The sequence below is a fragment of the Klebsiella aerogenes genome (assembly GCA_029027985.1).
Taxonomy (GTDB): Bacteria; Pseudomonadota; Gammaproteobacteria; order Enterobacterales; family Enterobacteriaceae; genus Klebsiella; species Klebsiella aerogenes_A.
In genome coordinates this window covers 1,440,687-1,498,357 of sequence record CP119076.1, presented here as the reverse complement: position 1 = coordinate 1,498,357, position 57,671 = coordinate 1,440,687, and the positions used below count along the sequence as shown (strand labels likewise).

The following is a 57,671-nucleotide window of genomic DNA, read 5'->3' as shown; positions in this document are numbered from 1 at the left end:
TGGGTTCCCGCAGCCGCTTGCAGCGTTAATGTCGGTAAAGCAACCGGCAGCGCGTCACCGTTAAGCGCCAGCTGATATTGCATGGTTAACGCGGGCAACAGCTCCTGCAGCAACGCTGGGGGCAACTGCGGATTAAGCGGCAGCACCCGCGCGCCACACTGCAGCAGCGCCAGCCAGGCAAGCAACGTCTGCGGCTGGTTATAGGCCCGCAACGCCACGCCCTGACCTTCCGTGACGCCTTGTTCGGCAAATCCTGCCGCCAGTGCATCAACGCGCGCGCATAGCTGTCGCCAACTTAGCGCCTGGTTATTCAGACGCAACGCCTGCGACTCGCCACGCAGCTGACGCCACTGACGCCACGGCCAATCGTTAAATATCACAACAGCCGCTCCAGCTCATCAAGGGTTATCGTCGGCAGCGAGCTTTCCGGCCATGGCCGCACCAGCTGCGCGCCCATCAGCGCCAGCGTATCGAGCCCGGGAATGGTCTGTGGCGTCAGCCAGGCGGCAACCCGCGCCAACTGGGTTAAGCCGAGACTGGACTCAATGGACGAGCTGATTACCGCGTTAAGCCCCAGCGCATGGGCGGCAGCGACCTGCTGCTGCACCTTTTGCAAACTGCCGGTCAGCGTCGGTTTGATGACCACCGCGCGCACGCCGGGCTCAGCGACAAAGCGGAAATCCGCCTCGCGCAGACTTTCATCCCAGGCAATGGCGATCCCGGTTTGTTGGCTGAATTCACGTGAGTCATCGCGGTTTTTACACGGCTCCTCAAGAAATGCAATACGCTGGCGATACGCCGGATTGACGTATTTGGCGAACTGCTGGGCTTTAAGCGGCGTCCACGCGCGGTTAGCATCAAGCCGCAGCTGCAGGTCAGGAATCGCTTCCAGCAGCAGATTAACCACCATGCCGTCGCGCACTGCCTCCCAGAGCCCGACTTTCACCTTCGCGACTTTCTCGCCGGGCATTGCCGTCAATTTGGCGAACAGTTCATCCGGGTCGCCGGAGCAGAGTGGCGCAACGCGATAGTCCGCCGCCTGCGGCAACTCACCGTTGATCTCAGCCTGCGCACAGCTGATGCCAAAAGCAACCGAGGGCAGCGCAGGTAACGGCAAATCCTCGCCATCATGCCAGGCCCGCGCCCATACCAGCAACGCGGCCTGCGCCTCTTCCAGTGTCTCTTCACTGAATCCCGGCAAGGGAGAAATCTCCCCCCAGCCTTCTCGCCCATCCTCCTGCAGGTGGATGAACAGCCCGTCGCGGGTTTTTAACCGCCGTTCGCGCAGAACCACGCCCGCGTCCATCGGTATCTGCCAGCGGTAAACCTGCGAAACACGCATTATGGATTCCGTTTAAATTTGCTGAAGTCCGGCTGACGTTTTTGGTTGAAGGCGTTGCGGCCTTCCTGCCCTTCTTCCGTCATGTAGAACAGCATGGTAGCGTTACCCGCCAGCTCCTGCAGACCAGCCTGGCCGTCGCAGTCGGCGTTCAGCGCCGCTTTCAGGCAGCGCAGCGCCATCGGGCTGTTTTGCAGCATTTCACGACACCAGCGCACGGTCTCTTTTTCCAGATCCGCCAGCGGCACCACGGTGTTAACCAGCCCCATATCCAGCGCCTGCTGCGCGTCATACTGACGGCACAGGAACCAAATCTCGCGCGCTTTTTTCTGCCCGACGATACGCGCCATATAGGACGCACCCCAGCCGCCGTCAAAGGAGCCGACTTTAGGTCCGGTCTGGCCGAAGATGGCGTTTTCCGCCGCAATGGTCAGATCGCACATCATATGCAGCACGTGGCCGCCGCCGATAGAGTAGCCAGCCACCATCGCCACGACCGGTTTCGGGCAAGTGCGGATTTGGCGCTGGAAGTCGAGGACGTTGAGGTGGTGAACGCCGGAGTCGTCCTGATAGCCGCCGTAATCGCCGCGGACTTTCTGATCGCCGCCAGCGCAGAAAGCGTGCTCCCCCTCACCGGTCAGGACGATCACGCCGATATTGTCGTCATAGCGGGCATCCGCCAGCGCCTGAATCATCTCTTTAACCGTCAACGGACGGAAGGCGTTGCGCACCTGCGGGCGGTTGATGGTGATTTTGGCGATTCCGTCGGTCGATTTTTGATAACGAATATCGGTATAGCCTTCGGAACAATCGTGCCATTCAACGGGGGCGTAGAGCATTGCTTCATCAAGAGAGATCATAGAATGTCCTTCAGTTAACTAGCCAGAATCTGCGCCAGACAGGCAATCGCCGCCGCGGGATTTTCCCGGTGCGCGTTGTGTCCGGCATGGTGAATGATATGGGTCTCGGCGGCGAGCGCTTGCGCAATAGCGAGAAACTTCGCATCGCGTTCGCCGCACAGGTAATGAAAGGGAAAATCGCGCGCCTGTAGGGGGAGGCGTAAATCGCCCTGCCCGGCAAGAGAGGTTGCCTGCAGCATCATCGCCAGCGCCGTTCCGTTATTATGGCGGCGTAGGGCGACCAGCGCCGCGCGCTGCGCCGCGTCCAGCGAGGCGAAAACCGGTTGCTGATACCAGTCGGCAAAGACCTGCGCTAACGGTTCGCGGCGGAATCGTTCTGCCCAACCGCTATCATTACGACGGCGCGCCTGGCGGGCTTGATCGTCCTGCAAACCCGGATGAGCGCCCTCGACGATCAGCCCGCGCAGGCCGGCGCGCGGCTGGCAGGCGAAGTTCATCGCCACGCGGCCGCCCAACGAGTAGCCAATCAGCCAATAGTCAAGGATGTTGTAACTATTTAACGTAGCCTGCAGTAATTCGCTGACGTCAGCAAAGCCGTCCACCGTGATATCCGCCGATCCGCCGTGCCCCGGTAGATCGAGGTACAGCCGCGGCCAGCCGTGGAACGCCTCGCCTACGTCACGCCATTCGTCGCGGTCGCCGGAAAAACCGTGCAGGAATACCAGCCAGGGATAACCCGCTCGACCGCTTTCTGCCGCCGCGCTGAGCATCACAGACGGCTGACCTGCGCCAGTAGCTGCTGGAGGGTATGTGCACCGTCAGTCTCATTAACCACCAGTTCAATGACCGTCGCCCCGGCCCTACGCCATGCCCCCGTCAGCGCCTCGTCCAGCGCCTGCCAGTTTTCCGGGCGATGATAAGCCAGGCCGAACATCGCCGCCGCGTGGCTAAAATCAACATCCTGCGGCATTAAATAGAACTGGCGACGTTCGTCCTGCGGCGTCGGCAGCAAGGAGAAAATCTGCCCGCCGTTATTGTTCACCACGATCAGCACCAGCGGCGCTGATGCCTGACGCAGTAGGGCCAGCGAGTTAAGATCGTATAACGCCGAGAGATCGCCGACGATCGCGAGCGTAGGTCTGGCGCTACCGCGTTGTACGCCAGCAGCGGTTGCCAGTAGACCGTCAATGCCGCTGGCGCCGCGGTTACTGTAGACCGGATAACCTGCCGGTAGCTGCGCCAGCGCGTCAATCAGACGAACCACCAGACTGTTGCCTACAAACAGCTGCCCCTGATCCGGCAGATAGCGCCGAATACGCTGCGCCAGTTGCGCTTCGCCAAAGGGTTCATTGCTGGCGACGGCAGCTTGCCACGCTTGCTCGGCGAGCGCAGGAATAGCAGTGGCCCACGGCTGACGTTTCTCCGCCGGGTGAAGTTCGAGCCAACGGTCAATGGGCGAGAGCAGACGACGCCCGCGGTGCTGGGCAGGATCGAGACGACCGGGCAGATGATCCACCAGCCAGTACTCATCCGGCTCGCAGCTCGCCTGCCACTGCAGGACGCGTTTGCCGGTCAGGCTGCTGCCGAGCTGAACGACGATTTGCGCCTGCGTCAGCTCGCTCACCGCTTTACCATTACCCAACCAGAGATCGGCGCACGGCAGCGGCTGCCCGGTTTGCGACAGGACATCGCCAATCAACGGCCAGCCGAGGGTTTGCGCCCACTCGGCCACTTTTTTACCTTCGGCGGCGCTCATTCTGCCCGCCACCACCACGCCGCGTTTTTGCCGCCAGAAGAACCAGTCGCGCTGTTTCTCGCTCTCGCGCTGCAGCGCCTGACGCAGCCAGGGTTTATCGCTCTGCCACCAGTTGCCAAGCTGCTGCTGCCATTCGAGACCGCTGTCGTCCATATCGCCATACAGCGGTTCAGCGAACGGGCAATTGATGTGAACACCGCCGCCGTGGAGTTCGCCCAGCGCCTGGTCGATGGTCGACACCAGCCAGCGGGCGGAAATATCCTGCGACGGTCGCGGCAGTGAAATGGTCTGCGAAGGATGAGAGGCAAACATTCCCCGCTGGCGAATCGCCTGATTGGCGCCGCAGTCGATAAGTTCTGGCGGGCGGTCGGCGGTCAACAAAATAAGTTTTTCACCGGTCAGCCCCGCTTCAATCAGCGCCGGATAGAGGTTGGCGGTAGCGGTGCCGGACGTCACGATAACCGCCACCGGTTGCCGGCTGGCCTTCGCCAGCCCGAGTGCCAGATGGCCGAGACCGCGTTCGTCGAAATGCGTATGATGAATAAAAGCGCGGTTTTCCGCCGCCGCCAGGGTTAAGGGTGTCGAGCGCGAACCCGGCGCAATGCAGATATGCTGCACGCCGTGGCGCGTTAAAGCTTCCAGGATCACCGCCGCCCAGCGTCGGTTAAATGCGCTTACTGACATGGAATTGTCCGGTATCAAATATTGGTGCTAAGTATAGATAAGGTAAAGTGGCGCCGTTTTGATATACGTCGTCTCTCTACGCTTCTGAAAGTAATAACGATCGTAATCCTGCCGCTTTATTTTCTATTTCTTGCCATTCCTGCTGCGGATCGGATCCGCTGACAATACCGGCGCCGGCATACAACCTGAGAGTATCGTTCTCGACTTTTGCCGAGCGCAGCGCCACGCAAAACTCGCTTTGCGCCAGCGACAGATAGCCTGCGGAACCGGCATACCATTCTCGGGTAAACGGTTCATGCCGGGTGATAAACGCCAGCGCCGCCTGACGCGGCAACCCGGCCACCGCCGCAGTAGGTTGCAGTTGCAGCAAACAACAGCTGTCATCGGGTTTGGTTAGTTCGCTCCAGATGCAGCGGCGCAGATGCTGCACTTTACGCAAGCGAACCACCTGCGGGGGCAGCACGTCCAACGCGGACGTCTCGCTCTGCAGACGCTGGCAGATATCTTCCACCACCAGCATATTTTCGCGCTGGTTTTTATCGTCTTTCATCAGCCAGTTCGCCAACTGCTGCGCCTGAACGTCATCCTGATGATTGGCGACGGTGCCCGCCAGCGCTTCGGTACGCAGCTGCGGGCCGCGCCGACGCCACAGCCGCTCCGGCGTGGAGCCAAGAAACGCCTGCTGCGCGCTAAAGGCCATCAGGAAATGAAAACAGTTGAGGTTGCTGCGCCGACTGGCGGCCATAATCGCTACGGCCTGCAGCGGAGCGCTAAAGCGTAAATCCGTGGCCCGCGCCAGCACGACCTTATCCATTTCTCCGGCGCCAATCGCCTGTGTCGCCTGCGCAATCAGGTCGCGCCACAGCGGATATTCCGGCGCATGCTGTTCGCTCTGCAGCGTCGGCATCGGCGCCGGAATCACGTGCGCGGTATTCAGTGATTGGATAAATGTCCTCGCTGTCGCCGCATCGTCACGTAGCGAGGTAGCGCTATGCACCACCAGTCGCAGCGTCGCTTTACCGCCCACGCGGCGCCACTCCAGACGCGGCAGAAACAGGTTCCCCTGCAGCGGGTCGAACGCGTTCAGCCCACAGATGCGTAGATCGTTCCGCCCTTCGCCACACAAAAAATCGTGCGCCGCGGACAAAGAAGAAAAAGTTTTTACCGCCCCCAGCGCTGCCAGCTCTTCATCGCCGTTACGCTGCTGCCAATAAAATTGCGGCCAGCACGGCTGATGCGCACTCCACAGCAGTGGATCAAAGGCATCGTTAAGCGGGAAAGGGATATCGAAAATTCGCGTGCCGGGTGACAGTGGAAAATCTTCAGCCAGGTGGCCCAGCAGGCGCTCCAGCGCGGTGGAAACAGACAGCACGCAAACCTCCACGGAATTAAAAGCCCCACATTATAAAGGGTACTGCCAATAAATAGCAGTACCCATGATGAGGGAGCGGTCTTTATATCCGTCGGCGAACACACACCGCCGGATTCATTACAGGAGGAAAAGTATAGATAATAGAGAACGATACGCTAATATTATTTAGCTTCTTAATGGGTCACGACTTCACGCGCCATACCAATATGGGCAATGCCATCCTCATCATAGACATCCGTTACCGGGACGAAACCAAAGCTGGCGTAAAATTTCTGCAAATGCGCCTGCGCTCCCAGATAAATCGCCTTCTGCGGCCAGTGCTGCCGACAGCTCGCCAGCGCCTGTTCCATGAGCTGATAACCCAGCTTCTCGCCGCGCACGGCTGAACTCACAATGACCCGGCCAATCACCACCGGCTCGAACTCATCTTCGCTTTTGAGGATCCGCGCATAGGCCACCAGTTCGCCATCGCGCCAGCCGAGCAAATGACGGTTCTCGCCGACTAAGTCATCGCCATCGACATCCTGATAGGCGCAGGTTTGTTCAACAACAAACACCGCGCAGCGCAGCTTAAGCAGCGCATACAGTTGGGGAACGGTGAGTTCACTGTGGTGTAAATCTTGCCAGGTCATCATTTGTTACTCCTTATTGATATACTGATTCTTTACGACTCGCCTGAGGACACTGGACGATGGAATTAACATTTTTGGGGACATCCGCCGGTGTGCCGACCCGTACGCGTAATATGACGTCGATAATACTGAATTTGCAACAGCCAACCCGCGCTGAAATGTGGTTGTTTGACTGCGGTGAAGGCACCCAGCATCAGTTTCTCCATACCCCTTACCATCCCGGCAAACTGAATAAGATTTTTATCACCCACCTGCACGGCGACCATCTGTTCGGCCTGCCCGGCTTGCTGTGCAGCCGATCGATGCAGGGGAACTCGCTACCGCTGACCATTTACGGGCCGAAAGGGATAGCGGAGTTTATCGAAACCGCGTTGCGCCTGAGCGGCTCGTGGACCGATTATCCGCTTACTATCGTCGAAATAGGCCCCGGCCTGGTGTTCGATGACAGCGGCTATCGGGTGACCGCGTTCCCACTTAGTCATCCAGTAGAGTGCTACGGCTATCGTATTGAGCAGCATGACAAACCCGGCACGCTGGACGCCGCCCGGCTGATTGCCGATGGCATACGTCCGGGGCCGCTGTTCCATCAGCTGAAGCTTGGGCATCGCGTCGAACTGGAAGATGGGCGGGTTATTGACGGCAGTCGCTATCTCGGGCCGTCAACGCCGGGTAAAACGCTGGCCATTTTTGGCGATACCGCCCCTTGCCCGGAAGCGCTGGCGATGGCGCGCGGCGCGGATGTGATGATTCACGAGACCACCCTTGAACAAGCCATGGCCGAGAAAGCCAATAGCCGTGGCCACTCCTCCAGTCAGCAGACCGCTACGCTCGCCAGAGAAGCGGGCGTCGGCACGCTAATCGCCACCCACTTTAGCTCGCGCTATGATGCCGAAGGCTGCCTGCGCATGCTGGCGGAATGCCGGGAGATTTTCGCCAATACCGTGCTGGCGGAAGACTTTATGACGTATCGGGTAGAGTAAAACGGCAGGCATAAAAAAACCGCCGGGATTCGGCGGTTTTTTGTATACGGCGCTAATTACATCAGCGGCGTAGCCAGTTGCACAATGCTAATCAGCGGCTGCGGCCACACACCGAGCAGCAGTACCAGCAGCGCGGAGATCAGCACCACGATACCACCGGCGCTGTACTGCCAGTTCGATGGCGCATCACGGTTCAACTGCTCCGGCGCACTCAAGTACAGGCTGACGGCAACGCGCAGGTAGTAGTAAAGACCAATCGCCGAGCCGACAACCACGGCAGCGACCAACCACCACAGGTGCGCATGCACACCGACGGCCAGCACGTAAAACTTACCGATAAAGCCAAGGGTCATCGGAATACCGGCCAGCGACAGCATCATCACCGTCATCACCGCCGACAGAATCGGTCGGTGCCAAAACAGGCCGCGATAGGAGAACAGCGAGTCGGCGTCCGGGCCGCGGTACGGGCTGGACATCAGGCTGACGACGCCGAAAGCGCCGAGGCTGCTGAACAGGTAACCCGCCAGGTAGACACCGACGGCTTCCATCGACATTTCGCCGCTCTGCAGGGCGATTAACGCCACCAGCAGATAGCCGAGGTGCGAGATAGAAGAGTAACCGAGCAGACGCTTAATGTTGGTCTGGCTCAGCGCCATCAGGTTACCAAAGATGATGGAAGCGAAGGCGATCAGGCCCAGCACCACGCGTACCGCTTCACTGTTGCCCACCGGCATGTACAGGAACAGACGCATCACCACGCCAAAGATAGCAATCTTACTGGCGGTCGCCAGGAAGGTTGATACCGGCGCAGGCGCACCCTGATAAACGTCCGGCGTCCACAGATGGAACGGCACCAGCGACAGTTTAAAACCGAGGCCGACAATCATCAGGCCGAGACCCGCCAGCAGCAGCGGTTCGTGCAGCGTGTTGTCAGCAAGGCTTTTGCCCAGCGCGAGGAAGGACAGGTTACCGGAATTCGCATACACCAGCGCCATACCGAACAGCAGAAAAGACGACGCTGCCGCGGAGAGGATGGTGTATTTGATGCTGGCTTCCAGCGAACGTTTCTGACGGAAGGCATAGCCGACCAGGCCGAACAGCGGCAACGAAATCAATTCGATACCGAGGAACAGCGACGCCAGGTGATTAGCGCCAGCCAGCAGAATGCCACCCAGCGCGGCAATCAGCACCAGCAGGTAGAACTCTTCTTTGTTGTCCTTGTAACCCTCAAGCCATGGGTAGGCGAAAGTACAGGTCGCGAGGCTCGCCAACAGCACCAGCCCGGTGTAGAGCATCGAGTAGCCGTCAACGCGGATCATCGGCGTGACGTCCATCGCGCCGTTCTGACCAACAAACCAGAGCGAGACCAGCGCGGCGTTAAGCCCGAGAACCGACAGCGTGGCATTGAGAAAATGATTGCGTCGCCACGCAATGGAGAGCATCACAACCACCACCGTCAAGCCGACGATCAGCAGCGGTAGCAGTGCGATCAGTTGTTGTGGAGTTATTGTCATGGCGAATTACGGCCTTGTAGTAGAAACAGAATTAACAAACCACTGCTGAATGTTGCTCATCGCAGCATGCGAGGTGTCGAGAATCGGCTGCGGGAAGAAGCCCAACAGCACCAGCAGCACCACCAGCAGCAGGATGATAGACAGTTCACGCAGGGACATCCCCGGCAGTTCTTTCGCCGCGATTTCGCTTTTCGCTTTACCGAAGTAAGCGCGATGCAGCATCGACAGCGAGTAAACGGAAGCGAATACCAGACCAAAGGTCGAGATAACGGTAATCACCGGCACCACTTTGTAGCTGCCGAACAGAATCATAAATTCGCCGACAAAGTTACCGGTACCCGGCATACCCAGGGTGGCGACCGCGAAGAACATCGACATCGCCGGCAGCCATTTAATTTTGCTCCACAGACCGCCCATCTGACGCATGTCGCGCGTGTGCAGACGCTCATACAACTGGCCGCACAGGATGAACAGACCCGCCGCAGAAAGACCGTGGGCAATCATCTGAATCACCGCTCCCTGATAAGCCAGCTGGCTGCCGGTGTAGATAGCAATTAGCACGAAGCCCATGTGGGAAACGGAAGTGTAAGCAATCAGACGTTTGATATCGGTCTGGGCAAAGGCCATCCACGCGCCGTAGAAGATACCGATGACGCCCAGCCACATGGCGATTGGCGCAAACTCGGCGGACGCGTTCGGGAATAACGGCAGCGCAAAGCGCAGCAGGCCGTAAGCCGCGGTTTTCAGCAAGATGCCCGCCAGGTCAACGGAACCTGCGGTCGGCGCCTGCGAGTGAGCGTCCGGCAGCCAGCCATGCAGCGGCACCACCGGCATTTTCACCGCGAAGGCGATAAAGAAGCCCAGCATCAGCATGTATTCCACGCCGTGGGACATCGGAGTTTTCAGCAGTTCTTCATAGTTGAAGGTCCACACGCCGGTGGCGTTAAAGTGAACGAACGCCAGCGCCAGAATGGCAATCAGCATCACCAGACCGCTCGCCTGGGTATAGATGAAGAATTTGGTGGCCGCCGTGATACGCGTTTTACCGTCAGAGGCTTTGTGGCCCCACAGCGCGATCAGGAAGTACATCGGCACCAACATCATTTCCCAGAAGAAGAAGAACAGGAACATGTCGATGGCGAGGAACACGCCGATCACGCCGCCCAGGATCCACATCAGGTTGAGGTGGAAGAAGCCCTGGTATTTTTCGATTTCACGCCAGGAACAGAGCACCGCCAACACGCCGAGCAGGCCGGTGAGCACCACCATCAGCAGCGACAGACCGTCAATAGCCAGATGGATGCTAATGCCGAAGCGCGGGATCCACGGCATCACGAATTCCGACTGCCACTGCGGAATACCCGCGGATTGCGTCAGAGAATAGCCGCCCTGCATCCACAGCTGCAGGCCAAGCACCAGCGTCAGTCCCATGGTAATCAGCGCGATCCAACGCGGCATTTTTACGCCAAAGCGTTCAGTCTGCCAGCACAGGAAGCCGCCAATAAAGGGAATTAATATTAGCCAGGGTAGTAACATGGCGATCTTTATTCCTTGTTAAAGTCCCTAAGGGACCTGATTTTCAACGAATTCTCACAGAAAATTCACTTCAGTTTGAGACTTGTTTTGTCGGGTGGCGCTAACGCTTACCCGACCTACGGTCCCGTAGGCCCGGCAAGCACCGCGCCGCCGGGCAACACAATGGTTCTCAAACTCAACGCAATACCATCAGCAGAGCCAGCACCACCACCGCGCCGATGCTCATTGAAGCCACATACCAGCGCAGATAACCGTTCTCGCTCACCAGCAGGCCTTTGCCTGAGAAGCGGGAAAGGATCGCCGGAATGTTCATCAACGAGTTCAGCGGATCGCGCTTCAGCAGCCAGGCGATACCAAGGAAAGGTTTCACGAACACATTGTCGTATAACCAGTCGAAGCCCCAGGCATGGAACCACCAGGTACCGAAGAAGCGGCCAGGCGCGCTGTTGGCGATGGACGTCACCAGCGTGCGTTTGCCCAGCCACAGCCATGCGGCGATCAGGATGCCAGCGATAGCGATAACTCCGGAAGCAATCTCCAGCGTCATGACGCTACCGTGCGCAAGCTCAGTGGTCTGCGGCAGTACACCTTCCAGCGGCGGCACAATCAGCGCGCCAACGAAGGTGGACAGAACCAGCAGCACAATCAGCGGCAGATGATGGGTAATCCCCTTCCCTGCATGAGCGTGAATTTGCTCTTTACCGTGGAATACGATGAAAATCATACGGAAGGTGTACAGCGAGGTCATAAAGGCACCGACCAGGCCCGCCACCATCAGATTGATATGACCGTTGGCCATCGCACCCGCCAGAATCTCATCCTTACTGAAGAAGCCTGCGGTAATGATCGGCAGAGCGGACAGCGCCGCGCCCCCCACCAGGAAGCAGACATAGACCAGCGGAATAGATTTGCGCAGGCCGCCCATCTTGAAGATGTTCTGTTCGTGATGGCAGGCAAGGATCACCGAGCCGGACGACAGGAACAGCAGCGCTTTAAAGAACGCGTGGGTCATCAGGTGGAAGATCGCCGCATCCCATGCCTGCACGCCCAGCGCCAGGAACATATAGCCAATCTGGCTCATGGTGGAGTAAGCCAGGACGCGTTTGATGTCGGTTTGCACCAGCGCGGCGAAGCCCGCCAGCACCAGGGTCACCGCGCCAACGATACCGACCAGATGCAACACTTCCGGCGTCATCAGGAACAGGCCGTGGGTACGAGCGATCAGGTAGACGCCCGCGGTTACCATGGTTGCGGCGTGGATCAACGCGGAGACCGGCGTTGGGCCCGCCATCGCATCGGCCAGCCACGTTTGCAACGGCAGCTGTGCGGATTTACCTACCGCGCCGCCAAGCAGCATCAGCGTCGCCCACTGCAGCGTGGTGCTGCCGTTAGCGAAGTGTTGCGGCGCCAGCTCAACCATTTCGCGGAAGTTAAGGGTACCCAGTTCGTTATAGAGAATGAACAGCGCGAAGGCGAGGAACACGTCACCGACGCGAGTCACCACGAAAGCTTTCATCGCTGCGGCGTTGTTCTTCGGATCGGTGTAGTAGAAACCGATCAACAGGTAAGAACAGAGACCGACGCCTTCCCAGCCGAGGTACATCAACAGCAGGTTATCGGCCAGCACCAGAACGACCATGCTGGCGATAAACAGGTTGGTATAAGCGAAGAAGCGGGAGTACCCCTCTTCACCGCGCATGTACCAGGTGGCAAACATGTGGATCAGGAAGCCCACGCCGGTCACGACAGACAGCATCGTTAACGACAGGCCGTCCAACACCAGGTTGAAGCCGATGTTGAAATCACCGACCGACATCCAGTTCCACAGCGGCACGCTGACCGCCTGTTTGCCGTTAGCAAAAAAGTCGACGCCAACGTACGCCGTGACCAGCGCCGCCAGACCCACCGAGCCCATCCCAACCGCGGCGGATAGATTTTCCGACCAGCGCCCGCGGGAGAAGGCCAGCAGCACAAAGCCAATCAATGGCAAAAGAATGGTTAAGGCAAGCATGTTCATCCACGCAACTCACTTACTGAATCGATGTTCAGGTTCTGGCGGCGACGATGGAGCTGCAGCAGCAGCGCCAGGCCGATACTCGCTTCCGCAGCCGCAAGGCTGATGGCGAGGATATACATAATCTGACCATCAGTCTGGCCCCAGTAGCTTCCCGCTACCACGAATGCCAGCGCAGCGGCGTTAATCATGATTTCCAGGCTAATCAGCATAAACAGCAGATTGCGGCGGATCACAAGACCAGTCAGGCCGAGCACAAACAGGATCGCGGCGAGGATCAGTCCATGTGTTAAGGGGATCATGCGTGTTCCTCCGTTTTTCTTTTGTCGCTGTCGTTCACGCGGTTGCTCAGCACTTCACCGGCGCGTTCTTCGCGGCCAATGTGGAAGGCGACAACCAGGCCCGCCAGCAACAGCATGGAGGCCAGCTCCACCGCCAGTACATACGGTCCAAACAGCGCAATACCCACGTCTTTAGCGCTAATCGCCGCGCCGTCGATACCCTGGTCATTAATCCCCAGGATGGCGTAAACAATCACCACCAGCAGCACCGCGGAAAGGATGGCCGGGCCAATCCAGATCCCCGGTTGCAGCCATTTGCGCTCCTGTTCGATTTCGGTGCCGCCCAGATTGAGCATCATCACCACGAAGACGAACAGCACCATGATGGCCCCGGCGTAGACAATAATTTCCAGCGCACCGGCGAAGTAAGCACCCAGCGAGAAGAACACCCCGGCAATCGCTAACAGCGAAATAATCAAATACAGCAGCGCATGTATCGGATTGGTATGGGTAACGACCCGCAAGGTTGCGAGGATGGCTATCAGGCCACAGATATAAAAAGCGAATTCCATTGCCCTCTCCTTACGGTAACAGGCTCTTGACGTCGATTGGCTTAGCTTCGTTTTCCGCTTCGCCTTTATCTTTGCCGTCGATTGCCATACCCGCCATCCGGTAGAAGTTATATTCCGGGTATTTGCCCGGACCGGAAATCAGCAGATCCTCTTTTTCGTACACCAGATCCTGACGTTTGTATTCGCCCAGCTCAAAGTCCGGGGTCAACTGAATCGCCGTGGTCGGGCACGCTTCTTCGCACAGGCCGCAGAAAATGCAGCGTGAGAAGTTGATGCGGAAGAACTCCGGATACCAGCGGCCGTCTTTAGTCTCTGCTTTCTGCAGAGAAATACAGCCAACCGGGCAGGCTACCGCACACAGGTTACAGGCTACGCAGCGCTCTTCGCCGTCCGGATCGCGCGTCAGCACGATGCGGCCGCGATAGCGCGGCGGCAGATATACCGGCTCTTCCGGATACATCTGAGTTTCACGTTTGGCGAAGGCGTGCATCCCGATCATGCAAATACTGCGGACCTGGGTGCCGAACCCTACCAATAATTCTTTTAAGGTCATGTTCAATTCACCCCTTATTGCGCCTGCCAGAGAATGACAGCCGCCGTTACCAACAAGTTGACCAGCGTTAACGGCAGGCATACCTTCCAGCCAAAGGACATTACCTGGTCATAACGCGGACGCGGCAATGATGCGCGGATCAAAATGAACATCATCATGAAGAACGCGGTTTTCAGCGCGAACCAGATGAACGGAGGTAACCACGGGCCATTCCAGCCGCCGAAAAACAGCGTGACGATCAGCGCTGAGACGGTGACGATACCGATGTATTCACCAACGAAGAACAGACCGAACTTCATACCGGAATATTCAATGTGGTAACCATCGGCCAGTTCCTGCTCCGCTTCCGGCTGGTCGAACGGGTGACGGTGACACACCGCCACGCCGGCGATGGCGAAAGTCACGAAGCCGAAGAACTGCGGGATGACGTTCCACAGATGCGCCTGGTTGTTGACGATATCGGTCATGTTGAATGACCCCGCCTGCGCGACCACGCCCATCAGGGACAGACCAAGGAAGACTTCGTAGCTCAGGGTCTGCGCGGAAGCACGCATCGCCCCCAGCAGCGAGTATTTGTTGTTGCTCGACCAACCGGCGAACAGGACCGCGTAAACCGCCAGACCCGCCATCATCAGGAAGAACAGAATGCCGATGTTCAGGTCGGCGACCACCCACGACGGGCTGACCGGCACAATAGCAAAAGCCAGCAGCAGCGAAGTAAAGGCGATAACCGGCGCCAGAGTAAAGATCACGCGATCGGAGAAGCGCGGGATCCAGTCCTCTTTAAAGAACATTTTGATCATGTCGGCGACGAGCTGCAGTGAGCCGCCCCAGCCCACACGGTTAGGTCCGTAGCGGTTCTGGAACAAGCCGAGCAAACGACGCTCGCCGAAGCTCATGAACGCGCCGCAGGTGACAACCACCAGCAGAATGACCACGGCTTTCAGGATGCTTAACAGAATGTCGATAAGATCCGGCGTTAACCAGCTCATACTTTCGCCTCCTGCAGTGAATCAATACGCGCTCCGGTCAATACCGGCGCAATGCCCGGCATGCCCATCGGTAAGCCAACCTGTCCTGCGGTCAGACCTTCAGAGATAATCAGCGGCAGACGCAACGTCTGGCCTTCCACGCTGAAGGACACCATCACGCCAGCGTTGACACCAAGCTTTGCGGCATCCGCCGGGTTCAGCTTGATGTATGGCTCTGGCATCCGGCTCTGGAACACCGGAGAGCGTTGAGACAGTTCATCGCTGCCGAACAGATGGTAGTACGGCGCAATACGCCATTTACCCTCTTCCGCCTGGAAGCCGGCCGGAACCGTCGTGAAGTACTCCAGCCCGCTGGCGGATGCTTCAATCAGACGCACGCCCGGATCGCCGTGGCGCAGGTTACCGCCCACTTCATCCTGGAATTTGTTCCATGCCTGCGGGGAGTTCCAGCCCGGCGCCCATGCGAACGGGATTTGCGAACGCGGTGCGGACGGCTGGTTGTTCCCTTCCATCGAGAAGGCGAACATGGTGTCTTTATCCTGCGGCTGACGCGGTTCGTGCACGCTGATATTAGCGCGCATCGCCGTGCGGCCGCTGTAGCGGTGCGGTTCACGCGCCAGCTTCTGGCCGCGAATGCGGAACGTCGCATCCGGCGCTGCATCTTTAATGCCTGCCAGCTGCGGCAGTACGGCAACTGCGGCATCAATCACGTGGTCCAGCTGCGTCCAGTCAACCTGACGGTTATTGACGGTGCTGTGCAGTGAATGCAGCCAGCGCCAGCTTTCCAGCATGACGGTTTGCGCATCGTAGTAAACCGGGTCGTAGACCTGGAAGAAACGCTGGGCGCGGCCCTCGTTGTTAACCACGGTGCCGTCGCTTTCAGCAAAGCTTGCCGCAGAGAGCACCAGGTGCGCTTTTTCCATAATCGCCGTACGCTGATGGTCAACGACCATCACCAGCGGCGCTTTCGCCAGCGCAGCATCGACGCGCGCGGCGGAAGCATGGCGATGCAGGTCATTTTCCAGCACGATCACCGCATCTGCGGCGCCGCTTTCCAGCTCGTCCAGCGCCTCTTCAAGAGAGCCGCCGCCAATCATGCCAAGACCGACGCTGTTCACCGCGCGGGCGACCATCGTCACGCCAACATCGGCGCCGCGGTCTTTCAGTGCTTTCGCGACGTTCGCGGCAGCCTGGATAATTTCCATGCTGCCGGCGTTGGTGCCGGAGATAATCAGCGGTTTCTTCGCCCCGGCCAGCGCCTGGACGATCACTTCCACTTTCCCCTGCAAGTCGCGGCTCAGGCCATCAACCGCCGGCGCGCGCTCATCCAGCGCATGCGCGATGGCAAAGCCCAGACGCGCCTGATCTTCTACCGGCGCGCGATAAGTCCACGCGGCGATATCATCAAGGCGAGTATCATCAATGTTGGTCACAAATAACGGGTGCTTCGCGCGCTGTCCAATGTTAAGGATCGCCGCGATCTGCCAGTCGGCCACTTTCTGCGCCGCCGCCATTTCACGCGCTTTACCTTTCACCGCCTGGCGTACCGCCAGCGCAACGCGTGCGCCGGTCTGAGTAATATCTTCACCCAGCACCAGTACCGCATCGTAGGATTCAATATCGCGCAACGTCGGGGTAGTAATTCCGCCTTCACGCAGCACTTTCAGCACCATCTGCAGACGCGCTTGTTCACCTTTAGCGATACCGGTATAGAAGTTATCGGCACCGACCAGTTCACGCAGCGCAAAGTTGCTTTCAATGCTGGCGCGCGGAGAACCAATGCCGATCGCTTTCTTCGACTGACGCAGAATATCCGCCGCGCCCTGCATCGCCTGCTCGGCGTTGAGGGTGATCAGATCGTCGCCACGGCGCTGAACCGGCTGACGCGGACGGTCTTTCAGGTTCACGTAGCCATAGCCGAAACGACCGCGGTCGCACAGGAAGTAGCGGTTAACGGTACCGTTGTAACGGTTTTCGATACGACGCAGCTCGCCATAACGTTCGCCCGGGCTGATGTTACAACCGATGGAACACTGCTGGCAGATGCTCGGCGCAAACTGCATGTCCCATTTACGGTTATAACGCTCGGAGTGCGTTTTATCGGTAAAAACGCCGGTTGGGCAAACTTCTACCAGGTTGCCGGAGAACTCGCTTTCCAGCGTGCCATCTTCCGGGCGGCCAAAGTAGACGTTGTCATGCGCGCCATAGACGCCCAGATCGGTACCGTCAGCGTAATCTTTGTAGTAGCGAACACAGCGGTAGCAGGCGATGCAGCGGTTCATTTCGTGAGAGATGAACGGCCCCAGGTCCTGGTTACGGTGGGTACGCTTGGTAAAGCGATAGCGACGGAAGCTATGGCCGGTCATCACCGTCATATCCTGCAGGTGGCAGTTACCGCCCTCTTCGCAGACCGGGCAGTCGTGCGGGTGGTTGGTCATCAACCACTCCACCACGCTTTCGCGGAACTGTTTCGCTTCGCCGTCGTCGATAGAAATAAAGGTGCCGTCGGATGCCGGAGTCATACAGGACATCACCAGGCGACCACGCGTGTCTTCCGCGTTCTGATATTGCTTCACCGCACACTGGCGGCAAGCACCGACGCTCCCTAGCGCCGGATGCCAGCAAAAGTACGGAATATCAAGACCAAGAGAGAGACATGCCTCTAGCAGGTTGTCCGCCCCGTTGACCTCATATTCTTTGCCGTCTACATGAATCGTAGCCATTAGCGTGCTTCCAAAAATAAAAAAACCTTTAGATTACCAGCGCGTCTTAAGCAGGTTCGGCTGAATCCCGTTGATTGCATGGGTATTGCTGAACTGCTGCTTAATGCCAGCCTCGAATTCTTCGCGGAAATACTTAATCGCGCTCTGCAGCGGTTCGACCGCGCCCGGCGCGTGCGCGCAGAAGGTTTTACCCGGCCCAAGGAATCGACACAGTTGCTCAAGTGTTTCGATATCGCCAGGTTGGCCTTCGCCACGCTCCAGGGCTCGCAGAATCTTCACGCTCCACGGCAGGCCGTCGCGGCAAGGCGTACACCAGCCGCAGGATTCGCGGGCAAAAAACTCTTCGAGGTTACGCACCAGCGGAACCATGCCGATCTCGTGGTCGACGGCCATCGCCAACGCGGTGCCCAAACGGCTGCCCGCTTTACCGATACTTTCAAACTCCATCGGTAGATCGAGGTGCGACTCGGTCAGGAAGTCGGTACCGGCGCCGCCCGGCTGCCAGGCTTTGAACTTCAGGCCATCACGCATACCGCCAGCGTAGTCTTCAAGGATCTCGCGCGCGGTGGTGCCGAACGGCAGCTCCCAAACACCCGGGTTCTTCACGCGGCCGGAGAAGCCCATCAGCTTGGTGCCAGCATCTTTGCTGGTCGAAATGTTCTGGTACCACTCCACGCCGTTGGCGAGAATGGCGGGCACGTTGCACAGGGTTTCAACGTTGTTGACGCAAGTCGGTTTGCCCCACACGCCGGAACTCGCCGGGAACGGCGGCTTGGAGCGCGGGTTAGCGCGGCGGCCTTCCAGCGAGTTGATCAGCGCCGTTTCTTCACCGCAGATATAGCGCCCTGCCCCGGTGTGCACGAACAACTCGAAGTCAAAGCCAGTGCCGAGGATATTTTTCCCCAACAGACCCGCTTCGGTGGCTTCGGCAATCGCACGGCGCAGATGTTGTGCCGCTTCGATATATTCGCCGCGCAGGAAGATGTAACCGCGGTAGGCTTTCAGCGCAAACGCGGAAATCAGCATGCCTTCCACCAGCAGGTGCGGCAGTTGCTCCATCAGCAGACGGTCTTTATAAGTGCCCGGCTCCATTTCATCGGCATTACACAGCAGGTAACGGATGTTCATGGATTCGTCTTTCGGCATCAGACTCCACTTCAGACCGGTGGAGAAGCCCGCGCCGCCGCGCCCTTTCAGGCCAGCGTCTTTTACCGCATTGACGATTTCATCCGGCGCCATGCCGCCCAGGGCCTTGCGCGCCCCTTCATAACCGTTTTTGCTGCGATACTCGTCCAGCCACACCGGCTGCTTGTCGTCGCGCAGACGCCAGGTTAAGGGATGCGTTTCGGCAGTACGAATAATGGTTTTCATTTATACCGCTCCAGGAGGTCAGGAATCGCTTCCGGCGTCAGATAACTGTGAGTATCGTCATCAATCATCATGGTCGGCCCCTTGTCGCAGTTGCCGAGGCAACAGGTCGGCAGCAGCGTGAAGCGGCCATCAAAGGTGGTTTGACCCGGTTTGATGTCCAGCTTTTTCTCAATCGCCGACTGGATCCCCTGGAAGCCGGTGATGTGGCACACCACGCTGTCGCAGTAGCGGATCACGTGACGTCCAACCGGCTGGCGGAAGATCTGGCTGTAGAATGTCGCCACGCCTTCTACGTCGCTTGCCGGGATACCCAGCACATCGGCGATCGCGTAGATCGCGCCATCCGGCACCCAGCCGCGCTGCTTCTGAACAATTTTCAGCGCTTCGATCGACGCCGCTCGCGGGTCTTCGTAGTGATGCTTCTCGTGCTCGATGGCTTCACGCTCTGCCGCACTCAGCTCAAAAGCCTCGGTTTGTGGTTGTTGATTCTCGTGCATAATTAGCGGTCCACGTCTGACATAACAAAATCGATACTACCCAGATAAACGATAAGATCGGATACCAGGCTGCCGCGAATCGCCGCCGGGATCTGCTGCAAGTGCGCATAGCTCGGGGTGCGGATACGGGTACGATAGCTCATGGTGCTGCCGTCGCTGGTCAGGTAGTAACTGTTAATCCCCTTCGTCGCTTCAACCATCTGGAAGGATTCGTTGGCCGGCATGACCGGGCCCCAGGAAACCTGCAGGAAGTGCGTAATCAGGGTCTCGATGTGCTGCAGCGTGCGCTCTTTCGGCGGTGGCGTCGTCAGTGGGTGATCCGCTTTGAACGGGCCTTCCGGCATGTTGTCGAGGCACTGCTGGAGAATGCGCAGGCTCTGGCGCAGCTCTTCCACTTTCAGCATCACGCGGGTGTAGCAGTCAGAAACGCCGCCGCCGGTCGGGATTTCGAAGTCGAAGTTTTCGTAGCCAGAGTATGGACGCCATTTACGTACGTCGAAGCCGATACCGGTTGCGCGCAGGCCAGCACCGGTGGTACCCCACTCCAGCGCTTCTTTTGCGGTATAGGCGGCAACGCCTTTTGAACGGCCAATCAGAATGGTGTTGCGCAGCGCGGCTTTCTCGTAGGAATCCAGACGCTTCGGCATCCACTCAAGGAATTCACGCAACAGGCGATCCCAGCCGCGCGGCAGGTCGTGGGCGACGCCACCGATGCGGAACCACGCCGGGTGCATACGGAAACCGGTGATCGCTTCAACCAGATCGTAGATTTTCTGACGGTCGGTAAAGGCGAAGAAGACCGGGGTCATCGCGCCGACGTCCTGAATAAAGGTCGAGATATACAACAGGTGGCTGTTGATGCGGAACAGTTCGGACAGCATCACGCGGATCACGTTCACGCGATCCGGCACGGTGATCCCGGCCAGTTTTTCCACGGCCAGCACGTACGGCATCTCGTTGACGCAGCCGCCGAGATATTCAATACGGTCGGTATACGGGATATAGCTGTGCCAGGACTGGCGTTCGCCCATTTTCTCGGCGCCGCGGTGGTGATAGCCGATATCCGGCACACAGTCGACGATCTCTTCGCCGTCCAGCTGCAGAATAATGCGGAATGCGCCGTGTGCCGACGGGTGGTTCGGGCCGAGGTTGAGGAACATGAAATCCTCGTTTTCGGTACCGCGCTTCATGCCCCACTCTTCCGGTTTGAAGGTCAGCGCTTCCATTTCCAGATCCTGTTTGGCTTTAGTTAACTCAAACGGATCGAATTCGGTGGCGCGCGCCGGATAGTCTTTACGCAGCGGGTGACCTTCCCAGGTCGGCGGCATCATGATACGACGCAGATTCGGGTGACCATCGAAGGTTACGCCAAACATTTCCCAGGTTTCACGCTCATACCAGTTGGCGTTCGGGAACAGTTTGGTGAAGGTCGGCAGATGCAAATCGTTTTCAGACAACGCCACCTTGAGCATGATGTCGCGGTTGCGGTCTACTGAGATCAGATGGTAGAAAACGGAAAAATCCGCGGCTGGCAAGCCATCGCGGTGTGTACGTAAACGTTCGTCCATGCCGTGCAGGTCAAACAGCATGACGTAAGGTTTCGGCAATCTCTTCAGGAAATCACCGACCTCAAGCAGCTGTTCGCGCTTGACCCAAACCACCGGAACACCGGTGCGGGTTGGCTGAATGGTAAAGGCATCCGGCCCAAAACGGTTGCGCAGTTCGCCGATCACCGGGTCATCAAGGTGATCGCGGGTTTGCCAAGCTGGTGCGGCGTCATGCGCGGTTAAATCAGTCATATTGTTCACCATTGCAAAAGGTCCGTGGTGACTGCCGGGCGGGGCTTCGCTGCTTTTGTAGATTGATGTGCGAAGTCTGGTTCCCGCCCGCAGGCGCAAGTTAAATCTCGTCCGGAGTCCGCAGATTGGTCACCGCAATTCGTTCGCCGCGTTTACGCTCGCGCTCGGACTGCATGTTGGCGCGATAGACGCCCTGATCGCCAACCACCCACGAGAGAGGGCGGCGCTCTTTACCAATGGATTCCTGCAGCAGCATCAGCGCCTGCATATAAGCTTCCGGACGCGGCGGACAGCCCGGGATGTAAACATCAACCGGAATAAACTTGTCCACGCCCTGGACGACGGAATAGATATCGTACATCCCACCGGAGTTGGCGCATGCGCCCATAGAGATAACCCACTTCGGCTCCAGCATCTGATCGTACAGACGCTGAATGACCGGGGCCATTTTGGTAAAGCAGGTACCGGCAACCACCATCAGGTCCGCCTGACGCGGGGAGGCACGCAGTACTTCTGCGCCAAAACGCGCAACGTCATGCACCGCAGTGAATGACGTCACCATTTCTACATAGCAGCAAGACAGGCCGAAGTTGTAAGGCCAAATCGAGTTCTTACGGCCCCAGTTCACCATGTCATGCAGCGCGTGTTCGAGTTTCCCCATATACACGCTTTTATTGACTTCTTGCTCCAGGGGGTCAGTTACGATCTCCTGTTTTTGCAGGGGGTAACGGTCGTTCTCACCGTTAGGATCTATGCGGGTGAGCGTATAATCCATCTTATTGCCTCGCTTTTACTGCATATGACGGTTAGTGGGACTGTCTGTTTCCGAGTTAACCAGCGTGCGACGGGAGCGCGCAGGCGTCCAGTCCAGTGCGCCGATACGAACGAGGTAAACCAGACCAGCCAGTAGCACTAAAATGAAAATTGCGGCTTCCACAAAGCCAACCCACCCGCTTTCGCGGATTGATGTTGACCATGCGTAGAGATACAGGGCTTCCACGTCAAAGATAACGAAAAACATGGCGACCAGATAAAACTTCGCAGAAAGACGTAAGCGGGCCGAACCAACGGAGTCGATCCCCGATTCAAACGGCGTGTTTTTGCTACGCGCGCGCGCGCGACCGCCGAGGTACCAGCCGCCGACGAGCATCAGGCAGCACAGACCGATAGCGATAATGAGAAATATAGCGAATGCCCAATGATGAGCGATGACTTCAGTGGATGTTGACATACGCATTGCTTAACCAAAAAAGTGTAGCGCCAAAACTCTCTGCTCTTGATGGCAGATGAACGCCACAGCGTTTCACGGGAGGAATAAAAAAATAACCTTGCAAAAAAAGCGTCCCTGGTTGATGAGGAAGCCCAAATGCCGTGGCTTTTTACCCCTTTCTTTAACCTTTTGTCAACTTTAACAAAAGTTTTAACTACATTAATTTACACTAGAATCTTTTCATTAACATTAAATGCCCTTTATCGCGTAATAACCTTGCATATCATTTGGATTTAGTGTTGTTGAATCGTGTCCGTTTTAGCAGTAAATCAGTTTCGCCATTCTATTTTGACAGGATTTGGCCGCGATTCCTCCCCCCAAGTAGGGGTATTTTCTTGATCTGTGACACGCTTTTGTTAATTACATCCAGAAAACGGCAACAATCTATCCGGTTTTTTAACATTAGCAGGAACTATTGAAACTGCAGGCAAAAACAGAGAGTCAATGCGGGGTTTCGAACTAACCCATTGATTAAATAAAAGATAAATTATAAAACTGCTTAAAATCTTTGTAAAATATAAAGAAAAAGAGCCACTGACCTCATTTTGGCGATCGGCGGCTCTTTTTTACACTTACATTTTGTTACCGGTTTTTTGTGACCGGGATAGGATAATTTGCCCTTATGAGATGAGGGAATTGTCTCCCCCTTCAGGGGTAAATAGCGATTCCGTGTTCCACGGGTTATGGTCCTGACTCAGCGACTGGAAAATCGCCTGCGCCAGTTCATTTTCACGCCGCGGGTTGCAGCTCAATACATAATGGGTGTCTGGTAACCCCGGCAGACCATCGCTCTTGCCCGGCACGCGTAGTTCCGGACTCATCATTTCCACCGGACGCGCGGTGACGCCAAGCCCGGCTTTCACCGCAGCCTTCACCCCGGCTAGCGAGCTCGCTGCATGGGCTAAATGCCACGGAACTTGAGCGGTATTCAGCGCTGAAATAATATCTTCGCGGAACGGCCCGGACGCTTCCAGCAACACCAGCGGGATGGATTCCCCCTGCGCCAGCACGTAATCTGCCGCGCAGTACCACAGCGTCGGAGAGGTACGCAGCGTCAGCACGTCAAATTCACCTGTCTGATGCGTGGTTAACGCCAGATCGATCTCGCCGTTGCTCAACTTCTCAACGATATCGATGTAATTCAGGACCTTAATTTCCAACGTCAGCTTAGGATAAAAGCTGCCGATGCGGTTGAGCAGATACGGCAGAATGGTATCAGCCGTTTCATCCGCAGCGCCAATCGTCAGCGTCCCCTGCAGGCTGCCAAACATCAGCGACATACAGGCTTCATCATTAAAGCGCAGAATTTTCCGCGCATAGCTGAGCAGTTGGATCCCCTGCTCGGTCAGTAATTTATTGCGCCCATGACGGGCAAAAAGCTCTTTGCCAACCAGTTGTTCCAGACGCTGCATCTGCTGGCTGACGGCCGACTGTGTGCGACACACCGCGGCAGCAGCGGCGGCAAAGGTACTCAGATCAGCGACGGCGACGAAGGTTCGCAGCAGATCGAGATCGAGATTTAGTATCGGACGATTTGCATTTATCATATTTCTTCACTTACAGGCGCTGATGCTGACCTGCCTTGTTGATGCTGTATCCAGGTTTCCGGCTATTCCATGAGCCTAGTGCCGTCCGGGCAAATGCCACAGATGGCAACTGGAGGAACGTCATTGCATGTGAAAGCACTCGTTCGCGTCAAATGAGCGAAAAATTTGAGTAATATTTTGTTCGTAGTTCTACGCATTTTTAATTACTGCGACTTACGTTATGTGATGAATCTCAAACAAAGTCTGCAATAACAATAATACTTACGCCCGGAAGCCCGACACGCGTACCATTGCTTGCTGAAAGACAAACAAAAAAGCCTGCAATAACAATATATTAATAAAAATCACGCCGTTAAACAGAGGTTTACACGTCGATATTAACCTACTTATCCTAACCGAAAACCACAATATTTATAAGCGCTAATCAGTATTATCTAAGGTAATTTTAAACAATTTTGCAGCACTTTAATTAAATTAACAAAACCAGGAATATTCCTTGCAATAGAATATACCTAATTCATTAATTGGCAGATTTTATTAAAAATAATTAACATAGTTGCTACAGTTAGTCCTGCCTGCTTCTTTCCACTAGCATAGTGTCTTTTGCAGGTTAAAAAACAAGCACAACGCTTTTTCCTTCAGCAACAAACCAGATAAACGTCCATACAATGACGCAGTACACGCAACATAAGACCAAATGAAAACCAATATCAGGCATATTATATAAATAATAACGTCATTCCACAGCCAAATTGATTACTCTAAAAAAATGGTATTGGCAAAATCTTCTTCTGTTAACCCTTCAAAACAGCGGGGATGCGGAGTACATTGTTCCATGCTGACTTCCACGGCAGGGAGTGGCGATAACAGCTAAAAGGTCAAAGGTTCATGTCCCCCATCGAAAAATCCAGCAAGTTAGAAAACGTCTGTTACGACATCCGCGGTCCGGTTCTGAAAGAGGCGAAACGCCTTGAAGAAGAAGGTAATAAAGTCCTGAAGCTGAATATCGGCAACCCGGCGCCGTTCGGCTTTGATGCGCCTGACGAAATCCTCGTCGACGTTATCCGCAATCTGCCAACCGCTCAGGGCTACTGCGACTCAAAAGGTCTCTATTCCGCGCGTAAAGCGATTATGCAGCACTACCAGGCACGCGGGATGCGCGATGTTACCGTGGAAGACATTTATATCGGTAACGGCGTATCCGAACTGATCGTCCAGGCCATGCAGGCACTGCTCAACAGCGGCGACGAAATGCTGGTACCGGCGCCGGATTATCCGCTGTGGACCGCTGCGGTCTCTCTTTCCAGCGGGAAAGCGGTACACTATCTGTGCGATGAATCCTCCGACTGGTTCCCGGATCTCGACGATATTCGCGCTAAAATTACCCCACGAACCCGTGGGATCGTCATCATTAACCCGAACAACCCGACGGGTGCGGTCTATTCCAAAGAACTGCTGCAGGAGATCGTTGAGATCGCCCGCCAGCACAACCTGATTATTTTCGCCGACGAGATCTACGACAAGATCCTCTACGACGACGCCGAGCACCACTCCATTGCCGCACTGGCGCCGGATATGTTGACGGTGACCTTTAACGGCCTGTCGAAGACCTACCGCGTCGCCGGTTTCCGCCAGGGCTGGATGGTGTTGAACGGGCCGAAAAAGCACGCTAAGGGCTATATCGAAGGACTGGAAATGCTAGCTTCGATGCGCCTGTGCGCCAACGTTCCAGCGCAGCATGCTATCCAGACGGCCCTTGGCGGCTACCAGAGCATTAGCGAATTTATCGTTCCCGGCGGGCGTTTGTACGAGCAACGCAACCGCGCCTGGGAGTTAATCAACGAAATCCCGGGCGTTTCCTGCATGAAGCCGAAAGGCGCGCTGTATATGTTCCCGAAAATCGACGCTAAACGCTTTAATATTCACGACGACCAGAAAATGGTGCTCGATTTCCTACTGCAGGAGAAAGTGCTGCTGGTTCAGGGTACTGCGTTCAACTGGCCATGGCCGGATCACGTACGTATCGTCACCCTGCCGCGTGAAGATGATCTGGAGATGGCAATTTCCCGCTTCGGCCGCTTCCTCTCCGGCTATCGTCAGCTTTAATCGCGCCGCCGCCGGTATTTGCATCCGGCGGCGATCCCTGCGCACAATGGAACCCGATGTTGTCACTGCTTAAGGGTTCCTATGAGTCAGAGTCATTTCTTTGCCCACCTCTCCCGCCTGAAACTGATTAACCGCTGGCCATTGATGCGCAACGTGCGCACCGAAAACGTCTCCGAGCACAGCTTACAGGTGGCAATGGTCGCCCACGCGCTGGCGGCGATTAAGAACCGCAAGTTTGGCGGCAAGGTCAACGCCGAACGCATCGCCCTACTGGCGATGTATCACGATGCCTCCGAGGTATTAACCGGCGATCTGCCGACTCCGGTGAAATACTTCAATTCGCAGATTGCCCAGGAATATAAGGCGATTGAGAAAATCGCCCAGCAAAAGCTGGTAGATATGGTTCCCGCTGAGCTGCGCGATATCTTCGCGCCGCTGATCGATGAGCATCATTACAGCGAAGAAGAACGATCGATTGTGAAGCAAGCCGATGCCCTTTGCGCCTATTTGAAATGTCTGGAAGAACTCTCCGCCGGTAACAATGAATTCCGGCTGGCGAAAGGACGGCTGGAAAAGACGCTGGAGTCACGCCGCAGCGCCGAGATGGACTATTTCATGCAGGTATTCGTCCCGAGCTTCCAACTGTCGCTGGATGAAATTAGCCAGGATTCGCCGCTATAAGCGTCAGGCCGGGCGGTGACTCTACCTTACCCGGCCTGCATTACGTTAAAACGGGAATAGCACTGGGATCAGCAGTACACAGACCACCATGACCAATACGGTAAAGGGGACGCCGATTTTGACAAAGTCGCTGAATGAGTACTTGCCCGGCCCAAGCACCAGCGTATTGACTGGCGAAGAGACCGGGGTCATGAATGCCGCCGAGGCTGCCATCGCCACCACCATCGCAAACGGATAAGGCGACACGCCCATCGATTTGGCCGCCGCCAGGGCGATCGGCGCCATCAACACCGCCGTCGCGGTATTTGAGATAAACAAACCAATTGCCGCACACATCACGAACAGACAGCCCAGCATCAGGTACGGCCCTCTGCTCCCCGCCACGTCCATCAACCCTTGTACCACCAGGTCTACGCCGCCGGTTTTCTGCAGCGCCAGAGCGAACGGCATCATACCGACAATCAAAATAATGCTCGGCCAGTGTATTGCCTTGTAGGCGCTTTCGGCGTTAATACAGCGGAATTTGCCCATCAACAGACAGGCGATAATCGCGGCGATCGGGTTAGGGATTTCATCGGTAAGCATCAGCGCCACCATCAATACCAGACAGAATATCGCGTGTGGCGCCTGGCTGTGGGCGGGCGAAGCGTCGTTAACCTCAACCGGCATATTCAGCACCACAAAATCGCGACCGCGCTTCGCCAGCATGGCGATCTGCCGCCAGTTGCCAACCACCAGCATGATATCGCCTAACTGCAGCTGTTCATCGACCACTGCGCCATCAAGCGCTTTGCCATCGCGCTTCAGGCCGACGATATTCAGGCCAAAGCGGGTACGAAAGGCCATCTCGCGCACCGTCTTGCCAATCAGCTCGGAATCGGGGATTAACGATACCTCGGCCATGCCGACGTCCAGCGCCTGATCGGAAAAGTATTCGCCGCGCAGCACCATCGGCTCGAGCATCTGTTCACCGCAAAACTGGCGTAAATCGACGTCGGAGGCCGACATATCAATCAGCAGCACGTCTCGGGCGCGGAACTCAGAAACCCCATTGACGTTAACGATCACTCGGCGAAAACGCCGCCAGCGCTCAACACCGATCACGTTGGCGCAGTACCGCTCACGCAGTTTTAAGTCATCAAGGCGCTGGCCGATCATCGGCGAGCCCGGACGGATCGCCAGGCGGCGTGCCCTACCGGTAAGTTGATATTCTTTGATTAAATCGCGAAAAGTGCTTTTCTTACGCCCATCGCGAGCGGCATTGTCATCTTCGCCCTTGAGCATAAAACGCATCGCCAGCATATAGACGATACCTAATACCAACACCACCAGACCAATTGGGGTCACGCTGAAAAAGCTAAATCCGTGCAGCCCTTCGCGCAGCAGTTCACTGTTGACCACCAGGTTTGGCGGCGTCGCCACCAGCGTCATCATGCCGCTAATCAGCCCGGCGAAACTCAACGGCATCATCAGACGCGACGGCGAGGTATTCATGCGTAGCGAGACGCTCAGGACCACCGGGATAAAAATCGCCACTACGCCGGTTGAACTCATAAACGCCCCCAACCCGGCGACGGTGAGCATCAGGTACACCAGCATTTTAGTTTCGCTATTACCCGCCGCCTTGACCAGCCAGGAGCCCATTTTGGTCGCGACGCCTGTACGCACCAGACCGTCGCCGATAATAAACAACGCAGCGATCAGGATCACGTTAGGATCGCTAAAACCGGAGAAGGCCTCACTGAGGGTGAGCGTATCGCTGAGCACAAACGCGACAATCACCATCAGCGCGATGGCATCCATGCGCACTTTACCGGTAGCAAACAACACCACGGCAATCGCCAGTAGCGATAACACCCAAATCAATTCACCGTTCACAACTTATCCTTGTCTGACGAGGGAGACGAAATTGTGGCACAAAAAAGCCCCGACAACGCGGGGCTAAGTCATGAGATCATGCTTTAAGGCTTACCTTAACCAGCCCCTCTGCCCGTCGCTCAACGACCAGGTTTTCCAGAGTCGCCAGGATCAAGTCCGCTTCATCGAGGCGCGGCGCATCAGCAGGAACGTTAACGGCAATCGTTCGGCAGCCGGCGGCCAGCCCGGAAAGCAGCCCCGCAGGTGCATCTTCGACTACCGCGCATTGGTTCGCCGGTAATCCCAGAAGTTCAGCGCCCAGCAGGTACGCATCCGGCGCCGGTTTGCCATGCTTAACCTGCTCGGCGGTCACGAACACTTCCGGCATCGGCAAGCCCGCCGCGCGGTGGCGCGCGTGAGCGACGGGAACCGAACCGGAAGTCACGATAGCCCAAGGGATCCCGGCTTCATTAAGTGTATTCAGCAAGACTAACGCGCCCGGCAGTGCGACAATACCTTCGATATCAGTGGCTTCAATCTGCTCAAGAAAGCGGAACTCGGCCTGAATATCCTCCTCGCTGCGCCCCGGCATAAAATGGCGAATAGAGGTAATGGCCTGCTTGCCGTGAATAAAACCGAGAATTTCATCGTGTGGAATGGCGAAACGATCGCCCCACTTGCACCATGAGCGTTCCACCACCGGCAAAGAATCCACCAGCGTCCCGTCTAGATCGAACAGGAAACCTTTACACTGCACGGGCACCTCCATCAGGCATTGATAATTTGGTTAATTTCGTTATTGCTTAAGTGATACTGACGTGGGCAGGAGTGCCAGGCGGCAAGCATCCGCTGATATTTTTCCCACATCGGCGTCTGTGAGTTAAAGCCATGGGTACCGGCGTCGAAGTGGCTGTAACGCCCTTCCACATTGACCATAAAGCGCACATAGCCGAGGTAGCGAGCTTCCGTCGCCACATCGAAGCCGAGGAACGTCACCCGACGTTCATCAATACCGGCCGTGTCTTTCAGGTTGGTCCACGAGACGTGCAGCGCGTGATACATCTCCATGATATCGATAACGGTTCGGCAGGTTTCTTCCGTCAACTGGCCGAATTCGCGATCCAGTTCGCGCATTTGTAACCCATATCCACGCTCGATGATGGTTTGTAGACGGCGGTAACGTTCGGCGTTGTCCGGGTCGAGCATAGTCATCATCTTGTACTGATTGGACAAAATCAGACGCTGCGCATTGGTCATTTCCATTTTTGACTCCTGTAGCACTTACGGCGTGAAATAAAGAAGGCGCATAAATCATGCGCCTTCTTTTATATGCGTTTTCCGTATGAAATTACAAATCATCAAGGAAAGTTTTATCCAGTTGTTTGAAGGCGCGCTTAAGCGTGTCAGCTAAAGCCTGGTAATCCGGCTTGCCGTCGACCGGCGCTAACGCTTGCCCCGCCTCTTGTAATTTACCGCGCACTTCATAAAACCAGTTCAGTACCGAGGGCGGCAGCGGAGTAACAGAACGTTTGCCCAACCACCATAGCCCCTGCATAGGCAGACTCAGGGCAAACAGCGCGGTCGCAACGGCTGGACCCAGTTGACCGCCAAGGGCAATCTGCCAGCACAAGGTGAAGATAGCCACTGGCGGCATGATACGAATCGCGTAGCGGGTAGCGCGAATAATGCGGTTTTCGATAAACACCGGCGCCAGACGTTTATCCAGAGGCCAGGTCTTCGCATAGTGCTGCCCGCGGCGAAACAAGCTAAAGAAGCTAACGGGGCGATTCTCAGGGGTCGACATGGCTATACCTCAACTTTACATATAAAACTTAAAATTTTCGTGCAAAACACCAACTGCGCATGACAACGTTCAAAAGATTTTGGCAATGAATGCGGCAATCAGGTATCCTGTGCCCACCTGAAAGGGCGGTTAGACCCTTTTACCAGGTTAGTCAAATTATCGCATATTCTGCTGCTGGCGGAAAATTATGCAAAATGACATAAAATCATATGTACTTCCCTCATCGTGCCAGAAAACAGAACAAGGCATGATGTTAATCATAAATATCGATGTCATCCTGCGCTACGCTTTGTGACACACTGATGTTTTTTTAGCCACGTATCATAAAAGGTACTTCCATGTCGAGTAAGTTAGTACTGGTTCTGAACTGCGGTAGCTCTTCTCTGAAATTTGCTATCCTGGATGCCATTAACGGTGACGAATATCTGTCCGGTTTAGCCGAATGTTTCCATCTTCCTGAAGCACGTATCAAATGGAAAATGGACGGCGGCAAACACGAAGCTGAGTTAGGCGCAGGTGCCGCTCACAGTGAAGCGCTGAACTTTATCGTTAACACTATTCTGGCACAAAAACCAGAACTGTCAGCACAGCTGACCGCAATTGGCCACCGTATCGTTCACGGCGGTGAAAAATACACCAGTTCCGTTGTCATCGACGATTCCGTGATTCAGGGCATCAAAGATTCCGCGTCCTTCGCACCGCTGCACAACCCGGCACACCTGATCGGTATCGCTGAAGCGCTGAAATCCTTCCCGCATCTGAAAGACAAAAACGTTGCCGTGTTCGACACCGCGTTCCATCAGACCATGCCGGAAGAATCCTACCTGTATGCCCTGCCGTACAGCCTGTACAAAGAGCACGGCGTACGTCGCTACGGCGCGCACGGCACCAGCCACTACTACGTCACTCAGGAAGCGGCCAAAGTACTGAACAAACCGGTTGAAGAACTGAACATCATCACCTGCCACCTGGGCAACGGTGGTTCCGTTTCTGCTATCCGTAACGGCAAATGCGTTGATACCTCCATGGGCCTGACCCCGCTGGAAGGCCTGGTGATGGGTACCCGCTCTGGCGATATCGATCCGGCTATCATCTTCCATCTGCACGACTCCCTGGGCATGAGCGTTGATGCTATCAACAAAATGCTGACCAAAGAGTCTGGCCTGCTGGGCCTGACCGAAGTCACCAGCGACTGCCGCTACGTTGAAGACAACTACTCGGACAAAGCTGACGCGAAACGCGCAATGGACGTTTACTGCCACCGTCTGGCGAAATATATCGGTTCCTACACCGCGCTGATGGACGGTCGTCTGGACGCCGTTATCTTCACCGGTGGTATCGGCGAAAACGCCGCGATGGTTCGTGAACTGTCCCTGGGTAAACTGGGCGTGTTGGGCTTCGAAGTGGATCACGAGCGTAACCTGGCTGCCCGTTTCGGCAAGTCTGGTTTCATCAACAAAGAAGGCACCCGTCCTGCCGTGGTTATCCCGACCAACGAAGAACTGGTCATCGCGCAAGACGCGAGCCGTCTGACCGCTTAATTCCACACCGCCAGCCATAACCCGGAATAATTTGAGTTACAACTTGAAGTATGACGGGTAGCTGGCGGTGCTGTTTTGTATCCCGCCTGAAACTGGCGGTAACGAAAGAGGATATATCGTGTCCCGTACTATTATGCTGATCCCTACCGGAACCAGCGTAGGCCTGACCAGCGTCAGCCTCGGTGTTATCCGCGCTATGGAACGTAAAGGCGTTCGTCTGAGCGTCTTTAAACCTATCTCTCAGCCACGCTCCGGCGGCGATGCGCCAGACCAGACTACCACTATCGTTCGCGCCAGCTCCTCAACGACGACTGCCGCTGAACCGATGAACATGAGCCACGTTGAATCTCTGCTGTCCAGCAACCAGAAAGACGTGCTGATGGAAGAGATCATCGCTAACTACCACGCCAACACTCAGGATGCTGAAGTGGTGCTGGTTGAAGGCCTGGTTCCGACGCGTAAACATCAGTTCGCCCAGTCTCTGAACTACGAAATCGCTAAAACGCTGAATGCGGAAATCGTCTTCGTGATGTCTCAGGGTACCGATACCCCGGAACAGCTAAAAGAGCGTATCGAACTGACTCGCAACAGCTTCGGCGGCGCGAAAAACACCAGCATCACCGGCGTTATCGTCAACAAGCTGAACGCTCCGGTTGATGAGCAAGGCCGTACCCGCCCTGACCTGTCCGAAATCTTCGACGACTCTTCTAAAGCGAAAGTCGTGAAAATCGATCCTGCTCAGTTGCAGAACGGCAGCCCGCTGCCGGTGCTGGGCGCAGTGCCATGGAGCTTCGACCTGATCGCCACTCGCGCGATCGATATGGCGCATCACCTGAATGCGACCGTGATCAACGAAGGCGATATCAATACGCGCCGCGTGAAGTCCGTCACTTTCTGCGCGCGCAGCATCCCGCACATGCTGGAGCACTTCCGTCCGGGTTCTCTGCTGGTCACCTCCGCAGACCGCCCTGACGTGCTAGTCGCTGCCTGCCTGGCAGCCATGAACGGCGTAGAAATCGGCGCTATTCTGCTGACCGGCGGCTATGAAATGGATGCACGCATCAACAAGCTGTGTGAACGCGCCTTCGCAACCGGCCTGCCGGTATTCATGGTCAACACCAACACCTGGCAGACCTCCCTGAGCCTGCAGAGCTTCAACCTGGAAGTCCCGGTTGACGATCACGAGCGCATCGAGAAAGTTCAGGAATACGTTGCCAACTACATCAACGCCGACTGGATCGAATCGCTGACCGCGACCTCCGAACGCAGCCGTCGTCTGTCTCCGCCAGCCTTCCGTTACCAGCTGACCGAGCTGGCGCGTAAAGCAGGCAAACGCGTTGTTCTGCCGGAAGGCGACGAGCCGCGTACTGTTAAAGCCGCGGCTATCTGCGCTGAACGCGGTATCGCGACCTGCGTACTGTTAGGCAACCCGGAAGAAATCAACCGTGTAGCCGCCTCTCAGGGCGTAGAACTGGGCACGGGTATTGAAATCGTCGATCCGGAAGTGGTTCGCGAAAGCTACGTGGCTCGCCTGGTCGAACTGCGTAAGAGCAAAGGCATGACCGAAGCGGTTGCGCGCGAGCAGTTGGAAGACAACGTGGTTCTCGGCACTCTGATGTTGGAACAAGACGAAGTCGACGGCCTGGTATCCGGTGCGGTTCACACCACCGCCAACACCATCCGTCCGCCGCTGCAGCTGATCAAAACGGCTCCAGGCAGCTCACTGGTTTCTTCCGTGTTCTTCATGCTGCTGCCGGAACAGGTTTACGTTTACGGCGACTGCGCGATCAACCCGGATCCGACAGCAGAACAGCTGGCTGAAATCGCGATTCAGTCTGCCGATTCCGCAATCGCCTTCGGTATCGAGCCTCGCGTCGCGATGCTCTCCTACTCCACCGGCACCTCCGGCGCGGGCAGCGACGTAGAAAAAGTACGCGAAGCGACTCGTCTGGCGCAGGAAAAACGTCCTGACCTGATGATCGACGGCCCGCTGCAGTATGATGCCGCGGTGATGGCTGATGTTGCGAAGTCCAAAGCGCCGAACTCCCCGGTTGCTGGCCGCGCGACCGTGTTCATCTTCCCGGATCTGAACACCGGTAACACCACTTACAAAGCCGTACAGCGTTCTGCTGACCTGATCTCCATCGGGCCGATGCTGCAGGGTATGCGTAAGCCGGTAAACGACCTGTCTCGCGGCGCGCTGGTAGATGATATCGTCTACACCATCGCTCTGACTGCGATCCAGTCTTCTCAGCAACAGAGCTAATCTGCCGTTGAGGCAAAAAAGGCAGCCATCTGGCTGCCTTTTTTATGACTCTGACGCGTAAATCAAATTACGCTTCGTCTTCTTCCGCGTCATCGCGATCGTGACCGGTATTGCCCGCGTTTCGGGTCATCCACAGCGCCAGCGCTTTCAGCGAATCCGAGGTGAACTCATCGCAGCGCGCGGTGATTTCTTCCGGCGTCAGCCAGCATACTTCGCTTACTTCCTCTTCCTGCAGGGCGAATGGGCCGTGAGAAACGCAGCTGAACAGACTTCCCCACACGCGGCAGTGCTTATCTTCGTAGTAGAACTGCCCATGATCGGCAAACGGCACGCCTGCGATACCCAGCTCTTCTTCCGCTTCGCGGCGCGCGGAGTCCAGCAGTTGCTCATCCGCCTGCACCACGCCGCCAGCGGTCGCATCCAGCATGCCTGGCATGAAATCTTTGGTCTCAGTACGGCGCTGTACCAGAATTTTCCCCATCCCATCATGAACCACAATGTAGGTCGCACGGTGGCGCAGGCACTGCGCGCGCATTTGTTCGCGGCTGGACTGTGCTATCACCTCATTGTTTTCATTAACAATATCGACCCATTCTGTGCTTGCCAAATGCTTCTGTTCCGCCATCAGGAAACCTTACTTTTAAGCGCTCTCGCGGCGCGTCTTTACGATTGAGGGGTAAATTACGGGTAAATCGCGGCCTCTGCAATAACCTGATTATCATTGAGTGCGAAAACCTGCAGTCGATCATCTTCCAGCATGCCGTAGCTGGCAGCGAAGCCGCCTTTCGGGATACTCACAGAGCCTGGGTTGAAAAGGAAAATATCGCCGCGTTTTTCGGCAACCGGAATATGAGTATGACCATAAGCCAGTACATCACCAGCGGCGAGCGGCGGTAAATTATCCGGGCTATACAGATGACCGTGGGTCAGAAACAAGCGATGGCGCTCGCTAAGCACCTGCTGCCAGGGAGCAGTCATGGGGAAATGCAGCAGCATCTGATCGACTTCGCTATCGCAGTTACCGCGCACGGCGATGATCCGCTGCGCGACACCGTTCAGGCATTCGGCAACCTTCGCCGGCGCATACCCTTCAGGCAGCGCGTTGCGCGGCCCATGATTGAGCACATCGCCAAGGATAACCAACCACTGCGCCCCACTCTGCGCGAAACGCTCAAGAGCGCGTTCAGTCGCAGGCAGCGAGCCATGAATATCCGATGCGAACATCAGTTTCATACCAACCCCTTACCAGACAATACGGTCTGTCTATGATAACGGAACCGCCGCGGCTTATCAGCCGCTACGTTTGGCTGACAGTGCGGCATAGCGCTGGACAGACGCTCTCTGCCACTGGAAGGTCGCATAGTCCGCCAACGCCTCCGGCACATCATCGCCGTTCAGTACCAGACGGTTAAGCATCAGTGCGAGATCCGCATCAGCAATGCTCCATTCACCAAACAGATTCTGCCCGCCGTGCGCCAGCAACGCGCCAGCGGTAGCAAAGAGTTTAGCCGCGCTGTTTTGCCCTGCTGCGCTAAGAGCAGGCTTTTTCACACCGCCAAACACCACGGCAGTAGAGCGCTCTTCGCGTATTGGCATCAGATCGCTGCGCAACCAGGCCTGCACCTGACGCGCACGCGCGCGTTTTTGCACATCATGAGGATACAGACGTTCCCATTCTGGCGGCGCAAAGCGTTCATCAAGGTATTCAGTAATGGCTGAGGATTCACTCAGCGAGAAACTATCCACTTCCAGCAACGGCACGCGGCGCGTGGCGGAGTAGCCCTTCCATCCGGGCTGCAGGTGCTCGCCGCTATCGAGATTGACGGTTTTAAGAGTGAACGGCAGGCTTTTTTCCTGCAGCGCCACGTAGACGGACATCACATAAGGCGAGAAAAAATCGGCATCGGACCACAGGGTAATGACTGGCTGATTCATGACATCCTCAATGAAGATCGGGGCGATGAGTCAACATATCCTGTCTTGCAAAAGATGTCACTTACCGCCGCCATGAGGATTTTGCATTCACAATCTCCGTTCGCCTTCCCGCTGGTCGCCTATACTCGAAACGTTTGCGACCTTCGATGGCGGGAGACATTATGATCGATCTTTATTACGCACCCACCCCCAACGGCCACAAAATCATTCTTTTTCTGGAAGAGGCACAGTTGGCCTATCGTCTGATTCGCGTCGATATCGGCAGAGGCGAACAATTCCGTCCGCAATTTCTGGCTATCTCGCCCAACAATAAGATCCCGGCGATCGTCGACCACGTACCGGTTGACGGCGGTGCGCCGTTAAGTTTGTTTGAATCTGGAGAAATCCTGTTTTATCTGGCGGAGAAATCGGGAAAGTTCCTGAGCGGCGAGCTGCGCGAGCGTCATCACACGTTGCAATGGCTATTCTGGCAGGTTGGCGGCCTGGGGCCGATGCTCGGGCAAAACCATCACTTCAACCATTTCGCGCCGCAGGCCGTTCCCTACGCTATTGAGCGTTACCAGGTAGAAGCTCAGCGTCTGTATGGCGTGATGAACCGGCGCCTGGAAGCCAGCCCGTGGTTGGGCGGCGAGCATTACAGTATTGCTGATATCGCCTGTTGGCCATGGATCAACGCCCATCAGCGCCAACGCATCGACCTGGGACAGTTTCCGGCAGTACAAAACTGGTTTGAACGCATCCGCCAGCGCCCGGCAACGCAACTCGCACTACAAAAAACGCAACATTATTAATCCCCTGCTCGCAGGGCGTGCTTTCATGTATGATTGCGGAAATTACTACACGGAGGAAGCCTGCAATGTCTCAGCCAGACGCCATTATTCGTATTAAGAACCTGCGCCTGCGTACTTTTATTGGAATCAAAGAGGAAGAGATCGCTAACCGTCAGGATGTCCTGGTGAACGTCGCCATTCACTACCCCGCCGATAAGGCTCGTGACAGTGAAGACATTAACGACGCCCTGAACTATCGCACTATCACCAAACGCATCATCAGCCATATTGAAAATAACCGTTTCTCACTGCTGGAAAAATTAACCCAGGATGTGCTCAATATCGCATGCGAACATCACTGGGTCACTTATGCTGAAGTAGAGATCGATAAACTTCACGCGCTGCGTTATGCCGACTCGGTATCGATGACCATGAGCTGGCGACGCTAAATCGTCTGTTAGGGAGGCGGTATGAAAATCCTGCTTACTGGCGGTACCGGGCTAATTGGCCGGCATCTTATTCCCAGGCTGCTGGAGCTTGGGCATCAGGTCACGGTTTCCACCCGCAACCCTGAACGCGCGAAAGCCCGTCTCGACCCCCGCGTCACCCTGTGGCGCGGTTTTGAAGGGCAACAAAACCTCAACGGCATCGACGCCGTTATCAACCTCGCCGGCGAACCGATCGCCGATAAACGCTGGACGGCGGAGCAAAAAGAACGCTTGTGTCATAGCCGTTGGGACATCACCCAGCAGTTGGTCTCGTTATTTAAGGCCAGTGAAACACCCCCTTCAGTACTCATTAGCGGTTCTGCCGCTGGCTATTATGGCAACCTCGGCGAAGTCGTCGTTACCGAAGAAGAGCCGCCGCACAATGAATTTACCCATAAACTCTGCGCCCGCTGGGAGCAAATCGCCAGTGAAGCCCAAAGCGAACGCACGCGAGTGTGCCTGCTGCGCACCGGCGTTGTATTAGCGCCGCGGGGCGGTATCCTTGCCAAAATGACGCCGGCGTTTAAACTTGGCCTCGGCGGCCCCATTGGCGATGGCCGCCAATATCTGGCCTGGATTCATATCGATGATATGCTCAATGGCATCCTGTGGTTACTGGATAACGATCTGCGCGGCCCGTTCAATATGGTCTCACCCTACCCGGTGCACAACGAACAGTTTGCCCATGCCCTCGGCCACGTACTCAATCGCCCGGCGATTTTCCGCGTCCCGGCCGCCGCTATCCGCCTGCTGATGGGGGAATCCTCAGTACTGGTGCTCGGCGGCCAGCGCGCATTGCCTAAGCGCCTGGAAGCTGCTGGCTTCACCTTCCGCTGGTACGATCTGGAAGACGCGCTGAAGGATGTGCTGGGCTAAATAACGCGACAGGGGAGGACTCGCTCCCCTTTTCCTTCCCACTGAGCGGAACGCGCCTCGCAAATCGCTCATTCCCCGATCCCTTCGCGGCTCTTCTTGTGAAACGCATTCCAACCACACAATTATTTTCCTGCCATAACGTCCAGGCGATGATTTTATCGCCAAAAAGCGTTGACACTCGTCAACATTCTTTTTACCCTGAGCAGGACATAACGATGAAGGAACATCCGGACAAACATATCAGGGCTGCGATTACCCGGGCGTTGGCACAGGGTTGGATATTCATACCCGCAGGTAAAAGCGCTCACTGCTTTGGACGGCTTGTCTGCGGCGTGGCGGAACACCGTCAGCATATGATGAGCATTTGGTCGACGCCCGCCAGCCCTGAACATCACGCCCGGCAGATAACCAGAATGGTCGAACGGTGTTCGCTTTCGGCCACTGCCCGCATCACGCATAAGGAACGTTAAACGATGCCGCTTTTTAACTTTACCTTGACGCTTTCTGGCGTCACCAGCCAAACACCAGAGCTTGAAGACGCGCTCTTTGCCGCAGGCTGCAGCGACGCGCTGGTCTGCTTTTACGGTACGGCGGTCTACCTTGACTTCGATCGCGATAGCCCGACGCTGGAACAGGCCCTGCTTTCCGCCGTCAGCGATGTTGAATCCGCCACGCTGCTTAACATCCGCGTGGAGTCCGTCGATTCAACGCTGGTCGGGCTGAGCGATATCGCCGAACTCATCGGCGTCTCCCGTCAGGCAATCGCCCTGCTAAAAGAGGGCGCCCGTGGAACCGGGCGTTTTCCCGGGCCCGTGCAGCGTGTAAAAGGCAACTCTCCCCTCTGGCGCTGGAAATCCGTCGTTGATTGGCTGGTCGCGGAAAAGCGCATCGCCGCTGATTCGCCGATGGTGGCTAACGCCCAGTTGCTGGATAACCTCAATCTGGCGCTACAGCTTCGCGGTACCCCGGATAACCACCGCGTGCAGCATTACCTGCAACATCTGAACGCCGCGCAAACGACAGGCACCGATCGGCGAGGAGAAGCATGTTAATAGGCGCATTGAGGTGTTAAGGTAGGTTTTCGTTTCATCAGAATAACCGCTTTATGACTACGATAATGACATCTCGCCTGTCACTTTCTCGCTTCATCCCGGCCGATTGGCCTTTTTTCCTGCGCCTACGCCAGGATCCTGAGGTGATGCGTTATATGGGAGAGTTACTAAGCGAAACGGCACTGCGCAACGTGTTTGACGGCCGCTGCAAAGATCCCAGCGTCTTTGTCCTGCGCGATCCTGACGGCACACCGCTGGGTGATATTGGTCTACGAATCAGTACAAAAAATCCTCACGAAGCCGACGTCGGTTACGCGCTACTGCCGGAAGCGCAAGGTAAGGGTTACGCCAGCGAAGCGCTGCGCGCGGTGTGTGATTATGGCTTTACCACGCTTGGCGTTCACGCCATTAATGCCTGGGTGCTCGGAGATAATCTGGGGTCATCGCGCCTACTGGAAAAGCACGGTTTCGTACGTATTCAGGTACTGGAAAACGCCTACCATCTGAACGGCGTGGATTACGATGATTGGATCTACCGGCTGGAACGTTAAGCGGTTTCCGGCGAGCGCGCCCGCCGGGAATTAGCCATTATTTCAGCGAGCCTTTGAGGAACTGCTGCAGACGCGGGCTTTTTGGATTGCCGAACAGCTCGTCCGGATGCCCCTCTTCTTCGATTCTCCCCTGATGGAGGAAAATCACATGCGAAGAGACGTGGCGAGCAAAGCCCATTTCGTGGGTCACCACAACCATGGTTTTACCCTCTTCCGCCAGCTTCTGCATGATGCGCAGGACTTCGCCCACCAGCTCAGGATCCAGCGCCGAGGTGGGTTCATCAAACAACAGCACATCCGGTTCCATCGCCAACGCGCGCGCGATGGAAACGCGCTGCTGCTGGCCGCCGGATAGATGCACCGGATATTTGATCTGCTGGCGCTCGTCGATGCCGACTTTCGCCAGATACTTCACCGCCCGCTCTTGCGCTTCCTGTTTATTCAAACCCAGCACCTGAATCGGCGCCTCCATGACGTTTTCCAGCACCGTCATGTGGCTCCACAGGTTGAAGTGCTGGAACACCATGGTCAGGCGCGTGCGCAGCAGGCGCAGCTGATTTTTATCCGCCACCTTCAGCTGGCCGTCTTTGTCACGCACCAGGCCGATATTCTGCCCGTTGACGACAATCGTCCCTTCACTTGGCTTCTCAAGGAAGTTAATGCAGCGCAGGAAAGTACTTTTACCGGAACCCGATGAACCGATAATACTAATTACGTCTCCGGCCTTCGCTTTCAGCGAGACGCCTTTCAGCACCTCGTGCTCGCCGTAACGTTTATGCAGATCGATAACGTTCAATTTATTGTCGGACATGGCTTTCTCAGTGCGTCGAAGAAGGTTTGATATGCTGCAGCCAGCGCTTTTCCGCCTTGCGGAACAAGCTAATCAGCACATACGAGATAATTAAGTACAGCACCGCGGCAATGCCGAAGGCAGTAAACGGTTGATAGGTCGCCGAGTTAATATCGCGAGCGATTTTCAGTAAATCCGGGACCGTAGCGGTAAACGCCAGCGCCGTAGAGTGCAGCATCAGAATCACTTCGTTACTGTACGCTGGCAGCGCAATACGTAAGGCAGACGGCAGAATGATACAGCGATACAGTTTGACCGAGGAAAAACCGTAAGCCCGCGCCGCTTCAATCTCGCCGGCCGGAACCGAGCGAATGGCCCCGGCGAAAATTTCTGTGGTGTAGGCGCAGGTATTTAAGGTCAACGCCAGCACCGTGCAATTGAGACCGCTGCGGAAAAACGCATTCAGTAGATCGCTCCCCTTGACGATTTCCAGCGTATACATCCCGGAGTAGAACACCAGCAGCTGCACGTACAGCGGTGTACCGCGGAAAATATAGGTAAACAGCCAAATCGGAAACTGAATGTATTTATTGCTTGATACACGTCCGATGGAGAGAAACACGGCCAGAATGCCACCCATGACGACTGAGGCAATCAGCAGCCACAGGGTAATCGCCACCCCGGTAAAGCGGTAGCCGTCAGTCCACAGTAGGGATTTCCAGTACTCCTGAATAATCTCAATCACAGGTCTGCCCTCTTCACACCCACGGAGTAGCGGCGTTCAAGCAGCAGCAGTACACCATTGGAAATCGTTGTAAATACCAGATAGATCAGCCCGCAGACGATAGCGAAATAGAACGGCTGCCAGGTACTTTTCCCCGCCAACTGCGTGGCCTTAACCACGTCCTCCAGACCGAGCAGCGACACCAGCGCGGTGGCTTTAAGAATCACCTGCCAGTTGTTGCCGATACCGGGCAGCGCGTAACGCATCATCGCCGGGAACAGAATGCGGCGGAAAGTCTGCCAGCCGCTAAAACCAAACGCCGTCGCCGCTTCAATGTGGCCTTTTGGCACCGCCAGAAACGCGCCGCGGAAAGTTTCAGTAAAGTACGCGCCGTAAATAAAACCAAGCGTGATAATACCGGCGATCATCGGATCGATATCGAACTGCGCCATTCCCAACGCATCAGTCACGCTGTTCAGGGCAATCTGCAGCCCGTAGAAAATCAGCAGCATCAGCACCAGATCCGGCACTCCGCGGATCAGCGTGGTATAGCCTTCAAACACCAGCGCCATTGGACGGTTGGCGGATAGCTTCGCCCCCGCGCCCACCAGCCCGATAAGGACCGCCAGCACCACCGAACTGATCGCCAGCTCAAGCGTGACCAGCGCGCCCTGAAAAATTACCTGTGAGAACCCGTACAGCATGCTGCCTGCCCTGTCTGTCTTCGATCGCCGCCCGCGAAACCGCGCGCGGCGAGGTACTAACGATGATTAATCGCCGTACACGTTAAAGTCGAAATATTTCTTCGCCAGCTTGTCGTAGGTGCCATCTTTACGCATTTCCGCGAAAGCTTTATTCAGCGCCTCGCGCAGCTCGTTGTCATCTTTACGCAGACCCATACCGGTGCCGACGCCGAACAACTTCTCATCCTTAATGGATGGGCCGCCGAACTGGTAATCCTTGCCGATCGGCTGTTTGAGGAAGCCTTCGCTGGCGGCGACTTCATCCTGGAACGCAGCATCAATACGGCCTGCGGTCAGGTCGGAATAGATATTGTCCTGCCCCTGATAGGAGACAATTTCAATCCCTTTCGGCGCCCAGTGCTCATTACCGTAGGTTTCCTGAGTCGTGCCCTGCAGCACGCCAATGCGCTTGCCTTTCAGCTTGCTGAGATCAGGCGTAATGTCGCTGCCCTTTTTCACCACCAGACGAGAATCAGCGGCATACAGTTTGTCGGTGAAGGCAATTTCCTGCTGGCGTTTTTCGGTAATCGACAGCGATGACATAATCGCATCGATCTTCTTCGCTTTTAACGATGGGATCAGTGCATCCAGCGGGTTCTCAACGAAGGTACATTGCGTATTGATACGCTTACACAGCTCTTTCGCCAGATCGATATCAAAACCAACCAATTCACCCTGCGCATTTTTCGATTCGAACGGCGCATAAGTGGGATCCGTACCGATACGGATTTTTTGTGGGATTGCTGCGAATACCGTGGAAACGCTGGAAAGGGCCAGCGCCAAAGAAAGAGACAACGCTAGTTTTTTCATAATTATCCTCAACAGACTGTCATTCTAACGGGGTTTATTAGAAGCGCTTACGCCAGTTATCGTGCCATTATTCGCCCTGCCAAGGCAAAGCATAATGCGTCAGAAAGCAGATTTTTTTGCATCAGAAACGCTTAACTATGCATTTATTGAGCAACAAAAAAACTCTGCCGCCCCATTCTGGCGCAAGCCGCCAACGGCATGCATCACAATGGGGCAACAATAACGGTGTTGCGTCGAAGCGGCCCGACAAGCGCCGGGGCCGCCACAGTCTTAATCGCCGTAGACGTTAAAGTCGAAGTACTTCTTCGCCATCTTGTCGTAGGTGCCGTCTTTACGCATCTCGCCAAGCGCTTTGTCGAAAGCGGCCTTCAGCTCGCCATCTTCTTTGCGCAGGCCAATGCCGGTACCGTCGCCGAAGTATTTTTTGTCTTTAACGGATGGACCGGCAAAGGCGTAATCTTTACCGGCAGGTTGTTTGAGGAAGCCTTCGCTGGCCGCGACCTCATCCTGCAACGCCGCATCAAGACGGCCAGCGGCGAGGTCAGAGTAAATCAGATCCTGGTTGGCGTAGGCAATCACGTCCACGCCCTGGCTGCGCCAGCGTTCATTCGCGTAAGCTTCCTGAGTGGAGCCCTGCAATACACCGACGTGTTTGCCTTTTAGCAACTCCAGCGTCGGCTGAATCGGTGAGCCTTTTACCGCGATCAACCGGGAGTCTGCCGCATACAGCTTGTCAGAAAAGGCAATCTCCTGCTGACGTTTCTCGGTAATCGACAGCGACGAGATGATCGCGTCGATTTTCTTCGCTTTCAGTGAGGGGATCAGCGCGTCAAAATCACTGCCCACCCAGGTACACTTCACCTTGATGCGCGAGCAGAGTTCGTTGCCCAGATCGATGTCAAAACCAATAAAATTCCCCTTCGAGTCCTTCGACGAGAAAGGCGCATAGGTGGTATCGGTGCCGATGCGGATACTTTGCGGCAGCGCCGCATATACGCTGGCGGCGCTGCTGATTCCCATGATTAACGAGAGAGCCAGGATCGTCTTCTTCATAGAAAGCCCTTAAGTGTCGTGATGTTGTTATGTTGTGCGCTGTCTGGTTATGTGTGTTGCCGACGATTCTTGCAGGTTTTATGCCATTTCCCCGGTGCGTGCCGGGCACGGCGTTAAATTTGTTAATATAAAGTTGCAAGACTGTCTTAGGAGGGAAGATACCAGCATTGGCGGATAAACCGCAGCGGCAAAACGCAAAAAAACAAATTAAATGTCGAGGATTTGATCAGGACAACAAAATTGCACCAGCGGGAGGCAAAGGTAAAAAAAATGCACCAAACAGGTGCATTACGAGGCGCCCTGCCAACGAGTAAACAGGTCTTGCGGCAGATCAATAGCAAACTGATCGATAACCCGGTTAACAGTCTGATTAATCACTTCATCCAGGCTCTGCGGACGATGATAAAACGCCGGTACCGGCGGCATGATCACCGCGCCCATTTCCGCCGCCTGCACCATCAAGCGCAAGTGCCCAAGGTGAAATGGCGTCTCGCGAACGCAAAGCACCAGCGGGCGACGCTCTTTCAGCACCACATCCGCCGCACGGGTCAACAGGCCGTCAGTATAGCTGTTGACGATGCCGGAGAGCGTTTTCATCGAGCACGGCAGGATAACCATCCCGGTCGTTTTGAACGAGCCGGACGAGATACTGGCGGCGATATCGCGCGCATCATGCACCACATCAGCCAACGCCTGTACTTCACGCAGCGAGTAGTCGGTTTCAAGCGATAGGGTCTGACGCGCCGCCTGGCTCATTATCAGGTGGGTTTCGACATCCGCAACATCGCGCAGTACCTGCAACAGCCGCACGCCGTAAATCGCACCGCTTGCTCCGGAAATCCCCACTATCAGTCGTTTCATCGCCCCACCCTTTTGACCGCAATGCGCAGACTTTGCCGTAATGCCCTGAAAGTTGCAACTTTCAGGGCGTTCGCAGCCGCCACGAGCCAGCCACTATCGCCATTAATAACAACTCTATACACATAATAATCCCTCCATGCTCGCTGAACCACGTGCCGATAATAATGGCAATATTAGCTGTAATAACGATTATCGGTAGCCACGGGTAAAGAGGCGCACAGTAGAGTCTGTTCAGGCCGGGATATCGCCCGGCCTTCACCGCAGAGCGAAAACGCAGCTGGCACCAGCCAATCGTCGCCCAGGCAAGGCATCCCACCTGCCCGGTGCTGGCAATCAGATACAGATAAAACTGCTGCGCCGGAATGTAGCGCGTCAGCAGAGAAACCAGAGCAAGGCCACACGTAATCAGAATAGCTGCAACAGGCACTCCCGTCCCGCTTAGTTTCGCGAATCTGACTGGCGCAAAACCATCTCCCGCCATCGACCACAGCATGCGAGAGCTGGCGAAAATCGCCGAATTAGCCGCTGATATTGCCGCAGAGAAAATCACCAGCGTCATCAGCGTTTTCGCCCAGGGAATACCGGCATGAGCAAAGACCCAGACAAAGGGACTATCGGCATCCGGCGGCCTGCCCCAGGGATAAATCAGCGCCAGGATCCCCACGCCAAGGCCGTAAAAAAGGATGATCCGCACACCAATGCCTCGGATCACCTTTGGTAGGATCGCCTGCGGCGCTTCGGACTCTCCGGCTGCATTCCCCACCAGTTCTGCGCCCTGGAACGAATAGATGACAATCGTCATACAGATGAGGATCTGCCAGGGACCGTTGGGAAACCAGCCTGAGGGAGTTTTCAGCGTCGGCTGGAAGGCTGCGTCTTTTGACATGGAAAAGAGCATCACGCAGCCAACGGCAATAAAAAGCACTATCGCAAACACTTTGATGGCCGAAAGCCAGTATTCGCATTCGCCAAAACTGCGGGCCGAACAGAGGTTAATCAGCGTCAAGGCCACCAGAATGATCAGGCAAAAATAGTGCACAGGAACAGCGGGGAAGTAATCATGAGCCAGAAATCCGGCCGCCGTCAGATCGGCGGCCAGCGAGAAAACCCAGCTCAACCAGTACAGCCAGCCGATGGTGTAACTCCAGAGCGGATGAGGAAGAAACATCAGCGCGTAGTGCTGAAAGGAACCGGAGTGCGGGAAAGCGCAGGCAAGTTCACCCAGACACATCATCGTTGCCAGCATAATGCTACCAGCAATTAAATAGGCCAGCAGCGTACCAACAGGCCCAACGCTGTGCAGAGGTTCCGCTATTCCCACAAACAACCCGGTTCCTATGGTGCCGCCTAAAGAGATCATCAATAGATGACGCTTCTTTAGGCTTCGTCGCAGCCCGCTTTCCGCTGGCGCACGAATCCCTTCCTGTTCCGCACTCATGGTGGTTCTCCGGCAGTGCATAAAAAAACCCGTCCTCAGGACGGGTCAACATTTAGCGGATATAGCGCAGCTCAATACCTTTCGTCTGGCAGGCCATCAGCAGCCCGGTATAGTCGAGCTCGAAGCGCACCACATCCCCGACCTTCAGTGGCTGCTGGCAGGCTTCAATATCCACCAGCGTGTGATCGCTGGTTTGCCCCAGCACAGTAATGGCATCGTCAACCGGCACGCAGTTTTCACAGGGAACGTCCTGCCTGCCGAACGCCAGCAGCGCCCGTTTTCTGACGCCACGATCGACAAAGGTTTTACTCTGTAAAAAAGCATCGACGCCCAGCTCACCAACCGGCAGCGTCGGTTTACTGTTGAGCTCAATAATTTCGGCTTCCAGCACGTACAAATCCGAACAGGCTTTGCCGACCGGTTTGTGCGAATGATGAAACTCATCGAGATACTTCATCTCCACATATTCGATGCCGAATTCGTGCAGGCCGCCGATACGCAGGTGATCCAATCCTTTTGGCCAGATGCCTTTGTCCATCAGGTGGAAGCTGGTGCAGTTTCCGGCCGACAGGCGGGGAATAACCCGTCCACTGTCCTGTTCCAGCCGTCTGGCAAGCGTGAGAAAGTCCCCACCGTTTTTCACGGTTGGCAGCACGGTGCCGTAACAGTTGAAGTTGGTTCCAAGGCCATACAGCTCCAGCCCCGGCAGTTCATCAATCAGACAGACCAGTGACAGTATTTTCTGGTAGTCGATAAACCAGACCCCTTCACGTAGATCTCCCATGTCCACCATCAGCAGCACCTGGTGAATTTTCCCCTGCCGCTGGGCCTCTTCGGCCAAAGCACAAATCACGGCAGGCTCGCTGTTGAGGCTGATATCGGCGTATCGCACCACCTCCTCAATCTCGCTCAGACAGGGGCTGCGTAATAAGCAGGTCGTACAGCCAATCTCTTTAATTTTCTTCAGGTTGTAGGTTCGCGATTCGGCAATCACCTGAATTCCACCGTCAAACACCGCGCGGGCGGTTTCCTGATTGCCATCGAAGACTTTATTCACCGCCATCACTTCAACGCCAAATTTCTCCAGCAGTTCTTTTTCAACGCTGGCATTTTCTCTGAGTTTTTTTAAATTAATTTCCAGAACCGGCATGTACATTTTATTTCTCTCCCGCCACGTTCAGACGTGCGTTACGCTTTTGCGCACGCAGATAAATAACCTCTGCCACCAGCACCGCTAACAGCGCACCGCCAATAATTTTCCCTGCGTACTGGAAATAGCCGCCCATATCAATTTGTGAAGGTGGGATAAACAGCAGGAACACCGCAAAGGCGATAGAGATAAATCCAAGCACCGGTAACAGCGCAGGCAGAATTTTTCCGGGGATTTTAAAGCTTCTTGGGGTATCTGGCTGAACGATGCGTAAACGCCAGAACGCCGGGAACATCACCAGATAGGGAATGAAATAGGTGATGGTGGTCAATGCCGTCAGCATCCAGTAGGCCGCAGCTACGCTTGGTGAAATAAAGGTTGAGAAACAAAGTACGGTAACGATAATAGCCTGAACCACCAGAGCGAAAACGGGGGTTTTCCATACCGGATGCAGCTGCGCAATTTTATCCCCCAGCAAATTATCCTCGCGCGATGCCTCCTGCAGCATGTAAATCGGTCCCACCAGCCAGGAGTTAATCTGCCCGAGCGCGCCGAAGAACATACAGATTGCCATTACCGGGATCAGCCATGGCATATGCAGAGTCTCAGCCGCTGAGTGCATAGCCTGCATCACGCCAGCCACGATATCCGTTTTTCCCGCAGGCAACAGCGTGTTGAGCGCCCAGGTGCCTACCATATAGATACCCACAATCACTGCCGCCGACACCGCCATCGCACGAGGAAAATCGCGCTGCGGATTGCGTGTACGCCCGGCAATCATCGGTGCCACTTCAAGACCGGCAAAGGCAAACATCATGCTGGAAAGAAATACCACCGTATCCCAATGCCCTAAATCCGGGATCCAGTTGCTGGCGGTACTGTAGTCGGTCGCCATTTTATGACCGGTCAGCAGCCAGACCACGGCCAGCAGAATTAAAATGGTGGACGGAATAAAAACACCACACCAGGCGCTGACGCTGTTGATGATTTTGGTCCATTCCAGACCACGAATATTCATCAGCGTGAGCAGCCAGAAGATCACCGCCGAACCAATACCGATAAACGCCTTATTTTCCGCAAGCCCACCGCCAATCATGTAGCCCAGAGCGGTAAAACCGAACTGCAGCATCAGCGGGAAGAACAGCACGCAGGAAAACAGGAAGCACACCACCACAATCCACGCGATGCGCTTACCAAATGCCTCTTTGATCCAGACAAAAATCCCGCCGTCCTTCGGCCAGCCTGTCGATAATTCCCCGCACACCATCGCCAGAGGAAAGAATAAACAGAATGCGGCAATCACCCACAGCAGCATTGCCGACGCACCATAAGGGGCGACGTTCGGGATTTGCCGCAGGCTCAGGATCGCGATGACGTTCATAAAGACAATATCTTTTATACCCAACAAGCCAGACTGATTGTTACTCATGGCTCTCTCCTGTTCCTTCATTCACGGGCATCATTGCCCACGCAAACGCACTGCCCTTCAGGCCGCAGCGGGCAGCCTGAAGGGAAAATGCAGGATCAATAGATGTCGTACTTGACCATATCTTCGTAGGTATCTTCCCGGCGAATCAGTCGGTCATTGCCATCTTTATCAATCATCACAACCGCCGTACGCGGCCGGTTGTTATAGACGGTCTGGCTTTCGATGGTATAAGCCCCGGCATCGAGGAAGGCGACGACATCACCAATTGCCGTATCTGCGGGCATTAAAAATTCTTCGCCTTTGACGCCCATATGGAAATAATCGCCGCCGTCGCAAAGCGGGCCTGCCAGTTTGATATAGCTGTCGTGGGATTCATTAATTCTGGAAGCGTTATAGACGTAGAAGAACCAGTCAAAATGCTGGCTGTCCGAGAGCACGCTGTAACCGGCATCGACGAACTTCCACTCGACGTGGCATTCGACATTGCCATCAACGTCGTAATTCGTTTTACGCTTTTCGCAGGACACTTCGGTCAGCAGCACGGCCGCAGAGCCTGTCACCTTACGGCCTGGCTCAATGCAGATCTCCACATCGGTCCGCCATTTATGCACTTCATTGATGACCGCATCGGCGAAATCCTGCGCGGTGATCCCGGCATACATGTTGTCTTTCAGCGGATCGCCGTTTTGCTCATCGTACTTATAGGCAACCGGGATCCCGCCGCCGACGTTAATGAGATCGAATTTAATCCCCAGCACCTCTTCCAGACGGCGTGACTCGTCGACCAGCACTTTGGTGGCTTTGGCGAAAGGTTCAGCCTCCGGAACCTGATCCCCAACGTGCATATGCAGACCGCGTAAATGTACATATGGCATATCGAGGATCCGCCGACAGGTTTCTTCCGCCTGCTCGAGATCGAGACCAGATTTTGCATGGAATGCGGTAACCAGCTCAGCGTGGGTGGCGGAAGGCACATTGGGCTCCACGCGAACACAGACATTCGCCACTTTCTGTAATTTGCGGGAAATGCTGTCGATGTGGTCCAGCTCGTAAAGGCTGTCGACGTTAATCAGATACAGATCGTTCGCGATGGCGAATTCCAGATCTTCCGGTTTTTTCACCACGCCGTTAAACACAATCTGATCGCCGCGAAAACCTATTTCCAGGCACTTGCGCACTTCAAACTGCGAATTCGCTTCAGCACAAATTCCGGCATCGCGGATAGCTTTCAGCACGCCCATAACCGAGCAGGTTTTGGAGGCAAAGAAGGTCTTTGTTTTCTTGTGCGCGGCAAAGGCCTGCTGAATTTCGCCGATGTTGCGGATGATTTCCGGCTCAGAAAACACATAAAACGGCGTCGGATATTTGCGGGCTAAGGCATCCAGGCTTATTTGCTCAAAACAGAGCTGATTGTCCCTGAACTGGAAACGGCGGTCGTGGGCCAGCTGCTGGCGCTGCTGATTATAATTTTTGCTTTCGATGTCTGACATAAATCCCTCTGCTTTTTGGTTATCAGGATGGAGTAACCCTGATAAAGCAATGGACATGCCAATGTTAAAATCATTAATTATCAATAAGTTAATAAAATCATGATTTTATTATTTTCATCATTAAGTGAGATTTTCATCACTGCGACGAAAATTCGTCGTCCTTACACTCGGATTAGACGAGACATAAAAGGGAATCATCATGAAGTCACCGGAGTCTGAGCTCAGCCAGGCGCTGAATATTTTTTCCCGCTTTTTCGATTTGATCCACCAGCCGCTGGCGGTGATTAACACGCGCGGAGAATACGTTTATTACAACCAGGAAAGCGCCGAGCTGGATGGCTACAGCATTGAGCAGGCGCTGGGCAGACATATGCTGGACGTCTACCCGGCGATGAAAGAGACGCAAAGTACGATGTTGTCCTCGCTAAAAACTGGCGTGGAGTACATCGGGCACTACCAGATTTACTACAATGCTCGCGGCCAGGCCGTCGATTATCAACACACCACCGCCCCGCTCTACTCGGCTAACGGTGAAGTGATGGGCGCCATTGAGATTGGCCGCAATATGTCTGGCGTCCGACGTTTGCAGGAACAGGTGGTGGAGCTTAACCGCCTGCTCTATACCGCCGATCGTGAAACCCGGCCTGCAATTGTCACCGAAAGCCCGCTGATGCTCGACTGTATTGAAAAAGGGAAACGGCTGGCAGCAAGCCAGGTGCCGGTGATGATTGTCGGCGAAACGGGCACCGGCAAGGAGCTGTTTGCCAAACTTATCCATCAGTACAGCCGCCGGGCCGAAAAGCCCTTTATCGCCCTGAACTGTGGCGCGCTTCCCGCCACCCTTATCGAGAGCACGCTTTTTGGTACCGTGCGCGGTGCCTATACCGGGGCGGAAAACAGCCAGGGGTATCTGGAGCTCGCCAACGGCGGAACCCTGTTTCTTGATGAAATGAATGCGATGCCGGCAGAAATGCAGAGCAAGCTGCTGAGATTTTTACAGGATAAAACCTACTGGAAGCTCGGCGGGCAACAGCAGCAGCGCTCTGACGTGCGTATCATCGCGGCCATGAACGAAGCGCCGACGGCGTTGATTGCTCAGGGAAAGCTGAGAACCGACCTGTTCTATCGCCTGTGCGTGGGCATGCTGTTGCTGCCGCCGCTAAGCAAACGCACGGAAGACATCCCGCTGCTGGCGAACTACTTCATCGACAAACACCGCGATGACGCACTGCAGGACATTCAGGGGCTGAGCGAAAACGCCAGAATTGAAATCATGACCCACAGCTGGCCGGGTAACGTCAGGATGCTGGAGAACGCCATCGTCCGCAGTATGGTGATGCAGGAGGAAGATGGCCCGCTGCGGAAGATTATTTTCGAGGAAGAGGGACAGGAATTGCGCACCATTGCAGCACCGCTTGCCGCTTCTCCCCTTGAGGATACGCCGGAAATGGTGGGCTCACTGGAACAGCGAGTGCAACAGTTTGAAAAAGGAGTGATCGAGACAGCGCTGAATCATGCCGGAGGCAACATTGCCGCAGCGGCACGCAGTCTGAACGTTTCGCGGACTACCTTGCAGTACAAAGTACAGAAATACGCGATTCGCTTTGGCGTGGTCAGCTACTGAGCCCACCCTGCGGTGAGCTCAGTGACGGGACTTAACCTTCGTTGTGCATCTCTAAGTTTTCGACTTCGGTTTGCAGCTGAACCGCTTTCGCGTCGTCGTTACGCAGGGAATCGAGATAATCAAGATACTGCTGGTCAACGTCTTTCGTGACGTATACGCCGTTAAAGACCGAGCACTCGAACTGCTGAATATCCGGGTTCTCTGCGCGTACCGCGTCAATCAAATCGTCCAGATCCTGGAAAATCAGACCGTCAGCGCCAATGATCTGGCGGATCTCGTCAACTTCACGGCCATGGGCAATCAGCTCATTCGCCGTCGGCATATCGATGCCGTAAACGTTAGGGAAGCGAATTTCCGGCGCCGCAGAGGCCAGATACACCTTCTTCGCCCCGGCTTCGCGCGCCATTTCGATAATCTGTTCAGAGGTCGTGCCACGAACGATGGAATCGTCCACCAGCAGCACATTCTTACCACGGAATTCAGCGCGGTTGGCGTTCAGCTTGCGGCGCACCGATTTACGGCGCAGATGCTGGCCCGGCATGATGAAGGTGCGGCCAACGTAGCGGTTTTTAACGAACCCCTGACGGTACGGCTTATCGAGGATACGGGCGATTTCCAACGCGATATCACAAGAGGTTTCCGGGATCGGAATGACCACGTCGATATCCAGATCTTCCCACTCGCGGGCAATTTTCTCGCCAAGCTTAGTGCCCATATTCACGCGGGCGCTGTAGACGGAAATCTTGTCGATGAAGGAATCCGGACGCGCGAAATAGACGTATTCGAACAGACACGGGTTGCTGACCGGGTTTTCCGCACACTGGCGGGTAAACAGCTGGCCTTTCTCGGTGATATACACCGCTTCGCCCGGCGCGACATCACGCAGGAATTCAAAGCCCAGCGTATCCAGCGCCACGCTTTCGGAGGCCACCATATACTCGGTGCGGCCATCGCCGATATCGCGTTTGCCGAGCACCAGCGGGCGAATACCGTTCGGATCGCGGAAGGCAACCATACCGTGACCGATAATCATCGCCACGCAGGCATATGCGCCGCGGATCTGGCGGTTCGTCGCGGCGATCGCGGCGAAGATGTTATCGGCTTCCAGCGGGTAATGACGGAAATTATCCAGCTCGCTGGCAAAGATGTTAAGCAGGATTTCGGAATCGGAGGTGGTGTTGATGTGGCGGCGTTTTTCTTCAAACAGCTTTTGACGCAGCTCATGGGCATTCGTCAGGTTGCCATTGTGGGCCAACGTAATGCCGTACGGCGAGTTAACGTAAAAAGGCTGCGCTTCAGAAGCGCTGGAACTGCCCGCCGTTGGGTAACGAACGTGGCCAATCCCCATATTTCCCTGCATACGCTGCATGTGGCGCGCTTCGAACACATCGCTCACCAGTCCGTTAGCTTTACGCAAACGGAAGCAGTTATTCGCATCAATGGTGATGATGCCCGCGGCATCCTGCCCACGATGCTGAAGCACCGTTAACGCGTCATAAATCGACTGGTTTACCGGCATAACACCGGCGATACCGACAATACCGCACATACGTCTTTTCCTCGTTAAGCTACATCCCAACGCTTATGCTTTGGGCAAGAAACTTGACGAGCTCTGCAGATAGTCAAAAAACCACCTGATAACGAAACTGAACTGCGGGATAAGCTCTGACTTTTGCCAGTCTTCACTTTTTGCCATACCGGTAAAGCTATCAAGAAAGAACAGAATAGCCGAGACGATCAGTACGCCGCGCAGGGCGCCAAAACAGATCCCCAACACTCTGTCTGTTCCTGACAGACCGGTTTTCTCCACCAACGCGCCGATCACATAGTTAACGATAGCGCCGACGATAAGCGTTGCGATAAACAATATCGCGATAGCAATCCCATTTCGAACCAGTTCGTCTTCAAAGCCCGTGAACCAGACAGCCAGGTAAGTGTAGTAATGACTGGCGACAAAGAAGGCGCATCCCCATGTCACCAGCGATAACGCTTCACGAACAAAGCCGCGGATAAGGCTAACCAAACAGGAAAAACCAATTACCGCAATAATGGCGTAATCAATCCAGACCATATACATCCCACGATTTTACGCCCTGTCGTCCGGTTCGGGGCGCATTCTAACAGAAAAAGAAAACGTTTGCGTAGGGATTTCCGTGCCCTACAAAAATAAAAATGGCGCTGAAAAAACATTCAACGCCATACTGCCTCACGCCTCTGCAGGGCGTATCCGACAAGGGGTTTCGCAGGCTAATCCGCCATTTATCTCACCCCATCACTGCTGATACGCCCCAATAATTCGCGTCGCCGGAAAACCGACATACCTACAACCTGAAGTATAAGGGGCGAGGATCAATTCGGACTGTACCCCATCACCACACCGCTCAAACCTGAGATCTGCTGCAGTTCGCCGAGTTGTCCTTTCAGCTTATCTTTCGACGCATCCGGCCCCACCAGAATACGGGTAATTTTACCCTGAACCGGCGTGGATGGCGATGTCCAGGCTTTAAAACCGGATGAACGTAGCTTACCGACGATCTCGTTGACTTTATCGGCGTTTTTCAATGCGCCTAACTGCACCACATAGGCTTTGCCGGTCGGCGCCGGAATAGCGGCCTGCTGCTGTTGTTGCGGCGGCTGTGGTTGCGGTTTCGCCGGAGGCGGAGTCTGCGCTACCTGCTGCGGCTGCGGTTTTTCTATCGGCTTAGGTTGCGGTTTCGGTTGCGGCTTCGCCGTGACCGTCGGCTCCTGAACCTCATCGAAACTGTTGTTGTTCACCGGAATACGTGATGGATCCAGCGACGGCGCCGCCGCATCCCCCGCTCTCACTTCTTCCGCGGCTCCTTCCGGCGGCTGCGAAGGCAGCGCCTGAGTCGCCGCTGGCAGCATATCCGGCTCATCACGATCGCCTGGCTTCGGCACCAATGGGATCGCCGCAAACTCATCCTGATAATGTTTTTTCTGACCATCGAGCAGCCCGGGGAGAATAATCACCCCCAGCGCCACCAGTACGATTGTCCCGACTAAACGGTTCTGAAACTTACTCGCCACCGATTCTCCCCGCGTCTATCTCTTCCATTACATGCGCTACCGTGTGGAAGGAACCACACACCAGCACCGTATCTTCGGCTTTGGCATCCGCCATGGCGGCGTGCCACGCCCGGGCAACGCTGTCATAGCTTGTCCCGGCGCGCAGATGCGCAATCAACTGCTCAGCCGTCGCGCCGCGCGGCCCTTCCAGCGGCGCACAGTACCACGCGTCGACTTCTTCCGCCAGATTCGCCAGCGTTCCAGCGATATCCTTATCATGCAGCATACCAATAACCGCCAGTACGCGCCCCGTTTTCGCTAAGGTTTTGAGACGCCCGGCGAGATAAGCCGCTGCGTGCGGGTTATGCGCGACATCGAGGATCACTCGCGGCGTCTCGCTGATAATCTGAAAACGCCCCGGCAACATGGCGTGACGAATACCATCGCGGATCGCCTGTTCGGCGATATCGAGCCCACTGGCGCGCAGCGCCGCCAGCGCCGTCGCCGCATTCGGCAGCGGAACTTGCGGCAGCGGCAGTTCGTTTAATGCCCCCTGCCCGTCGCTAAAACTCCACGACTGTTCTGCCACGCTATAGCGCCAGTCAACGTCGCGGCGCAGCAACATCGCGCCTTTCTCGCTTGCGACGGCGGCGATGGTCTGCGGCATATCAGGCTCCCCGACAACCGCCGGTTTGCCGGTACGGAAAATACCCGCTTTTTCACGGCCAATGCTTTCACGGTCCGCTCCCAGCCAATCGGTATGATCCAGCGCGATGCTGGTTACCGCCGCCACGTCGGCATCGACGATATTGGTGGCGTCGAGGCGACCCCCCAGCCCGACTTCCAGAATGACCACATCCAGTTGCGCCTGTTTAAACAGCCACAGCGCGGACAAGGTGCCAAACTCAAAATAGCTCAGCGAAATATCGCCGCGCGCCGTTTCTATCTCAGCGAATGAGGCCGTATGCGCCGCTTCCGGCAGCTCGGCGCCCTGTACGCGCACGCGTTCGGTATAACGCACCAGGTGCGGCGAACTATAGACACCGACCTTATAACCCGCCGCCATCAGCACCGATTCCAGCGTCCGGCAGGTAGTGCCCTTGCCGTTGGTGCCCGCGACCGTAAAGACAAACGGCGCTGGCTTTAACACCGCCATCCGCCCGGCGACTTCGCTCACGCGCGCCAATCCGAGATCGATCGCTTTACTGTGCAGATGCTCCAGATAAGAAAGCCACGTAGCCAGGGGCGACGTGGCCTGAGGAATAGAATCTTTTTCCATGATGTCCGCGAGAGTTAACGGTAAAAATACATATATACCCTAAATGAAAAAGGGCAGCGCCTGGTTGGCCCTGCCCTCTGCATTATCAGGCCTCTGGTTCCTGATCCGGTACCGGCGGTACCACCTCACCTTCGTGAGGCGCTTCAGCCTCCGGAGAAGGGAGATTCATCAGTTTCGCCAGGATGCTGGCTAATTTCAGACGCATTTCAGGGCGGCGAATAATCATATCGATCGCCCCTTTCTCAATAAGGAACTCACTACGCTGGAATCCCGGCGGCAGCTTCTCGCGCACGGTCTGCTCGATAACGCGAGGACCGGCGAAGCCAATCAGCGCTTTCGGCTCAGCGATATTGAGGTCGCCCAGCATGGCGAAGCTCGCGGAGACGCCGCCCATGGTTGGGTCGGTCAGCACGGAGATATACGGTAAGCCACGTTCCTGCATTTTCGCCAGCGCCGCAGAGGTCTTCGCCATCTGCATCAGCGACATCAGCGCTTCCTGCATACGCGCGCCGCCGGAGGCGGAGAAGCAGATAAACGGACAGTTGTCTTCCAGCGCCTGCTCAACCGCACGAACGAAACGCGCGCCGACGACGGAACCCATCGACCCGCCCATAAAGGAGAATTCAAACGCCGCCGCAACGACAGGCATGTCGTGCAGGGTGCCTTTCATCACCACCAGCGCGTCTTTCTCGCCGGTCTCTTTCTGTGCGGAGGCCAGACGGTCTTTATACTTTTTCGAATCGCGGAACTTCAGCACATCCTTTGGCTCGAGCTCGCTTCCCAGTTCCACAAGAGAACCTTCGTCCAGCAGGCTATGCAGGCGGTTGCGCGCCGACATACGCATGTGGTGATCGCACTTAGGGCAAACCTCCAGGTTGCGCTCCAGCTCTGCGCGGTACAGTACCTGACCGCAGCTGTCGCACTTGGTCCATACACCCTCAGGAATACTTGCCTTACGGGTGGGGGTTATATTGCTTTTAATTCGTTCAATCCAGCTCATTGATAACCTTTCTACCTGAACCTGGTCGATGCCA

Annotated in this window: 55 protein-coding genes and 1 pseudogene (1 of these 56 only partly in view); 13 read left to right on the top strand and 43 right to left on the bottom strand. The window is 55.7% G+C overall.

Annotated features, from left to right (window positions below):
• From menE to PYR66_07150, 7 genes are all read right to left on the bottom strand, one after another.
• On the bottom strand, nt 1–380 hold the start of the coding sequence (gene menE / locus PYR66_07180; GenBank protein ID WEF29486.1) for an o-succinylbenzoate--CoA ligase. It extends 982 nt beyond the left edge of the window; 380 of the gene's 1,362 nt are visible here — the first part of the coding sequence; the start codon lies at nt 378–380; its stop codon lies beyond the left edge, outside the window.
• Entirely contained in the window at nt 377–1,342 is a 966-nt protein-coding gene (gene menC / locus PYR66_07175) for an o-succinylbenzoate synthase (GenBank protein WEF29485.1), read from the bottom strand. The genes menE and menC overlap by 4 nt, the downstream gene beginning before the upstream one ends.
• Entirely contained in the window at nt 1,342–2,199 is an 858-nt protein-coding gene (gene menB / locus PYR66_07170) for a 1,4-dihydroxy-2-naphthoyl-CoA synthase (protein ID WEF29484.1), read from the bottom strand. Before menB ends, menC begins: the two co-directional genes overlap by 1 nt.
• Nucleotides 2,200–2,213: 14 nt before the next feature.
• Entirely contained in the window at nt 2,214–2,972 is a 759-nt protein-coding gene (gene menH, locus PYR66_07165) for a 2-succinyl-6-hydroxy-2,4-cyclohexadiene-1-carboxylate synthase (protein WEF29483.1), read from the bottom strand.
• Nucleotides 2,969–4,639 carry a 2-succinyl-5-enolpyruvyl-6-hydroxy-3-cyclohexene-1-carboxylic-acid synthase gene (gene menD, locus PYR66_07160; GenBank protein WEF29482.1) on the bottom strand — a complete coding sequence of 557 codons (1,671 nt, stop codon included), beginning with the start codon at nt 4,637–4,639 and terminating at the stop codon, nt 2,969–2,971. Before menD ends, menH begins: the two co-directional genes overlap by 4 nt.
• Before the next feature lie 76 nt (nt 4,640–4,715).
• A complete protein-coding gene (gene menF / locus PYR66_07155) occupies nt 4,716–6,011 on the bottom strand; it encodes an isochorismate synthase MenF (GenBank protein ID WEF29481.1) in 1,296 nt (431 codons plus the stop codon).
• 173 nt (nt 6,012–6,184) lie between these two features.
• Nucleotides 6,185–6,646: a GNAT family N-acetyltransferase gene (locus PYR66_07150; protein WEF29480.1), complete on the bottom strand. Its 462-nt coding sequence runs from the start codon at nt 6,644–6,646 to the stop codon at nt 6,185–6,187.
• A 56-nt stretch (nt 6,647–6,702) separates the two neighbouring features.
• Between PYR66_07150 and rnz the strand changes: the two genes are divergently transcribed.
• Nucleotides 6,703–7,623, top strand: a complete 921-nt coding sequence (rnz, locus tag PYR66_07145; protein ID WEF29479.1) for a ribonuclease Z — start codon at nt 6,703–6,705, stop codon at nt 7,621–7,623.
• A 56-nt stretch (nt 7,624–7,679) separates the two neighbouring features.
• Here the strand turns inward: rnz and nuoN are convergent, their stop codons facing one another.
• The 14 genes from nuoN to PYR66_07075 all read right to left on the bottom strand — a co-directional run bounded on the left by nuoN (nt 7,680) and on the right by PYR66_07075 (nt 24,292).
• On the bottom strand, nt 7,680–9,137 hold the full coding sequence (gene nuoN, locus PYR66_07140) for an NADH-quinone oxidoreductase subunit NuoN (GenBank protein WEF29478.1): 1,458 nt from the start codon (nt 9,135–9,137) through the stop codon (nt 7,680–7,682).
• Between the two features lie 6 nt (nt 9,138–9,143).
• Nucleotides 9,144–10,673 (bottom strand): NADH-quinone oxidoreductase subunit M, encoded by a 1,530-nt coding sequence (gene nuoM / locus PYR66_07135; GenBank protein WEF29477.1) that lies wholly within the window; start codon nt 10,671–10,673, stop codon nt 9,144–9,146.
• A 175-nt stretch (nt 10,674–10,848) separates the two neighbouring features.
• Complete coding sequence (nuoL, locus tag PYR66_07130) at nt 10,849–12,690, bottom strand: NADH-quinone oxidoreductase subunit L (GenBank protein WEF29476.1); 1,842 nt, start codon at nt 12,688–12,690, stop codon at nt 10,849–10,851.
• Nucleotides 12,687–12,989: an NADH-quinone oxidoreductase subunit NuoK gene (nuoK, locus tag PYR66_07125; GenBank protein WEF29475.1), complete on the bottom strand. Its 303-nt coding sequence runs from the start codon at nt 12,987–12,989 to the stop codon at nt 12,687–12,689. The genes nuoL and nuoK overlap by 4 nt, the downstream gene beginning before the upstream one ends.
• A complete protein-coding gene (gene nuoJ / locus PYR66_07120; protein WEF29474.1) occupies nt 12,986–13,540 on the bottom strand; it encodes an NADH-quinone oxidoreductase subunit J in 555 nt (184 codons plus the stop codon). The genes nuoK and nuoJ overlap by 4 nt, the downstream gene beginning before the upstream one ends.
• A gap of 10 nt (nt 13,541–13,550) precedes the next feature.
• Nucleotides 13,551–14,093: an NADH-quinone oxidoreductase subunit NuoI gene (nuoI, locus tag PYR66_07115; protein ID WEF29473.1), complete on the bottom strand. Its 543-nt coding sequence runs from the start codon at nt 14,091–14,093 to the stop codon at nt 13,551–13,553.
• A gap of 14 nt (nt 14,094–14,107) precedes the next feature.
• Nucleotides 14,108–15,085, bottom strand: coding sequence for an NADH-quinone oxidoreductase subunit NuoH (gene nuoH / locus PYR66_07110; protein ID WEF29472.1), 978 nt, complete (start codon nt 15,083–15,085; stop codon nt 14,108–14,110).
• Nucleotides 15,082–17,808 carry an NADH-quinone oxidoreductase subunit NuoG gene (nuoG, locus tag PYR66_07105; protein WEF29471.1) on the bottom strand — a complete coding sequence of 909 codons (2,727 nt, stop codon included), beginning with the start codon at nt 17,806–17,808 and terminating at the stop codon, nt 15,082–15,084. The genes nuoH and nuoG overlap by 4 nt, the downstream gene beginning before the upstream one ends.
• A gap of 33 nt (nt 17,809–17,841) precedes the next feature.
• Complete coding sequence (nuoF, locus tag PYR66_07100) at nt 17,842–19,179, bottom strand: NADH-quinone oxidoreductase subunit NuoF (protein WEF29470.1); 1,338 nt, start codon at nt 19,177–19,179, stop codon at nt 17,842–17,844.
• Nucleotides 19,176–19,676, bottom strand: a complete 501-nt coding sequence (gene nuoE, locus PYR66_07095) for an NADH-quinone oxidoreductase subunit NuoE (GenBank protein ID WEF29469.1) — start codon at nt 19,674–19,676, stop codon at nt 19,176–19,178. Before nuoE ends, nuoF begins: the two co-directional genes overlap by 4 nt.
• A 2-nt stretch (nt 19,677–19,678) precedes the next feature.
• Nucleotides 19,679–21,487: an NADH-quinone oxidoreductase subunit C/D gene (gene nuoC, locus PYR66_07090; protein ID WEF29468.1), complete on the bottom strand. Its 1,809-nt coding sequence runs from the start codon at nt 21,485–21,487 to the stop codon at nt 19,679–19,681.
• Nucleotides 21,488–21,575: 88 nt separating this feature from the next.
• The gene (gene nuoB / locus PYR66_07085) at nt 21,576–22,250 is read right to left on the bottom strand and encodes an NADH-quinone oxidoreductase subunit NuoB (protein ID WEF29467.1); all 675 of its coding nucleotides are present in this window, start codon (nt 22,248–22,250) and stop codon (nt 21,576–21,578) included.
• A gap of 15 nt (nt 22,251–22,265) precedes the next feature.
• A complete protein-coding gene (gene nuoA, locus PYR66_07080) occupies nt 22,266–22,712 on the bottom strand; it encodes an NADH-quinone oxidoreductase subunit NuoA (protein WEF29466.1) in 447 nt (148 codons plus the stop codon).
• 653 nt (nt 22,713–23,365) lie between these two features.
• Entirely contained in the window at nt 23,366–24,292 is a 927-nt protein-coding gene (locus PYR66_07075; GenBank protein WEF29465.1) for a LysR family transcriptional regulator, read from the bottom strand.
• Between the two features lie 888 nt (nt 24,293–25,180).
• On the opposite strand from PYR66_07075, the gene alaA reads away from it, so the two are divergent.
• Entirely contained in the window at nt 25,181–26,398 is a 1,218-nt protein-coding gene (gene alaA / locus PYR66_07070) for an alanine transaminase AlaA (GenBank protein WEF29464.1), read from the top strand.
• 81 nt (nt 26,399–26,479) lie between these two features.
• Nucleotides 26,480–27,079: a 5'-deoxynucleotidase gene (gene yfbR / locus PYR66_07065; protein WEF29463.1), complete on the top strand. Its 600-nt coding sequence runs from the start codon at nt 26,480–26,482 to the stop codon at nt 27,077–27,079.
• Between the two features lie 45 nt (nt 27,080–27,124).
• Here the strand turns inward: yfbR and PYR66_07060 are convergent, their stop codons facing one another.
• The 4 genes from PYR66_07060 to yfbV form a co-directional block, all read right to left on the bottom strand.
• Complete coding sequence (locus PYR66_07060) at nt 27,125–28,957, bottom strand: SLC13 family permease (GenBank protein ID WEF29462.1); 1,833 nt, start codon at nt 28,955–28,957, stop codon at nt 27,125–27,127.
• Nucleotides 28,958–29,033: 76 nt separating this feature from the next.
• Nucleotides 29,034–29,693: a sugar phosphatase gene (locus PYR66_07055; protein WEF29461.1), complete on the bottom strand. Its 660-nt coding sequence runs from the start codon at nt 29,691–29,693 to the stop codon at nt 29,034–29,036.
• 11 nt (nt 29,694–29,704) lie between these two features.
• Nucleotides 29,705–30,199, bottom strand: coding sequence for a YfbU family protein (locus PYR66_07050; GenBank protein ID WEF29460.1), 495 nt, complete (start codon nt 30,197–30,199; stop codon nt 29,705–29,707).
• Nucleotides 30,200–30,284: 85 nt separating this feature from the next.
• Nucleotides 30,285–30,740, bottom strand: a complete 456-nt coding sequence (gene yfbV / locus PYR66_07045; GenBank protein ID WEF29459.1) for a terminus macrodomain insulation protein YfbV — start codon at nt 30,738–30,740, stop codon at nt 30,285–30,287.
• Nucleotides 30,741–31,078: 338 nt separating this feature from the next.
• Between yfbV and ackA the strand changes: the two genes are divergently transcribed.
• Nucleotides 31,079–32,281, top strand: a complete 1,203-nt coding sequence (gene ackA, locus PYR66_07040) for an acetate kinase (protein ID WEF29458.1) — start codon at nt 31,079–31,081, stop codon at nt 32,279–32,281.
• 118 nt (nt 32,282–32,399) lie between these two features.
• Nucleotides 32,400–34,547: a phosphate acetyltransferase gene (pta, locus tag PYR66_07035; GenBank protein WEF29457.1), complete on the top strand. Its 2,148-nt coding sequence runs from the start codon at nt 32,400–32,402 to the stop codon at nt 34,545–34,547.
• A gap of 67 nt (nt 34,548–34,614) precedes the next feature.
• On the opposite strand, the gene yfcD is transcribed toward pta, so the two are convergent.
• Genes yfcD through yfcF form a run of 3 tightly spaced genes read right to left on the bottom strand, consistent with a single transcriptional unit; the run spans nt 34,615 to nt 36,482 of the window.
• Nucleotides 34,615–35,172, bottom strand: coding sequence for an NUDIX hydrolase YfcD (gene yfcD, locus PYR66_07030; GenBank protein WEF29456.1), 558 nt, complete (start codon nt 35,170–35,172; stop codon nt 34,615–34,617).
• A 56-nt stretch (nt 35,173–35,228) separates the two neighbouring features.
• The gene (gene yfcE / locus PYR66_07025) at nt 35,229–35,780 is read right to left on the bottom strand and encodes a phosphodiesterase (GenBank protein WEF29455.1); all 552 of its coding nucleotides are present in this window, start codon (nt 35,778–35,780) and stop codon (nt 35,229–35,231) included.
• A 57-nt stretch (nt 35,781–35,837) separates the two neighbouring features.
• Entirely contained in the window at nt 35,838–36,482 is a 645-nt protein-coding gene (yfcF, locus tag PYR66_07020) for a glutathione transferase (protein ID WEF29454.1), read from the bottom strand.
• A gap of 161 nt (nt 36,483–36,643) precedes the next feature.
• Here yfcF and yfcG point away from each other — a divergent pair, with 161 nt between their 5' ends.
• From yfcG to PYR66_06990, 6 genes and pseudogenes are all read left to right on the top strand, one after another.
• The gene (gene yfcG, locus PYR66_07015) at nt 36,644–37,273 is read left to right on the top strand and encodes a GSH-dependent disulfide bond oxidoreductase (protein WEF29453.1); all 630 of its coding nucleotides are present in this window, start codon (nt 36,644–36,646) and stop codon (nt 37,271–37,273) included.
• A 65-nt stretch (nt 37,274–37,338) separates the two neighbouring features.
• Nucleotides 37,339–37,701, top strand: coding sequence for a dihydroneopterin triphosphate 2'-epimerase (gene folX, locus PYR66_07010; GenBank protein WEF29452.1), 363 nt, complete (start codon nt 37,339–37,341; stop codon nt 37,699–37,701).
• Between the two features lie 21 nt (nt 37,702–37,722).
• Nucleotides 37,723–38,616 (top strand): TIGR01777 family oxidoreductase, encoded by an 894-nt coding sequence (locus PYR66_07005; protein WEF29451.1) that lies wholly within the window; start codon nt 37,723–37,725, stop codon nt 38,614–38,616.
• A 98-nt stretch (nt 38,617–38,714) separates the two neighbouring features.
• Nucleotides 38,715–39,086 (top strand): hypothetical protein, encoded by a 372-nt coding sequence (locus PYR66_07000; protein ID WEF29450.1) that lies wholly within the window; start codon nt 38,715–38,717, stop codon nt 39,084–39,086.
• 3 nt (nt 39,087–39,089) lie between these two features.
• Nucleotides 39,090–39,668, top strand: coding sequence for a DNA-binding protein (locus PYR66_06995; protein WEF29449.1), 579 nt, complete (start codon nt 39,090–39,092; stop codon nt 39,666–39,668).
• Between the two features lie 53 nt (nt 39,669–39,721).
• A pseudogene (locus tag PYR66_06990) lies at nt 39,722–40,253 on the top strand (GNAT family N-acetyltransferase).
• Between the two features lie 3 nt (nt 40,254–40,256).
• Here the strand turns inward: PYR66_06990 and hisP are convergent.
• The 4 genes from hisP to hisJ form a co-directional block, all read right to left on the bottom strand.
• Complete coding sequence (gene hisP, locus PYR66_06985; GenBank protein WEF29448.1) at nt 40,257–41,030, bottom strand: histidine ABC transporter ATP-binding protein HisP; 774 nt, start codon at nt 41,028–41,030, stop codon at nt 40,257–40,259.
• A 7-nt stretch (nt 41,031–41,037) separates the two neighbouring features.
• Nucleotides 41,038–41,754 (bottom strand): ABC transporter permease, encoded by a 717-nt coding sequence (locus PYR66_06980; GenBank protein WEF29447.1) that lies wholly within the window; start codon nt 41,752–41,754, stop codon nt 41,038–41,040.
• Nucleotides 41,751–42,437: a histidine ABC transporter permease HisQ gene (locus PYR66_06975; GenBank protein ID WEF29446.1), complete on the bottom strand. Its 687-nt coding sequence runs from the start codon at nt 42,435–42,437 to the stop codon at nt 41,751–41,753. The genes PYR66_06980 and PYR66_06975 overlap by 4 nt, the downstream gene beginning before the upstream one ends.
• A 66-nt stretch (nt 42,438–42,503) precedes the next feature.
• Nucleotides 42,504–43,286, bottom strand: coding sequence for a histidine ABC transporter substrate-binding protein HisJ (gene hisJ / locus PYR66_06970; GenBank protein ID WEF29445.1), 783 nt, complete (start codon nt 43,284–43,286; stop codon nt 42,504–42,506).
• A gap of 94 nt (nt 43,287–43,380) precedes the next feature.
• Between hisJ and PYR66_06965 the strand changes: the two genes are divergently transcribed.
• Entirely contained in the window at nt 43,381–43,509 is a 129-nt protein-coding gene (locus tag PYR66_06965) for a hypothetical protein (GenBank protein WEF29444.1), read from the top strand.
• Between the two features lie 47 nt (nt 43,510–43,556).
• Here PYR66_06965 and argT read toward each other — a convergent pair whose 3' ends face one another.
• The 6 genes from argT to PYR66_06935 all read right to left on the bottom strand — a co-directional run bounded on the left by argT (nt 43,557) and on the right by PYR66_06935 (nt 50,707).
• On the bottom strand, nt 43,557–44,339 hold the full coding sequence (gene argT, locus PYR66_06960; protein ID WEF29443.1) for a lysine/arginine/ornithine ABC transporter substrate-binding protein ArgT: 783 nt from the start codon (nt 44,337–44,339) through the stop codon (nt 43,557–43,559).
• Between the two features lie 288 nt (nt 44,340–44,627).
• Complete coding sequence (locus PYR66_06955; GenBank protein WEF29442.1) at nt 44,628–45,200, bottom strand: UbiX family flavin prenyltransferase; 573 nt, start codon at nt 45,198–45,200, stop codon at nt 44,628–44,630.
• A gap of 61 nt (nt 45,201–45,261) precedes the next feature.
• Nucleotides 45,262–46,638, bottom strand: coding sequence for an amino acid permease (locus PYR66_06950; protein ID WEF29441.1), 1,377 nt, complete (start codon nt 46,636–46,638; stop codon nt 45,262–45,264).
• Nucleotides 46,639–46,690: 52 nt separating this feature from the next.
• Nucleotides 46,691–47,794, bottom strand: a complete 1,104-nt coding sequence (locus PYR66_06945; protein WEF29440.1) for an alanine/ornithine racemase family PLP-dependent enzyme — start codon at nt 47,792–47,794, stop codon at nt 46,691–46,693.
• Nucleotide 47,795: 1 nt separating this feature from the next.
• Nucleotides 47,796–49,217 carry an APC family permease gene (locus PYR66_06940; GenBank protein WEF29439.1) on the bottom strand — a complete coding sequence of 474 codons (1,422 nt, stop codon included), beginning with the start codon at nt 49,215–49,217 and terminating at the stop codon, nt 47,796–47,798.
• A gap of 95 nt (nt 49,218–49,312) precedes the next feature.
• Nucleotides 49,313–50,707: an alanine racemase gene (locus PYR66_06935; protein ID WEF29438.1), complete on the bottom strand. Its 1,395-nt coding sequence runs from the start codon at nt 50,705–50,707 to the stop codon at nt 49,313–49,315.
• 199 nt (nt 50,708–50,906) lie between these two features.
• Between PYR66_06935 and PYR66_06930 the strand changes: the two genes are divergently transcribed.
• Nucleotides 50,907–52,331 (top strand): sigma 54-interacting transcriptional regulator, encoded by a 1,425-nt coding sequence (locus tag PYR66_06930; GenBank protein WEF29437.1) that lies wholly within the window; start codon nt 50,907–50,909, stop codon nt 52,329–52,331.
• Between the two features lie 31 nt (nt 52,332–52,362).
• On the opposite strand, the gene purF is transcribed toward PYR66_06930, so the two are convergent.
• The 5 genes from purF to accD form a co-directional block, all read right to left on the bottom strand.
• Nucleotides 52,363–53,880, bottom strand: coding sequence for an amidophosphoribosyltransferase (gene purF, locus PYR66_06925; GenBank protein WEF29436.1), 1,518 nt, complete (start codon nt 53,878–53,880; stop codon nt 52,363–52,365).
• Between the two features lie 33 nt (nt 53,881–53,913).
• A complete protein-coding gene (gene cvpA / locus PYR66_06920; GenBank protein WEF29435.1) occupies nt 53,914–54,402 on the bottom strand; it encodes a colicin V production protein in 489 nt (162 codons plus the stop codon).
• Nucleotides 54,403–54,680: 278 nt separating this feature from the next.
• Nucleotides 54,681–55,379 (bottom strand): cell division protein DedD, encoded by a 699-nt coding sequence (gene dedD / locus PYR66_06915; GenBank protein ID WEF29434.1) that lies wholly within the window; start codon nt 55,377–55,379, stop codon nt 54,681–54,683.
• Nucleotides 55,369–56,637: a bifunctional tetrahydrofolate synthase/dihydrofolate synthase gene (gene folC, locus PYR66_06910; protein ID WEF29433.1), complete on the bottom strand. Its 1,269-nt coding sequence runs from the start codon at nt 56,635–56,637 to the stop codon at nt 55,369–55,371. The genes dedD and folC overlap by 11 nt, the downstream gene beginning before the upstream one ends.
• An 85-nt stretch (nt 56,638–56,722) precedes the next feature.
• A complete protein-coding gene (accD, locus tag PYR66_06905) occupies nt 56,723–57,637 on the bottom strand; it encodes an acetyl-CoA carboxylase, carboxyltransferase subunit beta (protein WEF30375.1) in 915 nt (304 codons plus the stop codon).
• Between the last annotated feature and the right edge of the window lie 34 nt (nt 57,638–57,671).

What these genes read in the sequence shown, in the direction of transcription:
- PYR66_06935 (WEF29438.1), bottom strand. Translation starts at nt 50,707, where the DNA reads ATGTCAGACATCGAAAGCAAAAATTATAATCAGCAGCGCCAGCAGCTG.
- nuoJ (WEF29474.1), bottom strand. Translation starts at nt 13,540, where the DNA reads ATGGAATTCGCTTTTTATATCTGTGGCCTGATAGCCATCCTCGCAACC.
- nuoC (WEF29468.1), bottom strand. Translation starts at nt 21,487, where the DNA reads ATGGTGAACAATATGACTGATTTAACCGCGCATGACGCCGCACCAGCT.
- yfbV (WEF29459.1), bottom strand. Translation starts at nt 30,740, where the DNA reads ATGTCGACCCCTGAGAATCGCCCCGTTAGCTTCTTTAGCTTGTTTCGC.
- rnz (WEF29479.1), top strand. Translation starts at nt 6,703, where the DNA reads ATGGAATTAACATTTTTGGGGACATCCGCCGGTGTGCCGACCCGTACG.
- PYR66_06930 (WEF29437.1), top strand. Translation starts at nt 50,907, where the DNA reads ATGAAGTCACCGGAGTCTGAGCTCAGCCAGGCGCTGAATATTTTTTCC.
- menC (WEF29485.1), bottom strand. Translation starts at nt 1,342, where the DNA reads ATGCGTGTTTCGCAGGTTTACCGCTGGCAGATACCGATGGACGCGGGC.
- hisJ (WEF29445.1), bottom strand. Translation starts at nt 43,286, where the DNA reads ATGAAAAAACTAGCGTTGTCTCTTTCTTTGGCGCTGGCCCTTTCCAGC.
- folC (WEF29433.1), bottom strand. Translation starts at nt 56,637, where the DNA reads ATGGAAAAAGATTCTATTCCTCAGGCCACGTCGCCCCTGGCTACGTGG.
- yfcE (WEF29455.1), bottom strand. Translation starts at nt 35,780, where the DNA reads ATGAAACTGATGTTCGCATCGGATATTCATGGCTCGCTGCCTGCGACT.
- nuoL (WEF29476.1), bottom strand. Translation starts at nt 12,690, where the DNA reads ATGAACATGCTTGCCTTAACCATTCTTTTGCCATTGATTGGCTTTGTG.
- cvpA (WEF29435.1), bottom strand. Translation starts at nt 54,402, where the DNA reads ATGGTCTGGATTGATTACGCCATTATTGCGGTAATTGGTTTTTCCTGT.
- PYR66_06995 (WEF29449.1), top strand. Translation starts at nt 39,090, where the DNA reads ATGCCGCTTTTTAACTTTACCTTGACGCTTTCTGGCGTCACCAGCCAA.
- menB (WEF29484.1), bottom strand. Translation starts at nt 2,199, where the DNA reads ATGATCTCTCTTGATGAAGCAATGCTCTACGCCCCCGTTGAATGGCAC.
- hisP (WEF29448.1), bottom strand. Translation starts at nt 41,030, where the DNA reads ATGTCCGACAATAAATTGAACGTTATCGATCTGCATAAACGTTACGGC.
- PYR66_06940 (WEF29439.1), bottom strand. Translation starts at nt 49,217, where the DNA reads ATGAGTAACAATCAGTCTGGCTTGTTGGGTATAAAAGATATTGTCTTT.
- argT (WEF29443.1), bottom strand. Translation starts at nt 44,339, where the DNA reads ATGAAGAAGACGATCCTGGCTCTCTCGTTAATCATGGGAATCAGCAGC.
- nuoI (WEF29473.1), bottom strand. Translation starts at nt 14,093, where the DNA reads ATGACCTTAAAAGAATTATTGGTAGGGTTCGGCACCCAGGTCCGCAGT.
- yfcD (WEF29456.1), bottom strand. Translation starts at nt 35,172, where the DNA reads ATGGCGGAACAGAAGCATTTGGCAAGCACAGAATGGGTCGATATTGTT.
- nuoA (WEF29466.1), bottom strand. Translation starts at nt 22,712, where the DNA reads ATGCGTATGTCAACATCCACTGAAGTCATCGCTCATCATTGGGCATTC.
- PYR66_07075 (WEF29465.1), bottom strand. Translation starts at nt 24,292, where the DNA reads ATGATAAATGCAAATCGTCCGATACTAAATCTCGATCTCGATCTGCTG.
- nuoH (WEF29472.1), bottom strand. Translation starts at nt 15,085, where the DNA reads ATGAGCTGGTTAACGCCGGATCTTATCGACATTCTGTTAAGCATCCTG.
- nuoN (WEF29478.1), bottom strand. Translation starts at nt 9,137, where the DNA reads ATGACAATAACTCCACAACAACTGATCGCACTGCTACCGCTGCTGATC.
- PYR66_07150 (WEF29480.1), bottom strand. Translation starts at nt 6,646, where the DNA reads ATGATGACCTGGCAAGATTTACACCACAGTGAACTCACCGTTCCCCAA.
- PYR66_06965 (WEF29444.1), top strand. Translation starts at nt 43,381, where the DNA reads ATGCGTCAGAAAGCAGATTTTTTTGCATCAGAAACGCTTAACTATGCA.
- nuoK (WEF29475.1), bottom strand. Translation starts at nt 12,989, where the DNA reads ATGATCCCCTTAACACATGGACTGATCCTCGCCGCGATCCTGTTTGTG.
- yfbR (WEF29463.1), top strand. Translation starts at nt 26,480, where the DNA reads ATGAGTCAGAGTCATTTCTTTGCCCACCTCTCCCGCCTGAAACTGATT.
- accD (WEF30375.1), bottom strand. Translation starts at nt 57,637, where the DNA reads ATGAGCTGGATTGAACGAATTAAAAGCAATATAACCCCCACCCGTAAG.
- menD (WEF29482.1), bottom strand. Translation starts at nt 4,639, where the DNA reads ATGTCAGTAAGCGCATTTAACCGACGCTGGGCGGCGGTGATCCTGGAA.
- nuoM (WEF29477.1), bottom strand. Translation starts at nt 10,673, where the DNA reads ATGTTACTACCCTGGCTAATATTAATTCCCTTTATTGGCGGCTTCCTG.
- PYR66_07005 (WEF29451.1), top strand. Translation starts at nt 37,723, where the DNA reads ATGAAAATCCTGCTTACTGGCGGTACCGGGCTAATTGGCCGGCATCTT.
- PYR66_06975 (WEF29446.1), bottom strand. Translation starts at nt 42,437, where the DNA reads ATGCTGTACGGGTTCTCACAGGTAATTTTTCAGGGCGCGCTGGTCACG.
- yfcF (WEF29454.1), bottom strand. Translation starts at nt 36,482, where the DNA reads ATGAATCAGCCAGTCATTACCCTGTGGTCCGATGCCGATTTTTTCTCG.
- nuoF (WEF29470.1), bottom strand. Translation starts at nt 19,179, where the DNA reads ATGAAAACCATTATTCGTACTGCCGAAACGCATCCCTTAACCTGGCGT.
- PYR66_07050 (WEF29460.1), bottom strand. Translation starts at nt 30,199, where the DNA reads ATGGAAATGACCAATGCGCAGCGTCTGATTTTGTCCAATCAGTACAAG.
- nuoG (WEF29471.1), bottom strand. Translation starts at nt 17,808, where the DNA reads ATGGCTACGATTCATGTAGACGGCAAAGAATATGAGGTCAACGGGGCG.
- nuoE (WEF29469.1), bottom strand. Translation starts at nt 19,676, where the DNA reads ATGCACGAGAATCAACAACCACAAACCGAGGCTTTTGAGCTGAGTGCG.
- ackA (WEF29458.1), top strand. Translation starts at nt 31,079, where the DNA reads ATGTCGAGTAAGTTAGTACTGGTTCTGAACTGCGGTAGCTCTTCTCTG.
- PYR66_06955 (WEF29442.1), bottom strand. Translation starts at nt 45,200, where the DNA reads ATGAAACGACTGATAGTGGGGATTTCCGGAGCAAGCGGTGCGATTTAC.
- yfcG (WEF29453.1), top strand. Translation starts at nt 36,644, where the DNA reads ATGATCGATCTTTATTACGCACCCACCCCCAACGGCCACAAAATCATT.
- nuoB (WEF29467.1), bottom strand. Translation starts at nt 22,250, where the DNA reads ATGGATTATACGCTCACCCGCATAGATCCTAACGGTGAGAACGACCGT.
- folX (WEF29452.1), top strand. Translation starts at nt 37,339, where the DNA reads ATGTCTCAGCCAGACGCCATTATTCGTATTAAGAACCTGCGCCTGCGT.
- alaA (WEF29464.1), top strand. Translation starts at nt 25,181, where the DNA reads ATGTCCCCCATCGAAAAATCCAGCAAGTTAGAAAACGTCTGTTACGAC.
- purF (WEF29436.1), bottom strand. Translation starts at nt 53,880, where the DNA reads ATGTGCGGTATTGTCGGTATCGCCGGTGTTATGCCGGTAAACCAGTCG.
- PYR66_06950 (WEF29441.1), bottom strand. Translation starts at nt 46,638, where the DNA reads ATGAGTGCGGAACAGGAAGGGATTCGTGCGCCAGCGGAAAGCGGGCTG.
- PYR66_06945 (WEF29440.1), bottom strand. Translation starts at nt 47,794, where the DNA reads ATGTACATGCCGGTTCTGGAAATTAATTTAAAAAAACTCAGAGAAAAT.